The sequence below is a fragment of the Gallintestinimicrobium sp. genome (assembly GCF_046968865.1).
Classification (GTDB): domain Bacteria; phylum Bacillota; class Clostridia; order Lachnospirales; family Lachnospiraceae; genus Gallintestinimicrobium; species Gallintestinimicrobium propionicum.
The window spans coordinates 56358-114028 of the sequence record NZ_JBKVPW010000006.1 but is presented as its reverse complement, the minus strand read 5'-3'; the positions used below and the strand labels follow the sequence as shown (position 1 = coordinate 114028).

General features: G+C 46.8%; 56 protein-coding genes, 4 pseudogenes and 1 riboswitch (2 of these 61 cut by a window edge). Of the genes and pseudogenes, 15 read left to right on the top strand and 45 right to left on the bottom strand.

The features are described from left to right. From ACLTOQ_RS07270 to ACLTOQ_RS07245, 6 genes are all read right to left on the bottom strand, one after another. Positions 1-900: the 5' portion of a nucleotidyltransferase family protein gene (locus ACLTOQ_RS07270; protein WP_117960028.1), read on the bottom strand. The gene continues 18 nt to the left of window position 1, outside the view; the window shows 900 of its 918 coding nt (coding positions 1-900); it begins with the start codon at positions 898-900; its stop codon lies beyond the left edge, outside the window. Between the two features lie 191 nt (positions 901-1091). After that, positions 1092-1886 (bottom strand): MBL fold metallo-hydrolase, encoded by a 795-nt coding sequence (locus ACLTOQ_RS07265; protein ID WP_412319163.1) that lies wholly within the window; start codon positions 1884-1886, stop codon positions 1092-1094. Between the two features lie 47 nt (positions 1887-1933). Next, positions 1934-2650, bottom strand: coding sequence for a lysophospholipid acyltransferase family protein (locus tag ACLTOQ_RS07260; RefSeq protein WP_308728320.1), 717 nt, complete (start codon positions 2648-2650; stop codon positions 1934-1936). Positions 2651-2672: 22 nt separating this feature from the next. Further along, positions 2673-3866 (bottom strand): glycosyltransferase, encoded by a 1194-nt coding sequence (locus ACLTOQ_RS07255; RefSeq protein WP_308728319.1) that lies wholly within the window; start codon positions 3864-3866, stop codon positions 2673-2675. Positions 3867-3957: 91 nt separating this feature from the next. Further along, a complete protein-coding gene (locus ACLTOQ_RS07250) occupies positions 3958-4425 on the bottom strand; it encodes a hypothetical protein (protein ID WP_021915026.1) in 468 nt (155 codons plus the stop codon). Positions 4426-5258: 833 nt separating this feature from the next. After that, positions 5259-5486: an HPr family phosphocarrier protein gene (locus ACLTOQ_RS07245; RefSeq protein ID WP_262587056.1), complete on the bottom strand. Its 228-nt coding sequence runs from the start codon at positions 5484-5486 to the stop codon at positions 5259-5261. Between the two features lie 384 nt (positions 5487-5870). Here ACLTOQ_RS07245 and ACLTOQ_RS07240 point away from each other — a divergent pair, with 384 nt between their 5' ends. After that, on the top strand, positions 5871-6719 hold the full coding sequence (locus tag ACLTOQ_RS07240) for a DegV family protein (protein WP_021915024.1): 849 nt from the start codon (positions 5871-5873) through the stop codon (positions 6717-6719). 72 nt (positions 6720-6791) lie between these two features. Here the strand turns inward: ACLTOQ_RS07240 and ACLTOQ_RS07235 are convergent, their stop codons facing one another. From ACLTOQ_RS07235 to ACLTOQ_RS07210, 6 genes are all read right to left on the bottom strand, one after another. Then, a complete protein-coding gene (locus tag ACLTOQ_RS07235) occupies positions 6792-7739 on the bottom strand; it encodes a hypothetical protein (RefSeq protein ID WP_021915023.1) in 948 nt (315 codons plus the stop codon). A 119-nt stretch (positions 7740-7858) separates the two neighbouring features. After that, complete coding sequence (locus ACLTOQ_RS07230; protein ID WP_337755308.1) at positions 7859-8083, bottom strand: hypothetical protein; 225 nt, start codon at positions 8081-8083, stop codon at positions 7859-7861. Next, complete coding sequence (locus ACLTOQ_RS07225; protein ID WP_337561115.1) at positions 8019-8195, bottom strand: hypothetical protein; 177 nt, start codon at positions 8193-8195, stop codon at positions 8019-8021. Before ACLTOQ_RS07225 ends, ACLTOQ_RS07230 begins: the two co-directional genes overlap by 65 nt. Beyond that, positions 8192-8566 (bottom strand): DUF1622 domain-containing protein, encoded by a 375-nt coding sequence (locus ACLTOQ_RS07220; protein ID WP_021915021.1) that lies wholly within the window; start codon positions 8564-8566, stop codon positions 8192-8194. Before ACLTOQ_RS07220 ends, ACLTOQ_RS07225 begins: the two co-directional genes overlap by 4 nt. A gap of 161 nt (positions 8567-8727) precedes the next feature. After that, on the bottom strand, positions 8728-9261 hold the full coding sequence (locus ACLTOQ_RS07215; protein ID WP_412319162.1) for a TIGR00730 family Rossman fold protein: 534 nt from the start codon (positions 9259-9261) through the stop codon (positions 8728-8730). A 100-nt stretch (positions 9262-9361) separates the two neighbouring features. Then, positions 9362-9805 carry a flavodoxin family protein gene (locus tag ACLTOQ_RS07210; protein WP_117960017.1) on the bottom strand — a complete coding sequence of 148 codons (444 nt, stop codon included), beginning with the start codon at positions 9803-9805 and terminating at the stop codon, positions 9362-9364. A gap of 192 nt (positions 9806-9997) precedes the next feature. Further along, a riboswitch (Lysine riboswitch) is annotated at positions 9998-10169 on the top strand. Positions 10170-10258: 89 nt separating this feature from the next. On the opposite strand from ACLTOQ_RS07210, the gene ACLTOQ_RS07205 reads away from it, so the two are divergent. After that, positions 10259-11887 (top strand): Na+/H+ antiporter NhaC family protein, encoded by a 1629-nt coding sequence (locus tag ACLTOQ_RS07205; protein WP_337623500.1) that lies wholly within the window; start codon positions 10259-10261, stop codon positions 11885-11887. Between the two features lie 291 nt (positions 11888-12178). On the opposite strand, the gene ACLTOQ_RS07200 is transcribed toward ACLTOQ_RS07205, so the two are convergent. The 29 genes and pseudogenes from ACLTOQ_RS07200 to ACLTOQ_RS07060 form a co-directional block, all read right to left on the bottom strand. Next, a complete protein-coding gene (locus ACLTOQ_RS07200; protein ID WP_021915017.1) occupies positions 12179-13759 on the bottom strand; it encodes a glucose-6-phosphate isomerase in 1581 nt (526 codons plus the stop codon). 245 nt (positions 13760-14004) lie between these two features. Beyond that, a complete protein-coding gene (locus ACLTOQ_RS07195) occupies positions 14005-15558 on the bottom strand; it encodes a carboxylesterase/lipase family protein (RefSeq protein WP_412319161.1) in 1554 nt (517 codons plus the stop codon). A gap of 238 nt (positions 15559-15796) precedes the next feature. Then, complete coding sequence (locus tag ACLTOQ_RS07190; RefSeq protein WP_412319160.1) at positions 15797-16741, bottom strand: L-lactate dehydrogenase; 945 nt, start codon at positions 16739-16741, stop codon at positions 15797-15799. A gap of 119 nt (positions 16742-16860) precedes the next feature. Beyond that, positions 16861-17484, bottom strand: coding sequence for a flavin reductase (locus ACLTOQ_RS07185; RefSeq protein WP_021915014.1), 624 nt, complete (start codon positions 17482-17484; stop codon positions 16861-16863). A 229-nt stretch (positions 17485-17713) separates the two neighbouring features. Continuing rightward, entirely contained in the window at positions 17714-17929 is a 216-nt protein-coding gene (locus ACLTOQ_RS07180; RefSeq protein WP_337427581.1) for a hypothetical protein, read from the bottom strand. Positions 17930-17948: 19 nt separating this feature from the next. Further along, a complete protein-coding gene (locus ACLTOQ_RS07175) occupies positions 17949-18425 on the bottom strand; it encodes a hypothetical protein (protein ID WP_337672838.1) in 477 nt (158 codons plus the stop codon). 115 nt (positions 18426-18540) lie between these two features. Then, the gene (locus tag ACLTOQ_RS07170; protein ID WP_412319159.1) at positions 18541-18762 is read right to left on the bottom strand and encodes a hypothetical protein; all 222 of its coding nucleotides are present in this window, start codon (positions 18760-18762) and stop codon (positions 18541-18543) included. 135 nt (positions 18763-18897) lie between these two features. Next, positions 18898-20568, bottom strand: coding sequence for an RsiV family protein (locus ACLTOQ_RS07165; RefSeq protein WP_412319158.1), 1671 nt, complete (start codon positions 20566-20568; stop codon positions 18898-18900). 61 nt (positions 20569-20629) lie between these two features. Beyond that, a complete protein-coding gene (locus ACLTOQ_RS07160; RefSeq protein WP_412319157.1) occupies positions 20630-21073 on the bottom strand; it encodes a hypothetical protein in 444 nt (147 codons plus the stop codon). A gap of 4 nt (positions 21074-21077) precedes the next feature. Continuing rightward, positions 21078-21608, bottom strand: a complete 531-nt coding sequence (locus tag ACLTOQ_RS07155) for a phosphatase PAP2 family protein (RefSeq protein WP_412319156.1) — start codon at positions 21606-21608, stop codon at positions 21078-21080. Between the two features lie 175 nt (positions 21609-21783). Continuing rightward, positions 21784-22869 (bottom strand): alpha/beta hydrolase-fold protein, encoded by a 1086-nt coding sequence (locus ACLTOQ_RS07150; RefSeq protein ID WP_337561102.1) that lies wholly within the window; start codon positions 22867-22869, stop codon positions 21784-21786. 66 nt (positions 22870-22935) lie between these two features. After that, positions 22936-24324, bottom strand: coding sequence for a hypothetical protein (locus ACLTOQ_RS07145; protein WP_412319155.1), 1389 nt, complete (start codon positions 24322-24324; stop codon positions 22936-22938). 57 nt (positions 24325-24381) lie between these two features. Next, positions 24382-25932, bottom strand: a complete 1551-nt coding sequence (locus ACLTOQ_RS07140; RefSeq protein WP_412319154.1) for a hypothetical protein — start codon at positions 25930-25932, stop codon at positions 24382-24384. Between the two features lie 32 nt (positions 25933-25964). Continuing rightward, complete coding sequence (locus tag ACLTOQ_RS07135; RefSeq protein ID WP_412319153.1) at positions 25965-26654, bottom strand: TetR/AcrR family transcriptional regulator; 690 nt, start codon at positions 26652-26654, stop codon at positions 25965-25967. Between the two features lie 119 nt (positions 26655-26773). Continuing rightward, positions 26774-28135, bottom strand: a complete 1362-nt coding sequence (locus tag ACLTOQ_RS07130) for an MATE family efflux transporter (RefSeq protein WP_412319152.1) — start codon at positions 28133-28135, stop codon at positions 26774-26776. A gap of 287 nt (positions 28136-28422) precedes the next feature. Further along, positions 28423-28935 (bottom strand): nucleotidyl transferase AbiEii/AbiGii toxin family protein, encoded by a 513-nt coding sequence (locus ACLTOQ_RS07125; RefSeq protein WP_412319151.1) that lies wholly within the window; start codon positions 28933-28935, stop codon positions 28423-28425. A gap of 75 nt (positions 28936-29010) precedes the next feature. Beyond that, complete coding sequence (locus tag ACLTOQ_RS07120; RefSeq protein ID WP_337427565.1) at positions 29011-29610, bottom strand: type IV toxin-antitoxin system AbiEi family antitoxin domain-containing protein; 600 nt, start codon at positions 29608-29610, stop codon at positions 29011-29013. A gap of 524 nt (positions 29611-30134) precedes the next feature. Next, positions 30135-30245, bottom strand: a complete 111-nt coding sequence (locus ACLTOQ_RS07115; RefSeq protein WP_412287614.1) for a cysteine-rich KTR domain-containing protein — start codon at positions 30243-30245, stop codon at positions 30135-30137. Positions 30246-30315: 70 nt separating this feature from the next. Continuing rightward, entirely contained in the window at positions 30316-31179 is an 864-nt protein-coding gene (locus tag ACLTOQ_RS07110; protein ID WP_412287612.1) for an MBL fold metallo-hydrolase, read from the bottom strand. 155 nt (positions 31180-31334) lie between these two features. Continuing rightward, positions 31335-32720 carry a glycosyl hydrolase family 28 protein gene (locus tag ACLTOQ_RS07105; protein WP_412319150.1) on the bottom strand — a complete coding sequence of 462 codons (1386 nt, stop codon included), beginning with the start codon at positions 32718-32720 and terminating at the stop codon, positions 31335-31337. Between the two features lie 41 nt (positions 32721-32761). Continuing rightward, entirely contained in the window at positions 32762-33595 is an 834-nt protein-coding gene (locus tag ACLTOQ_RS07100) for a carbohydrate ABC transporter permease (RefSeq protein WP_337427558.1), read from the bottom strand. A gap of 17 nt (positions 33596-33612) precedes the next feature. After that, positions 33613-34497 carry a sugar ABC transporter permease gene (locus tag ACLTOQ_RS07095; protein WP_337427556.1) on the bottom strand — a complete coding sequence of 295 codons (885 nt, stop codon included), beginning with the start codon at positions 34495-34497 and terminating at the stop codon, positions 33613-33615. An 81-nt stretch (positions 34498-34578) separates the two neighbouring features. Next, on the bottom strand, positions 34579-35937 hold the full coding sequence (locus ACLTOQ_RS07090) for an ABC transporter substrate-binding protein (protein WP_412319149.1): 1359 nt from the start codon (positions 35935-35937) through the stop codon (positions 34579-34581). A gap of 106 nt (positions 35938-36043) precedes the next feature. Continuing rightward, entirely contained in the window at positions 36044-37105 is a 1062-nt protein-coding gene (locus ACLTOQ_RS07085) for an ADP-ribosylglycohydrolase family protein (protein WP_349174371.1), read from the bottom strand. A gap of 195 nt (positions 37106-37300) precedes the next feature. Continuing rightward, a complete protein-coding gene (locus ACLTOQ_RS07080) occupies positions 37301-37747 on the bottom strand; it encodes a PPC domain-containing DNA-binding protein (protein WP_337622276.1) in 447 nt (148 codons plus the stop codon). Between the two features lie 16 nt (positions 37748-37763). Beyond that, the gene (locus ACLTOQ_RS07075) at positions 37764-39140 is read right to left on the bottom strand and encodes an MATE family efflux transporter (RefSeq protein ID WP_412319148.1); all 1377 of its coding nucleotides are present in this window, start codon (positions 39138-39140) and stop codon (positions 37764-37766) included. A 444-nt stretch (positions 39141-39584) separates the two neighbouring features. Next, positions 39585-39968: pseudogene (locus ACLTOQ_RS07070) on the bottom strand (lysine--tRNA ligase); the annotation flags it as partial. Positions 39969-40014: 46 nt separating this feature from the next. Beyond that, the gene (locus ACLTOQ_RS07065) at positions 40015-40248 is read right to left on the bottom strand and encodes a hypothetical protein (protein ID WP_412319147.1); all 234 of its coding nucleotides are present in this window, start codon (positions 40246-40248) and stop codon (positions 40015-40017) included. Positions 40249-40691: 443 nt separating this feature from the next. Next, positions 40692-40960 (bottom strand): annotated as a pseudogene (locus tag ACLTOQ_RS07060) (transposase). Positions 40961-41040: 80 nt separating this feature from the next. On the opposite strand from ACLTOQ_RS07060, the gene ACLTOQ_RS07055 reads away from it, so the two are divergent. Further along, a complete protein-coding gene (locus tag ACLTOQ_RS07055; RefSeq protein ID WP_412319146.1) occupies positions 41041-42180 on the top strand; it encodes an RNA-guided endonuclease TnpB family protein in 1140 nt (379 codons plus the stop codon). 112 nt (positions 42181-42292) lie between these two features. Here ACLTOQ_RS07055 and ACLTOQ_RS07050 read toward each other — a convergent pair whose 3' ends face one another. Beyond that, positions 42293-42634: a type II toxin-antitoxin system RelB/DinJ family antitoxin gene (locus ACLTOQ_RS07050; protein ID WP_118497596.1), complete on the bottom strand. Its 342-nt coding sequence runs from the start codon at positions 42632-42634 to the stop codon at positions 42293-42295. A 935-nt stretch (positions 42635-43569) separates the two neighbouring features. Between ACLTOQ_RS07050 and ACLTOQ_RS07045 the strand changes: the two genes are divergently transcribed. The 4 genes from ACLTOQ_RS07045 to ACLTOQ_RS07030 all read left to right on the top strand — a co-directional run bounded on the left by ACLTOQ_RS07045 (position 43570) and on the right by ACLTOQ_RS07030 (position 45608). Beyond that, positions 43570-44271 carry a helix-turn-helix transcriptional regulator gene (locus ACLTOQ_RS07045; protein WP_412319145.1) on the top strand — a complete coding sequence of 234 codons (702 nt, stop codon included), beginning with the start codon at positions 43570-43572 and terminating at the stop codon, positions 44269-44271. A gap of 77 nt (positions 44272-44348) precedes the next feature. Then, a complete protein-coding gene (locus tag ACLTOQ_RS07040; protein WP_412287605.1) occupies positions 44349-44561 on the top strand; it encodes a helix-turn-helix transcriptional regulator in 213 nt (70 codons plus the stop codon). Positions 44562-44582: 21 nt separating this feature from the next. Next, positions 44583-45383, top strand: coding sequence for a DUF5131 family protein (locus ACLTOQ_RS07035; RefSeq protein ID WP_412319144.1), 801 nt, complete (start codon positions 44583-44585; stop codon positions 45381-45383). A 21-nt stretch (positions 45384-45404) separates the two neighbouring features. Then, positions 45405-45608 carry a hypothetical protein gene (locus tag ACLTOQ_RS07030; RefSeq protein ID WP_178004796.1) on the top strand — a complete coding sequence of 68 codons (204 nt, stop codon included), beginning with the start codon at positions 45405-45407 and terminating at the stop codon, positions 45606-45608. 478 nt (positions 45609-46086) lie between these two features. On the opposite strand, the gene ltrA is transcribed toward ACLTOQ_RS07030, so the two are convergent. Together ltrA and ACLTOQ_RS07020 are read right to left on the bottom strand one after the other, a co-directional pair. After that, the gene (ltrA, locus tag ACLTOQ_RS07025) at positions 46087-47481 is read right to left on the bottom strand and encodes a group II intron reverse transcriptase/maturase (RefSeq protein WP_412318401.1); all 1395 of its coding nucleotides are present in this window, start codon (positions 47479-47481) and stop codon (positions 46087-46089) included. Positions 47482-48004: 523 nt separating this feature from the next. After that, positions 48005-48216, bottom strand: a pseudogene (locus tag ACLTOQ_RS07020) (transposase); the annotation flags it as partial. A 196-nt stretch (positions 48217-48412) separates the two neighbouring features. Here ACLTOQ_RS07020 and ACLTOQ_RS07015 point away from each other — a divergent pair. Continuing rightward, entirely contained in the window at positions 48413-50596 is a 2184-nt protein-coding gene (locus tag ACLTOQ_RS07015) for a helix-turn-helix domain-containing protein (protein ID WP_412319143.1), read from the top strand. A gap of 559 nt (positions 50597-51155) precedes the next feature. On the opposite strand, the pseudogene ACLTOQ_RS07010 reads toward ACLTOQ_RS07015, so the two are convergent. Further along, positions 51156-51638, bottom strand: a pseudogene (locus tag ACLTOQ_RS07010) (lysine--tRNA ligase); the annotation flags it as partial. Between the two features lie 436 nt (positions 51639-52074). On the opposite strand from ACLTOQ_RS07010, the gene ACLTOQ_RS07005 reads away from it, so the two are divergent. From ACLTOQ_RS07005 to ACLTOQ_RS06975, 7 genes are all read left to right on the top strand, one after another. After that, complete coding sequence (locus ACLTOQ_RS07005; protein WP_006873387.1) at positions 52075-53235, top strand: hypothetical protein; 1161 nt, start codon at positions 52075-52077, stop codon at positions 53233-53235. After that, on the top strand, positions 53232-53783 hold the full coding sequence (locus ACLTOQ_RS07000; protein ID WP_006873388.1) for a hypothetical protein: 552 nt from the start codon (positions 53232-53234) through the stop codon (positions 53781-53783). Before ACLTOQ_RS07005 ends, ACLTOQ_RS07000 begins: the two co-directional genes overlap by 4 nt. Positions 53784-54033: 250 nt before the next feature. Further along, complete coding sequence (locus tag ACLTOQ_RS06995) at positions 54034-54435, top strand: fimbrial protein (protein WP_173700504.1); 402 nt, start codon at positions 54034-54036, stop codon at positions 54433-54435. 40 nt (positions 54436-54475) lie between these two features. Then, a complete protein-coding gene (locus ACLTOQ_RS06990) occupies positions 54476-55186 on the top strand; it encodes a hypothetical protein (protein ID WP_003499607.1) in 711 nt (236 codons plus the stop codon). Positions 55187-55199: 13 nt separating this feature from the next. Continuing rightward, the gene (locus ACLTOQ_RS06985; protein ID WP_215725544.1) at positions 55200-56195 is read left to right on the top strand and encodes a hypothetical protein; all 996 of its coding nucleotides are present in this window, start codon (positions 55200-55202) and stop codon (positions 56193-56195) included. Then, positions 56196-57572 carry a C39 family peptidase gene (locus tag ACLTOQ_RS06980; protein ID WP_148336110.1) on the top strand — a complete coding sequence of 459 codons (1377 nt, stop codon included), beginning with the start codon at positions 56196-56198 and terminating at the stop codon, positions 57570-57572. 33 nt (positions 57573-57605) lie between these two features. Continuing rightward, on the top strand, positions 57606-57671 hold the beginning of the coding sequence (locus ACLTOQ_RS06975) for a VirB4 family type IV secretion system protein (RefSeq protein ID WP_006873393.1). 2991 nt of this gene lie beyond the right edge of the window; the window shows 66 of its 3057 coding nt (coding positions 1-66); it begins with the start codon at positions 57606-57608; the stop codon falls past the right edge of the window.

The following is a 57671-nucleotide window of genomic DNA, read 5'->3' as shown; positions in this document are numbered from 1 at the left end:
ATAAACACCGGCATCCTTTAACTTCTGGATCGACTCCATCACAAACGGTTTGTCTTCCTTATAGGTAACGCCAAACCATTTGTCAGCAGAATGAAGCACCTCAACGGTTGCTTTTCCAGCCTTTAACAGCTTATCTACCTCGATCGGCAAAAAGCACTCGGATTTGAGCGGATTCTTTTCAACCTCTTCTGCAAAGAAACGATCTACTGCATTCTGCAGCTCGTTGATAATGCTGGGAGAAAATGCCCACATGTTCATGGAAACCGGAGTCTTTAATCCTACCGGAATCCAGGTCTTACCATCATCCTCTGTGTATGCCGCGCCATCCTCGGTCTTCACGATCTTGGTGCGCTCTGCAATCTCCTGCAGATAGCCGTTTTCGTCGGTTACGCAGATACCTCTTGCAACGGAACCGTTGTCTGTCAAAGTGTTGCCCAGCTGATAGCCAACCATCGCGTAACGATATTTTTCATCGTCGTGATGTGTGGTCAGGAAACGGTACAGCTCTTCAAAAGCGCTTCTTCCATAATAGTCATCTGCATTGATCACTGCGAAAGGCTCATTCACTACGCCCTTGCAGCACAGGATTGCATGTGCGGTTCCCCAGGGCTTTACGCGGCCTTCCGGAATCTGAAATCCTTCCGGAACCTTCGTCAGCTCCTGGAATACATACTCTACAGGAATATGTTTGCTGACTGCATTGCCGATGCACTCTCTGAAATCCTGCTCATGCTCTCTTTTAATGATGAAAACGACCTTGCCGAATCCCGCTCTGACTGCATCATAGATCGAGAAATCAATGATCTTATGCCCCTTGTCATCTACAGGATCAATCTGCTTTAAGCCGCCATAACGGCTTCCCATTCCTGCTGCCAGAATTACTAATGTCGGTTTTTCCATTTGTTCCCTCCTATTGTAACATAAGCCCCCGCAGCTGCAATTCTTCCATGTTGCAAAGACCTGTCAAAATGTTATACGGCTATTTGAGTGATATCTGCACGAAAAGCCGCTCTTTCTACTTATTATATCATGCTGTATCTCAAACTGCAAACCGGTAGCACTGGTGTTTCTCCATACGTTATAAAATCCCGTTACAGCACCACCGTTTTTCCTGCCGTCGGCTTTACGACTTTGATCTGCGGATATTCCTCATCCATCAGCTTTTTAAACCGTCTCGTATCGACATGCTCCGATACCGGCGGGAATGCGTCGTCAAAATGATCCAGCAAAATCCGCTTGGGCTGCAGCCGCTCTACGACCTCCAGCGCTACTGCTTCCAGAAATTCGCTTCCCTGAAACGGCAGAATCAGAAGATCGGCACCCTGTGGGTATTCCTGATCCTCCTGCAGTCCGAGACTTCCCATCACCTGCACGCGTTTACCCTCCGCATGCACCTCGTACATCAGCGTCTGTCCGCCCTCCGGAAATTTCGGATTCAAATATGCAAGTGCCAGCGCATTTCTGAAATACTGCAAAAATCTGCGGGAAAACAGCTTCTGGAATACCTGACTTTTTCCAGGCTTCGCATGCTTTCCTTCCATTACAAGAATCCGTACGTCCCCGAGTCGGATCACGTCGCCCGGTCTCACCTTTACTACGTTGCTGGTGTTCTCCACCATATCGGAAAGCGTCTCTGCCGCCACTTCTCCGCAGTAAACGGTCGCCTCCGCATCGCTTTCCGGATCCAGAAATTCCGGAACCTCCATCATATGATCCAGATGCCCGTGGGTCACACAGATCGTCTGATCCTGTAAAAAGTCATCCAGACAGTTCGGATTTTCCCCACCGACCAGCTGTACAAACGGGTCGAATAAAACTGTCTCACCGTCCGCTTCCAGACGAATTGCTGCCGTACCAAGCCAGGTAATTTTCACTTTCTGCTCCATTTCCGCAGGATTTTCCTGCTCTATCTAAACAATAGAATGCACAATCCTCATGCACCCTCTCTACCAACTGCAAGCCGTGCCGCTTCCATCTGACATCGGATCTGCGTTTCCAGCTCTGTTGCCGCGCGCTTGCCCTTTTTATCGGTCGGAATGTCCACCGGCTCTAAAATAACCAGCTCCATTCCGTCCCTTTTTCGTCTGCCGCTTTTGGAAAAACGCGGATAAAACCGCAGCAGGCACGGAATCATCGGCTTCCGGAACCAACACGTGATCTGAAACGCGCCCGGCTGAAACGCCCGGAGCGTCCGACAGCCATCGATCAGCTCTCCCTCCGGGTAAATCTGCAGCATCTGACCCTCATCCAGCCCCTGTTTTATGCGTTTTAAAACCGGTCGCCACCCGTCCAGCTTTGCAGGCAGTCCGATTCCGCCCATCAGACGCACAATCGCGCCTGCGACCGGAATGTGGAGATTAGATTCCAACGATAAAAACTGCATCGTATAATCCTGAAACACGCATGCCAGCATCACGCAGTCCAGCTTGTGAACATGATTGCAGACGCTGATACAGCCGTTCTGCATCTTTTCCTCCGGTATCCTGCCGACCACCCGAAATCCGTACAACAGCCGGAACACCGGCGGAAAAATGTGCAGGATCAGCCACTTTACGATCCGGTACAACGGACGTTTGGAGTCAAACACTCCGACCAGGGTGCTGTCTGCGGTGCCGTTTTTTGATCCTGTACGGTCTTTCACCAAAATCATCCCTGTGTTGCCTCCATTCCATTTATCCCAAGGTCTCCGCAATCTCTTCCGCAAACATCTGCTCTGCTTTCCGAATGCTGTTTTTCAGACGATACTGGTTGGCGCTCTCCGCATAGACACGTGCCATTTGATGCCGTGCTGTTGCATGCTCATACCACCAGTCAATCCGCTCCGCCAGATCGTCTACGTTGCCCGCTTCGAATAAACTCCTGTGATCGAGGGCAAACTGCGAGGTAGCTGAAAGCGGCGAATCCGCGATGACCGGAACCAGCCCGGACGCAACCGCTTCCAGGCATGCGATCGCCTCGATTTCGACGTCCGCCGCATGGACGTACAAATCGCTCATCGCCATCAGTTCGCACAGTCGCTCCGTATCAAAAAATCCCATGATCGGAGGATAGCGCAGCGACCTTCCCTGCCAGCGCAGGCTGCGCTCCTTCGGTCCCTGTCCTGCCAAAATCAGCTGAATCCTGTGGGAATGTGCAGATCGTTTTACCGCTTCTATTAAAACATCCTGCCGTTTTTCTTCTGAATAACGTCCAATCATCAAAATGACGAATTTATGCGCCAGCTCCGGCTCCTTTTGACGCACGCGCGGATAAAATTCATCCGATACACCGTTCGATATAATATGAAGCTTTGCCTGATAGCCGTGTTCCTTTAACTGCCCCGCGATAAACGGGCTCGGGCAGTGGATATGCGTAAATTCATTATAAAAATCATCTCGGAACCATTCATACAAAAGCTCATTGGCCTTTTTATTTTTCCCAAGATGAATCGTCGATGTAATGTTTTCCGGCTGCACATGGAATGCCGCTGTCACCGGTTTGCCCATTTCCTTTGCAATCCGCAGTCCGACACGGGAAAGCGCAAAGGGCATCATAAAATGCACCACGTCCGCCCATGCAATCGCCTGTTCCAGTACGCTGCGGTTCGGTTTTGCAAACACCATGCCCTGACTTCTGATAATAGAATCCGCAACCGGCAGAAAATGGATCTCCGGCATCGGATATTTGCCTCTCGCAGGCTTTCCCGCCGCTGCAACCCGAACCTCGTTGCCATCCGCCGCCAGCGCCTGGGCAAACCGACGCGCACTGATCGTTGTTCCGTTATTTCCCTGATCGAACTGGTCAATTACCAACAGGATTTTCATATCGTACTCCATTCCGCAGACTTCTCTAAAGCCTGCCCCCTCACATTTTTCTGTTCTTTCCACTCATTTCTGCGCACGCTTTTTGCGCATGCCGAGTTTGTGTCAAGTGCGCGCAGACACAAATCTCGTGATTGAAAAATTTTATTTTTCAATTTTACTCAGCGGTACTTTCCATCTCCGGCATCGTCGTTTCGATGACAAAAAATCTGCTGCCGGTCATACTGCGGAACAGATCCGGCGTAGAAGCCGCTCCGGTATACCACTGTCCATCGTAATAAATATCGTTTTCATAAACACCGATCTTCAATTCTCTTCCATCCTGAAAGGTGAATACATAGCAGGTATCCGGCTCATGCTCCTGTGTCGTCTTAAACCGTCTCGAAAGGACACCTGCCACTTCCGCCGCACGTACGATATTGTCCTGATCCGTAAAAGCCTGCTCTGCCCCGTTTTGTGTCACAACGACAGATACGAGATCTGTACGCCTGTCCAGTGTCGTCGCCAGCGGTCTTCCCTGCATAATGAAAAAAGCAAGCAGCACTACAGCAACACTAATCACTGTCGGACGTATAAAATGCCATGTCCTTTTCCACTTTGGTTCTTCCTGCATCTTCTGATTCATAGATTCCTCCGTCTCCGCCGCATATCCGACGTGTTTTGATCCCGCCTCATGAACAATTACAGATATTGTATCAATTGTAGCATAAAAGCGCAAACATTAGAATGCGCTTCGTGGCTCCCTGCGGACAGATTCTCACGCGAGCATGGAATCTGTCCACAGGGAGCCACGAATAAACTGTAAAAAAAAGAATGTGCCTTGGCACATTCTCGCGCCGAGGCGCGGTTGCTTCGGCAACCATCTACCCCTGCGCCGAGTGCGCATCCTAAGCGGAGCTTTTTTATCGTATGGAAACAAAGTTTCCTATACGATAAAAAAGCGCCCTTCTGCCTGAAGGGGGGAGGGTGGCAGAAGGGCTCTAAAGGGGGGTATAGTATATAAAAAAGAGGGGGTACGCTTAATATAACATTAAGCTTTATCGATTGGCTTTTTTCGCTCTCGCCTTTCGATGATTCCATTTTATCTTTTTTCTGAGATTTGTCAACATGCCCCAAACCCGCATAAAATCAAGGGTTTTTGTCACTTTTTTAATCTGTTTTCGCTTCTTTTTATCCGATTTTATAAAATATATCCATGAATTGTGAACACTTTTTTCCGTGAGGGATCGTTCCCACATTCTTTTGCACAAAAACTTTTTCTATTTTCTTAAAACTTTGTAATAATTTATTTTTCGATGCCAGGATCCTTTGCTGGATTCACCGGGTTTCGCGGTATTCGCCAACGTCTCGAGCAAGCTTGGGCTTTGGCTCATTACACGTGAAAAAAACCAGCTGCCATTGGGGGATGGCAGCTGGTTAAAAAAGGGGGGGTATAAAAAAGAGGGGGATAAGCAATTTTTACGCCACTGCGAATTTCTGAATCGCATCTACGAATTCAGCGTTTTCACCATGGCAGTTTACGGTAAAAATCTTGGCAAGACCAAGACTGAAAATTCCAAGAATGGATTTTGCATCCACAATGGTGGAATCATACTGAATATCTATATCAAAGTCGCATTTTTCTGCTGCCCTTACGAACTCCTGGACATCAGCCGTCGCATTCAAACGGATTTTCATTTTGTTCATGTTATTCATGCCGATATCTCCTTTCGAACAGTTTCCAAATTTTTTTTCAGCAGCTTTCGCTGTTGCTGGTTTTATTTTATGCAGTTTCGGCAATTTGTCAACACGTCCGTTTTCCTCCTGTTTTGATCCATTTTTGTGAAAAAAGAAAGGTTTTTGTCCTGTTTTTTCCTGTCTTTTGTCTCTTTTTCTCTATCCTGATTCAAAATGTGAATCTTTTATGAAATCGTTCTCATATTTCTTTTCGCAATTTGTCCTTATTTCTGCAAAAATTTTGTCAAATATTCTTTTTCTCTTTTCCCTTTTTTCTCTTTTCCCTTTTTTCTTTTTTTCCCTTGTGCTACACTAACTACAGACCAAAACGGTTCTCAGAAAGGACTTGAAACTATGGTAAAAATAATTTCCGACAGTACCTGTGACCTCACCCCGGATCTGCTTTCAAAATATGATATCGACATTCTGCCGCTTCATATCCTGCTTGGAGAGAAGGAATATAAAGACGGAATAAATATTACTCCGGATCAAATCTATTCCTGGTCAGATGCTAATAAAACGACACCCAAAACCTCCGCACCCGCTCTTTCTGAAACAATCGAGCTATTTCGCCCTTATGTGGAGGAAGGACGCAATATCGTCTGTTTCTCGATCTCTAACAGTATGTCCTCTTCCGGCAATGTTATGCAGCTTGCGGCAGAAGAACTGAACGCACAGGATCTGATCACGGTGATCGACTCTGCAAATCTATCCACCGGCATTGGTCTTCTGGTCATAGAAGCCGCTATTCTGGCACAAAACAACAAAACAGCGGCAGAAATCTCTGTCGCTGTAGAAAGTTTAAAACCGTATGTCCGTGCCAGCTTTGTCGTTGACACGCTCACTTACCTGCATCGCGGAGGACGCTGCAGCGCCATCGCCGCCATGGCAGGAGGTCTTTTAAAGCTCCACCCCCAGATCATCGTAGAGCACGGTGCCATGAAACCGACAAAAAAATACCGGGGCAAAATGGATTCCGTTATCCTTTCCTATGTGAAAGATATGGAGCCTGCTTTAAAGCATGCGCGTCCGGATCGCGTGTTTATCACACATTCCGGCTGTGAGCCAACCATTATAAATGCGGTTCGCTCCTATCTCGAAGGTCTCGGAATCTTCCGTGAAATCCTCGAAACCCGGGCAGGCGGCGTAATTTCCAGCCACTGCGGTCCCGGAACCCTCGGCGTTTTATTCATCGAATCCTGATCTGCCTGTCCTTTTTGTCAGCTGAGTTTACATACCTCCTGCCAAAGAGGACAGGCATTTTCCTGTCAAAAATCAGATCAGGCAATACGCAACTGCCGCCAGCACTGTCTGAAGAATCAGGAAGCGCACAACAACCTGCGTATCCGACCAGCCAAGATTCTTACGCACATGATCATGCAGCGGTGTTCTCGTCTTTTTCAGAATGGAAATCTTCAAAAAGCGCTTAAGCGCTATCTTCACAAGCCCGATTCCGCCGTCCACGATCATTACTGCAGCCAGCAGAATATAGATAAACGGATGCGTGGATTTCAGCGCGATAACCGCGATATAAAATCCAAGGGCCCTGGAACCTGCATCACCCATCAGCATGCTGCTGGGTGAGCTGTTAAAGTACAGATAAGCAAACAAAACCGAAAGGAACAAAAAGTTCGCCATCGCGTATTTCTGCAGAATGGGCGCAAACAGCACGCCAAACGCCAGAAGTGTCACACTGCAAAGACTCGCGCACAGACCATCCACGCCGTCCGTACAGTTCGTCACGTTGACCGAAACCCAGATCAGAATCACGCCGAGAATCAGAAACAGCGCTTTCGGAATCACGATTTCATCCGCGCCGAAACAGATCGTCGTGGAGTTAAAATTCATATAAGTTAAAACCGCTACGACAGAAATGACGAGGTCAATCAGCCCTTTCTTGTATTCATTCCAGGGTGTCTTCGAAGCGTCATCCAGATATCCGCTGATCATCATTGCAAACAGCAAAATCGCATAGATCACATACTCAACGTCAATCGGAAGAAATAACACGCTGCTGATTAAAAAGCACAGCACAAAAATGAAACCAACCCCGCGCAGCTTTCCTTTCGACAGGCTTCCATTTACGGCAAACGCCCGCCCCTGATCACTGGGCAAAAAGGAAAACGGATGCTCCAGTAAAAAAAAGGTCAGAATAAACGTCACGATCATTCCGATCATCAGGATATGATTCGTGCTCAGATAATGTTCCAGAATCGAATACATAACTTCTATCTCCCATCGACTTATTTGCAGGCATCCGCCCTCGTCGGAAGCCCTACTCCGATAGTATACGGCGATCCCATCAGGATTTCAATCTTTATTCCAGTGCTTCCTACTACACGTTATCCGATCCAGTGCATCATCGTCGCCAGAAGCTGCGGCACCTCCACGGGCTTGCCCATGTGATCGTCCATTCCGGCGTGCAGCGCCCGCTCGCTGTCCTCCGCAAACACGTTCGCCGTCAGCGCGATGATCGGCAGGTGCTTTCGTTTCAGCTTCTTTTCATACTGGACGAATCCGTCCGGCTGCCTCGTAGCCGTCCATGCTGCGCACAACCGGATCGTCATACACCGCAATCGCCTCATCCGCCGCCAGTTCCTTTGTCAGCCTGCTCTCCTGTTCCAGAAACGGACGCAGATACAGTTCAAAAAATTCTACGATGTTGGAGCTGGTGATCATCCGCATTCCTTTCCAGAACTGTTTTCTTTTTTCTTTCCATGCTCTTCCCTGACTCCTTCCTTAATCTCCCAGTGAATCAGGAAGGTCAAGGCGGCGCGCAGGCCGATAATACCGGCAACTGTCAGGATTTCTTTCCATTCCCGAACAATAACCGTCTTTAAAATTTCACTGCAGAGCTTAAATTCCAGCCCGACCGCCAGCCCCTGTGCCAGCGTAATTTTCATTTCCGGCTCTCTGCGCACGTAATTCCAGAACCCTTTTGCCCCGGAAATAATAATGACAATGACTCCGATAAATTCAAAACACAGAATCGCAATCTCTACAATGTGCTGCATCACAAGCTCCATCATTTCTATCATACTGTCCCACATAACGTCCTCCGTTCTGCAATCGCTATTGCGATATTGCGTCTCTCCTTTTGTGATAGTTCCATGATAACCCGATCTACCTGTTTTCACAAGAAAAAACTGCAGCGTAGATGGAACTCCGCCCGTCTCCGTCTACGCTGCAGTATCTCTTTTGGCACGTTGTTCTATTGTTCGATAAAGCGTTCGATTTCGTCCAGATCTGCGGATACCAGAACCCGCTTGAAGTCTTCTTTTTCCGAAAATCCGACTTCCACCATCTCCTCAAAAATCTTCTTCAATGCCTGATAATAGCCGTCGGTATCAAACAGCACGCACGCCTTGTTTTCGATTCCAAGCCGCGCCAGGCAGATGACCTCGGAGATCTCATCCAGCGTTCCCGGTCCTCCCGGCAACGCCACATAAGCGTCCGCAAGCTCGATCATTTTCTGCTTGCGCTCCGCCATATCCTTTGTCTCGATGCACTCTGTCAGCCCCGGATGGCGTCGTTCCTGAATCAGCTTCACATCGGGAATCACGCCGATGACCTTGCCGCCGCCTGCTAAAACCGCGTCCGCTGTCGCGCCCATCAGTCCCGTGCGGGAGCCGCCGTAAACAAGGGTATGCCCGTTTTGGGCGATCCAGCTGCCGAGTGCCATTGCACCTTCCGTAAAGGAAGGGCGGTTGCCTGACGCTGAACCGCAATATACTGCAATATTCATATCTGTCTCCATTTCTGCCGCGCTGCCCAGCTGCGCATTCCGTCATAATCTGACAGCACTGCCTGTTTTCAATCGCTCCGTGCATCCCGTCATGCCGGCACTATTTTTCTTCTGTAATCTCTTTATAAAATGCCACTGCACCGGCAATATCCGCCTCATCCGGGTGTCCCTTTGCAAGACCGCCCATCAGTTTAAACGGTCCGAACGTATCATAGCCCTTGCATCCATATTTTCCCAGAAGGACACTGTTTTTGGCTGTCAGCGCTTTTTCGATCGAAGTATAATCCGCTTTGCCGCCGTAGGTGCTGATAAAAAAGGTCTGCTTATTCTGGGGCATATTGACTGCCGCAAAATTCAATACCGCCTGATGAAATTTCGAATAGTAAATACCGGATGCAAATCCGATCCTGTCGTATCGGTTCAAATCCTTTTCCGGAACCTTTACCGCGTCAATCAGATCCACCTCATATGCCGCCGCGATTGCGTCCAGCAGCTTCTTCGTATTCCCATGATGAGTGGATGCGTACACAATTGCTGTTTTCATGATCTGTCTCCTGCCTTTTTGCTTACGCTCTGTTTTTTATTATACTTCCCGACAGACCGGAAATCAACGGACGATTTTGTCAACATCTTTACTGGAAAACATCTTGCTATTTCCAATATAGAGTGTTAGAATGCCCGTATAAGCAGATTGTATGCTTTTCTTCGACAAATTATCGTACAATCTGCCGTAACAAAACACGATAGAGGCGCGGACTTCATCAGTACCGTGCAGGAGAACGCTCAGGACAGCTGCCTGCATAAGAAAGGGAATTCCGCCGAAGGGATTTATCCGTCCGGGATGTTTCCCTGGGCTGCATCAGAATATGCTGCAGACTGTCACAATTATGTGGAGCGCTATCTGATATTGCCAGAAAGAGGAAAAAGACCGTAGATGTGGCAAGATTAGCGCCGCATCTACGTTTTTTTTTGTAAATTTTTGTAAAGGAGAAAGATTATGAAACCATTCAAACTGCCTGCAAGGCTCTGGCAAACTCTTCTGCTCATTCTGACCGCAGCTGCATTCAGCCCGCTGTCTGTTTTCGCAGCAGAAGCAGGGGAAGAAGCTTACACTCCGTCCGTTTATGCAACCGCATGGGCGCTGCTGCCTCCCATCATCGCGATTGGTCTTGCGCTGATCACAAAAGAAGTTTATAGTTCCTTATTTTTAGGAATTGTAATGGGAGGTTTGTTATACTCCGGTTTTTCCTTTGAAGGAACGACCATGCATGTTCTCGAAGACGGATTTATCAGTGTGCTGTCCGACAGCTATAACGTCGGCATCCTGATCTTTTTGGTTATCCTCGGCACAATGGTCAGCCTGATGAACCGTGCCGGCGGCTCCGCTGCGTTCGGCCGCTGGGCCCAGAAAAAAATCAAAACAAGAGTCGGCGCACAGCTTTCTGCCATTGCCCTCGGCATTTTAATTTTTATTGATGACTATTTCAACTGCCTGACTGTCGGCAGCGTTATGCGCCCCGTCACAGACAGCCATAAGGTATCCCGCGCAAAGCTGTCTTACCTGATCGACGCAACCGCAGCACCGATCTGCATCATCGCGCCGATTTCTTCCTGGGCCGCTGCAGTCAGCGGCTTTGTAGAAGGCGAAGACGGTTTCTCCATCTTTGTCCGCGCAATTCCTTATAACTATTATGCACTGTTCACCATCGCCATGATGATTCTGATTACCGTATGGAACTTTGATTACGGCCCGATGGCAAAATATGAGACAAATGCTTTAAAGGGCGATCTGTTCTCCGACAGCAAGGAAGAAAAAGACACCCAGCGGACCTTTGAGAACCCCAATGGCCGTGTGCTCGACCTCATTCTTCCGGTTCTCGTGCTGATCGTCTGCTGTGTCCTCGGTATGCTGTATTCCGGCGGCTTCTTCTCCGGCGTCGATTTCGTTTCCGCATTCGCTGGCAGCGATGCTTCCGTTGGACTTGCCCTCGGCAGTATTTTTGCCCTGCTGCTCACGATTCTTTACTACTGCCTGCGCCGGATTATGAGCTTCCGGGAATGCTGCGACTGTCTGCCTTACGGTTTCAAGGCAATGGTTCCCGCAATCCTGATCCTGACCTTTGCCTGGACCTTAAAGGCCATGACCGACAGCCTCGGCGCTGCGGATTTTGTTGCCGGTGCCATCAGCCAGGCAGCTGGAAACCTGATGGCGCTCCTGCCTGCCATCATCTTCCTGATCGGTGCGTTCCTCGCCTTTGCCACCGGAACCAGCTGGGGAACCTTTGGTATCCTGATCCCGATCGTTGTTGCAGTGTTCCAGAACACCGACCCGCAGCTGATGATTATCTCCATCTCCGCCTGCATGGCCGGCGCTGTCTGCGGCGACCACTGCTCCCCTATCTCCGATACGACGATCATGGCTTCCGCCGGTGCACAGTGTGAGCATGTCACCCATGTCACCACGCAGCTGCCCTACGTCATCACCGTTGCAGCTGTTTCCTTCGTCACCTACCTGATCGCCGGATTCGTCCGCAATGTCTTGATTATGCTCGTGATCGGCTTTGCACTGATGGTTGCAACGCTGTATGTGATCAAGCAGATCGCGGGAAATAAGCAAACCGCGTAAGTTAAGAAAAGCATGCAGCGGAGGATTTTGGATCCGCCGCTGTGCGGGCGCGAAAGTTGTTCGCATCAAAAAACTGGCGCGCTGTCAGTGGATTCCAATGGTTTCCACCGGCAGCACGCCAGTTTTATTTTTTATCTTTTCTTATCCAGGATGTGGACACACTGTCCGCATGTCTCAGCGCCGTGCCATTCTCCGGCGCATCACCCGCGTACCCAGAGCACCGCTCACCAGCGGGCGCAGGAGCGGGCACAATACTACCTTCTTATCCTATGAAAAGTCACAGTCAGCCTATCAGATATTCAGCAGGTCGCTATATACCTTCAGTGCACCGTCTGTCTCATGGGCCAGTACGCGTTTTGCCAGAACCTTACCCAGCTGTACGCCTTCCTGATCGAAGCTGTTTACATTCCATGCAAAGCCCTGGAACATAACCTTATTTTCAAAATGTGCAAGCAGTGCACCCAGAGTCTTAGGGGTCAGCTGGTCACCGATGATAATGCTGGAAGGACGTCCGCCTTCGAAATTCTTATTGCGGTTATCATCTGCCTTACCGCAGGCAAATGCAACGATCTGTGCAGCCACGTTTGCGCACAGCTTCTGCTGGCTGGTGCTGCCCTGAATGACAACGTCCGTGCCGATCTGGCTGTCCTTAAATCCGATAAACTGCAGCGGAACGATATCGGTTCCCTGATGCAGCAGCTGATAGAAGGAATGCTGTCCGTTGGTTCCGGGCTCACCGAAGATCAGCGGTCCTGTCACATAGTCAATCGGCTCGCCAAAGCGGTTGACGGATTTACCATTGGATTCCATATCCATCTGCTGTAAATGTGCAGGGAAACGGCTCAGTGCCTGGGAATAGGGCAATACAGCTGTTGCAGGATAGCCCAGCACGTTGCGCTCATATACACCGATCAGTGCATCCAGCATTTCCGGGTTCTCCAGCAGGTTCTTGTTGGTCGCTCTGCGGTCAACCTCTGCCGCGCCCTCCAGAAACTGTGCAAATACTTCCGGTCCGAATGCCAGAGATAATACTGCACCGCCAACTGCTGAGGTGGAAGAATACCGTCCGCCGATAAAATCATCCATGAAAAATGCTGCCAGATAATCGTCGCTCTTTGCCAGAGGAGATGTCTCACTGGTAACTGCAATCATATGCTTCGATGCATCAAGTCCTGCCTTTGCCAGCGCATCCTTTACAAAGGATTCGTTGGTCAGAGTTTCCAGTGTCGTACCGGATTTGGAAACCAGCACGAACAGGGAATGCTCTACATCGATGGAATTTAAAACTGCAGCCGCATCATCCGGATCAACGTTGCTGATGAATTTTGCTTCCATCTTGAATGCACCGTTTTTCTTTGCCCAGTTCTCCATTGCAAGATACATGGCACGGGGGCCTAAGTCACTTCCGCCGATACCGATCTGTACAACTGTTGTAAACTTCTCGCCTGCAGCGTTTGTGATTTCACCGGCATGTACCTGATTGGCAAACTCTGCGATCCGCTTCTGCTGTGTTACATAAAATTCGCGCTTATCTACGCCGTCTGCCTCGACCTTGCCGCCCAGCTGTCCACGTGTCAGCTGATGCAGAACCAGACGCTTCTCTCCTGTATTGATAACTGCGCCATTGTACAATGACTCATATTTTTCTACCAGCTGAGCCTCTTTGGCAAGCTTGTCCAGAATTGCGAGCACATTGTCATCGACTGCTTTTGCCGCATAATTAAAAGTCAGACCATCCACGATCGGAGTGCTGTAGGTTTTTACACGCTCCGCGCCATTTTCTCCGGACATCACTTCCGCCAGATTGATACGCTCTGCTTTTTCCAGCTCCTGATAAGAAGCCAGTGTATCCAAATTGTTCCAGTTCAGCATAACAGATTCCTCCTCATGCAATTTTATTTTTCAGGTTTCCTTGTTATAATTCTGACAACTCGTTTTTGATTATACTATTCTACGTTTCAAAATTCAACAAAAAACCTAATGTATTTTGAGGAATCTAACATTTGGCACTCTCATAAACAATAGTTCCCATGAAAAAAAATGATGTCGGATTCCCCAAATTTTCCTGATAGAAAAGAAGGATTTCATGAAGTTTCTTTTTCGATAAGGACTGTTATTCAGTGCTGAACATTTTCTACAGAATGTTCCGCAGTTTGCAGTTTTTTCAGACGGTTGACCAACTCATGATCCGGATTATGCCTGATTCTGCATTCCTTATCGAGCATCATTACCGCTTCATCGCCATCGGCACATGCGGGCCATTCTATCCCGGAAATTTCCGGTTTTCCAGTCCTTGCAAAGCTTACCCATGCCTGACAAATCTGCTCCTGCAGCCGATTTGTTTCCTCACCGCAATTGCACACCGGAACCTTATCGATATTATGAAAAGCGAACGGAATTTCCGAACAGTGCCATGCAATTTTTCCATCGAACATCGGGAATTCATAGGTAAACTGAAAAGAATAAATCTTGCTGTCCGGACACTTTACCCGCTCTTTGATAAACCGGATTGTCGGTTCCCGAAAAATCGTATCCACTGACAGAAGATCAATCGGCGCTTTATCCGGGTAGATTTTCAGGAATTCATCTATCAGCTCAATCCCTTCTTCTCCCAATGCATCGCTTACTTTTTCTTCCACTTCTTTTCTGGTAAATTCGTATTTTCCGGAAATCGCCGGTCCGAAATCAAATTCTCCAAGCACAGTGCCGATCAGCAGCGGAATTTTTTTCGTTTCTTCCCGAAATCCATGTTTGATCGCATCTCCGAAATAACTTTGATTTTTGTGCGGATGATTTCCGACATATTCGCCTTTTTGTGCAACCTTCGGTGCTGCCTTTTCATAAGCCTGCGCAAGCTGATCGTAAGGAAGGGTTTCCAATTGATCGACATCTTTTTCTTCCAGACCTAGCTCTACAAGCATTGCTTTGACAATCTCTCTTCCGTTCCCGTCCTCTATATCGCCGAGAAGATCCGGGTCTACTACGCCGCTTTCAATAATTCCCTTATGGAACAAACCATCCGCTTCAGGCATTTGTAAAAGCGACCAGACTTTTACTCCGCCGCCGGACTGACCAAACAGGGTTACATTTTCCGGATCTCCGCCAAACCCTTCAATATTATCCCGGATCCATTCCAGGGCTGCAATCAGATCCAAATTTCCTGCATTCGCAGAATCCTGGTATTTTTCTCCAAACGGAGACAAATCCAGATATCCCAACACATTCAGCCTGTGATTCACCGATACGACAACAACATCTCCGGCTCTGCTTAAATTTTCTCCGTCATAGGCGAGCTGTTCGATGGAAGACCCCGCTGAAAATCCGCCGCCGTGCAGCCATACCATAACCGGACGTTTCCTGCCATCCCGAATGGACGGCGTCCAGATATTTAAGTTCTGGCAATCCTCTTTTTCTGACCAGTACATATGCGGAACCATCATTTCTCCATTTCCGCCCGGCTGTTCCGGATGCAAAAGCGGGCTCACATAGCCATAGGACTGTACATCTTTGACTCCGTCCCAGGGCTTTACCCGTTCCGGTTTCCGGAAGCGCTGCGCATGCGCATACGGAATTCCTTTAAAAATGCAGGTTCCCTTCCATTCATATCCCCGCAGTGCCCCCTCTTTTGTCTGCACGACTGGATAGTCTTTCTGATAAATAAATTTGTTCATGTGCGTTCTCTCCTCTTTCGTATTTTTTTAACTATTCCATCCCACTGTCGTAAACAATAGAATGCACGCTCTGCGAGCATTCTATTGTCATGAACAATAGAATATACGCTCTGCAAGCATTCTATTGTCATGAACAAAAAACCGGCAGGTGATATCCTTTTTCAGGAACATCAGCCTGCCGGATCTTCCTTTATTATACCACAGGAAATTCCGCCATAAAATGACAAATACTGATCAGTTATACATTATCTTTGAGAATGTCCTTTAAAATATCCGCGGATTTTTTCAGCGCGAGCAGCTCGCTTTCGCTCAGCTCGATCGGCACAACTGTTTCAATTCCGTTTGCATCCACCACTGCCGGAATACTGAGTACCACGTCGTAGAGACCGTATTCTCCGGTCATCAGGCTGGATACCGGCATGATCGACTTCTCATCCCGCACAATCGCTGAGCAGATTCTGACCACCGCCATCGCAATGCCGTAATAGGTTGCATGTTTTTTGGAAATGATTTCATATGCGCTGTTTTTCACATGATCGAAGATCCTCGTCATCGAATCTTCGTGGTTAAAATGTCCGCGCAGCTCGCAAAAATCACTGATCTTCAGTCCGCCGACACGGGCATCGCTCCATGCTGCCAGTTCACTGTCCCCATGCTCGCCAATGATATAGGCATGCACGCTTCTGCTGTCTACACCCAGATGCTCGCCAAGCTCATACCGAAATCTTCCGGTATCCAGAACGGTTCCGGAACCGATGACGCGGTTCGCGGGATAGCCCGATTCCTTCAGCGCAATATAGGTCAGGATATCCACCGGGTTGGAAACGATCAGCAAAATGCCTTCAAAATCCCGCTTTTTGATCTCACCGATGATGGATCGCATAATCTTTGCATTTTTCTGGATCAGATCCAGCCGTGTTTCCTCCGGTTTCTGATTCGCTCCTGCTGTGATCACGATGATCGCTGCATCCGAAACATCGTCATAGGTTCCTGCATATATTTTCATCGGACTTGCGAAAGCCATCCCATGACTGATATCCAGAGCCTCTCCCTCTGCCCGGTTCTGATCCGCATCGATCAGCACCATCTCAGAAAACAGCTTACTCTGCATCAGTGCAAATGCAGAAGCCGATCCTACGAAGCCGCAACCTACCATTGCTACTTTTCTACTATTTAACGCCATTGATATTTCCTCCTGATCTTTCTGTCTTTCCACGCAACGCCGTTTTGTATAGGCTTCGCTTTTCGAAGCTTTAAAAAAACAGCGCTGCATAACTAATTATCCGCCCTTCCTGCCATCTTTCAGCGGACAATCTTTTCAAAGTCTGACGCCGGGTGTTTGCAGATCGGACATACATAATCCTCCGGCAGCACTTCTCCGACATACTCATATCCACAAATCTTGCAGCGCCACACGGTCTGACCATTCTCAGTCTTTCCGACCGCTTCCGGCTTCGGCTTGATCTCCTTTAGATAATATTCATAGGTTACGGATGGCTCCTTACTCAAAACATCCATATCCGTGATCTCTCCGATGAACATCGTATGGGAGCCGAGGTCTATCATATGATCTGCCTTTGCCGAAATATATGCATTTGTGCCCTCTGTCACATAATAAATTCCATTTTCGCCGCGTCTGCAGGCTTCGTATCCTTCAAACTTGTCCACATCCCTGCCGGACTGAAAACCGAACCGTTTAAACAGCTCAAAATCTGCTGCCTGACTGAGGACTGAGACCGTGAATTTCCCCGTGTTCACAATCATATCATGAGTCGCATTCGCCTTATTTATACAGATACTCAGCTGATTCGGCGCAGACGCTGCCTGAATCGCCGTATTGATGATGCAGCCGTTATCCTTTTTTCCCTCTTTGGCAGTTAAAACAAATAATCCGTAGCTTAATTTATACATTGCTTCTTTATTCATTTTGATTCCTCCCGTCTTTTTCTTTACTTGTATTATATCCCAATCCTATTCCAGCGTCAATATAGTAATAGTAATTATTACTAATTTTATTCATAACAATAGAATGCTCGCAGAGCGTGCATCTATTGTTTACGAGTTCGTTCTTGTTCCCACACGGTAGATAAAAAACGGCAGAAAATTCTATTTCGAATTTCCTGCCGAAATTTTATTATGTTCTTAAATTTCTGGTTTAGGGCTTTTCGATAATCCCATACTTGCGATACAGCTCTTTTCTTGCCTTTTCATCTGTCGCCGCAAGCTTTGCATTCGCGACATCACCCTTACTGAGTAAAATATCCATCAGCTTGCCGAGGGCATTTTCTCCTTCTTCACGACCTTTTTGGATGCCTTTCTCAATGCCTTTTTCAATGCCTTTTTCTTCTACATATCCAGATAAATTGCACACTAAATCCATCCCCTTTTTCTCAATGCATGTTGGCTGCCAGCTGCGCCCGGAGTAAATGAAGCAACAAATGATATCGGTTACGCGTATCCGAATTTTTCCCGCAATATTCTCTCGGCATTTCTTCATTTGGCTCATATAATACCGGAAGATCATACAAATCAAACTGATCTTTTGTCAGATCAATATAATGACCGTTGATCTGATTAAAATAGTGTGTGCCGCCACCAGAAACCCTAATTCTGTGAATCGTCCCGCCGAACATATCATACACCAACATCGCTGAGATCGCGCACTGTCCGTAAGTAGGGTCATTCTCCAGAATATAATCTTTCTGGCAGGACGGATATGCGGTATCTCTACACCATACTTTCAGCAGCAGCTCAAACAGATCGTCAACTGTCGCAATTATGTGTTGTTTTCCATCCGCTCTTCTGATATCTGCCGTATATTCCCGTCCAAAATATGTAAGTTCACGCCCAGATTTTGTTGTAAACATTTTCTCCCCCAGAAAATAATACGTTTATGATCGACATACGCCGTTCGCAATGAGCAAGTTTCTCCTGTTCCCGCTCTCTTGCGCTCATTGCACCGAAATGCAACAAATCCAACGATTATTTGCAGCTTTTCTCTTTCATTTTTTTCAGATACTGCGCCTTCAGCTGGTTTTCTTCCTCCAGCCGTCTGATTTCCTCCTGCAAATGCTGCACATATTCCCGGGTCAGCTTCACTCCGCCGCGCACTGCCACATCGGAATGCTGCTCCATTTCATCCAGCCACTGCATCAGCGACTTTTCCCTGATATCATTATAGGTATTGTCCGGTTTTGTAAACATTATTTCCGCTCATTTCTGCGCACGCTTTTTGCGCATACCGAGTTTGTGTCAAGTGCGCGCAGACACAAATCTCGTGATTGAAAAATTTTATTTTTCAATCTTCCTCCTCAAATCCCTGATGCAGAGCCGAATCCTTTATCCGGCATACGGCACATACTCAAAGCAGTCACTGATGGAAACACCGTTAATTCTTCCTTCCCACTCTTCTTCGGAAGGATGCTCCAGCTCAAACTCGCAAATTCGTCCGTCATCCAGCATTGCTTCCGCATATGCTTCGCCATCTGTTTTCAGAAGGACAAAATGCGTTCCGGCAGGGAGCGTCTCTTTCTGTCCGCTGCCGCGTTTTGTATTCGCCTCCCGCACAGACAGCTCCATATCAATGGACGAGGTCAGCTCCACTTTCCAGTCTGTATAAGTGGAAACAATTGTCCACAGCAAATCCTCTGTTTTCGGAATTCCATCTTCCTCTACATGGAATTTCTTGTAAGCCTCATAGGTTCCAAGAATATCAAAGCGTTTGCTCAGCACAAAGCTCTCCGGGTCAAAGTGCTGATTCGGATCAATTCCCAGATAATCTGCTGTTACAAGTCTCAGATCATTTTTCATCAGTTCAAAAATCTGCAGATATTTACCGTCACCTTCTCCCATTGTTTCCAGATACAGCCATGTTTTCCCGTTCTGTGTCCGGATCAGATATCCATAGGCGCTGTAGCCACATCCGCCATAATAATCGGAGTCCATAAACATCTCCGTATCATAGCTGTTGTCGTCGCAGTGAATCACGATAGAGTCCGCATAATCATACTCATCCCGGTCTGCAGAATAGGAAATTTCCTCCTCTGCACCGTCTCCATCCAGATCCACCAGGCAGATTTCATCTTCTGCGATCGGAATCGCCCATTGATCCGAATTTTTCTGATATTGCTTCCGGATCAGCTCCGGATATTCTGTAAAGGACAAGCTTACGGCCTGCTCTCCTGACGCATAGGGTGCCAGCACATAAGTATTAAAATAAACGGTAATGCCATCACCTGACAGCGTCCACAACGGCTCCCCGTATTCCTCTTTATCGCCATAGAATACATTTTTTACGGTATCCGGATACTCCTCATAGAAGCCGTATTCGTCTTTTCTTTCTTCCAGCTTTGTGCATACCTCTTTATAAAAGATATCGTAATCGGATACCACATCGGAAAGCTTCAAATCCCTGCCGGATTTTACGTCATAATTACAGGTCTCCTTGAAGCTGTAGGGATGTGCCCCTCCCAGCCATTCGTTGGTGTCCATATAATAACTCAACACAAGGGAATCGGCTCTGGTGAAGGTAATATTTCCTTCGATCGAAAGCCCTGTCATTCCCACTCCCTCATCCCAAAGCTCCCTGTTATCCGAAATTACATTTTTGTAGGCCCCCATCTGACTTTTGTAAGTCTTCTGGTTCCATTCCTCCAGGGAAGCACAAAGCGCATCATGCCCTTCCTCTATAACCAGGATCTTCGGTATATCAACACTGATGAGGGTTTCATAGCTGTCCTGATCATATTCTGCCTCATAATCATAATCGACAAGCATTGGCAAAGCTGTCGCTGCACCAGTTCCAGCGGCAGCTTCTTCCTGCTCGGCTGCAGGCGTGGTTTCCCGCACGGTTTCCTGCTTGTTTTCCCGCTCTCCCTTGTGTGTCTCTTTTGCTGTCTGCTCTGCAGTTTCCTGTATCGCCGGCTGTTTCTCTGCTGTCTTTTGTCCACAGCCTCCGGCAAACAATAAGGAAATGCACAATAATACAGAAACAAGCCTTCTCTTTTTCATTTTTCCCCCGTTCTGATGCATCCGCACCGTAAGCTTATAAAAGCTTATCCCCAAATTCGTTTTAACAGTTTCCAGCGCTGCAATACGCTTTTAAGGCAGCCTTTAAGGCTTCATATCTTTGCCTCTTTTCCTCTTTGGCAAAATGTACTTCACGGAACTGCTCCGGATTATTTTCATAATCCAAAGCTTCCTCTCCAAACTGCTCACTGGTCAGATCAAACCGCCAGTCCCCGATTACATTATAACAATGATAATTCCCGCCCGGACGTAAAACTCCGTATACCTTTCCTCCAAAAATATCCTGGGCAAGAAAAGCGGTAATGGAGCATTGCCCCAGGGTAGGATTTTCCTTTGTCCAGTCTTTCCGCATCCGCGGTGCACAGGTATCTGCACACCAGAGCTTTGACAGGGCGTCATACAGCTGTCGCGGGTTGTGAATCCCCGGATATTCTTCTGTTATTGCCGGAGCATCTGCATGCTCCCAACCCCAAAATTGATACCTCATAGCCTTATATCTTCCTTTTATATTGTTCTGCTTTCTGCACGATCCGGCATCCGAGATATCCGCACAGGATTCCCAGAAGCGCTCCGCCCAGAATATCCGTTGGATAATGTACATACAAATACATTCTGGAAAATGCAATGAAAGCTGCCAAAACCAATGCTGCCTTCCACAGGTACTTTTCCCCTGCAAAATAGAGCGCCGATGCAGCGGCAAAGGACACTGCAGTATGTCCCGAAGGAAAGGAATAATCTGACGGATACGGAATCAAAAGCCTGACGGCATCATTGATATCGCAGGGGCGGATCCTTCTCACCAGATTTTTCAGAAACAGATTGCAAAGTATTCCATCCAGGATCAACGCTGTTCCCAGGATCAGACCGGTTTTTCGCGTTTTCGGGATCAGGAGCAAAATAACTGTAAGTACAATCCATATCACACCTCCATTTCCAAAGCGGGTTATAAACGGCATGAGCACATCCACTGCCGGGGTTCTGAGGTTTTGAATCCCATCCAGAATCCAGAATTCAAGATTCATGATCCAGAGTCTCCATTCGTTTTGTAAATCGTTTCCAATGTCTCTGTCTCTATCATACCATATCAAATGCCCAATCATCCACCCCCTGCAGTTACTTTTGGGCAAAACAATCCCGGCAACGTCAGAACTGCTGTCTGACCACTGCCGGGATTCCTCTGATATCCTTCTATAAAATTTACCGGAAAATCATCTGTGCGAAGTCTGCAAAGCACGGTCTCCACACATTCCAGTCATGTCCTCCGTGATAAATTCTTCTGATTTCCCGAACACCTTTTGTTTGGATAATTTCATCCTCCTCCAGGAACCTCGGAAGGAACCAGTCCTCATCTCCAATGCAGCGGAAAAAGGTATGAAAATAGCTGTTGAAGGCCACATCATCCATTGCATTTAAATAAGACTGCTCACATGCCTTTGAAATAATTCCGTCATGCTCTTCATCTCCTACTATCCTGTGTCTTAAAAAGCCGGAGAAAAGGCCAACCTCGCTGAACAGCTCCGGGTGTTCACATATTGTACGGGTCGTCTGTACAGAACCCATGGACAGTCCTGCCATACCTCTTTTTTCCTTGCTTCCGCCAAACTGATATTTTTTCTCTATCATCGGAAGGATTTCCTCTACCAGCATCTGCCCATAAAGCGCACGGTTCAGTTTAAGTTCTCCGTCGATTCGCTGCTTTACCATGCCATTTCCCATAACGATCGCAAAGGGCTTGATTTTTCCTGCCGCGATCAGATTATCCATCAGGAGATTCACTTTTCCTGTGGTTGACCAGGAAATCTCACTCTCTCCAAATCCGTGCTGCAAATACAGAACCGGAAGCCCTGCAGACGGTACACATGGCGGAAGATATAGGATCAGCTTTTCCCAGTTATCAGAAATTTGGGATTTATAAAATTCCTGGGTCAGTGTTCCGTGGGGAACATCCCGAAGCTCAAATAATCCGTCTTCATCCGGCAGCTCAATATAGTTATACGGACGACCGTAGCCATGTGCGATGGGAAGCTCCGGGCTAAGAACCTCCTGACCATCTATACAGATCTGCACATAATTCACAGGCGTAGAAAATGGCAGTTCCAAAATCCACTTTTTCCCTGTTTTCGTAAACGGATAAAGCTTTTCTCCCCACTTCATGGAGAGCTCTTTGGCATTTTCGCAGTCCAACTGCAAAAATGTCTTTCCGTCTTTTCTTATGAGTGTGCCATTTTCCTCCAGAGCTTCCAGCTTCCGCTGTGAACTGATTTCTTCCATTTTGTTTTCCATTTTGTTTCCCTCTTTTCTGTTTCTGTCATGTCTGTTTCCAAATACCAGTACCTATTATATCAGTTTTTATTTCGTTTGTAACCGGGTAAGAATACTGCTTATATCCATCTTCTTTTCGACTGCAGTAAACGCAACGTTCTCTCCATCGTGGATGAGGCTCCAGATTTCTCCGTATGCCCTCTTTTCAAGAAGCTCCGAAAGGAGGAAGGTGGAGATTGCTCTCTTTGTAGCGAAGATAATCCTTCTCACGCCCTGTTTTCTGAGCGCTTCGATGTCCTCCATTTTTCCCGTCAGCATGGCAAAATCGGAATCCGTTGCAATTGCCAGCACGTCTTTCTTCTGCGCGGTAGCAAAAATCATGGCTTTTCCGTCCTGACCTACTACCTGATAAAAATGTCCTTGTACGGGAGCCTTGTATCCTGTGCTTTTTCCATTTCCCTGTACCGGCTCTGATGCAGATGACTGCATTCTGTATTCCACAGGTGCTGCGGTTTCACCGGGAGATGCCGGCTCCGGCTGTCTGGAACCCAATGTAGTGCTTGTTGGCTTATCCTTTGTCATATCCGCACCGGGTGCGTAATATTCGATTTTACCTGTCGTCAAGTTGGAGGTATCCGGCTCCGTCTCTGCACCGTTTACAGGAGTGAGTTCTTCGGTAATGTAGCCGCCGTTACCGATTCCTGCGCCTGCTCCATCCCATGCATCTGTTGGACCACCTTGTACCTTCAGCGTTGCATCTCCTGAAACGGTGATCTTTTCTCCATTATTTCGTAAGCCTCCGCCGATGCCTGCTCCATTGAGACCTCCGATGGCAGTGACCTCGCCGTCGGTGATGGTGATGTTTTTGCCATTGCCGTGGCCGCCTCCGCCAATGCCAGCTCCATAATTGCCGCCGGTAGCTGTGACCTTGCCGCCGGCGATCGTAATGTCATTGCCATCACCACAGTAGCCGCCGCCGATGCCTGCTGCGTCAGAGCCACCGGTGGCGATCAGCTTGCCGTTTTCATTTTCATCCGTAATGGTCAGTTTACCTTGATTACCATCACTGTTCTTTTCCAGACCGGCATGATTCCTACCACTCTTAAGGGTATTTGTGCCATCCAGCTCGATATTTACATTGCCCTTTCCGTTTGTAGAAACAGCAGCTTCTGACTTACCTGACTTACCGCTTGTATTGATGTTTACATCCGAGATGGTCACGTTTGCAGTCGCATTCTCAGCCGCATTGATCGTGATTGTGTTGCCTGTCTCTACAGAGCTCTCCCGCTGCGTAATCACAGGAGCCTCATCCGGCACGGCAGAGCCGCTGCCCTGCGTTACCGTCTGTCCGGAATTGTCTGCGTTTACCGTAACGCTGCCATCTTCCAGATACCAGTTGGCGGCATAGGTTGTCATGGGCAGGCTTACGCTCATGACCAGTGCGATCATACTTGCTGTCAGCTTTTTTCTCTTCATTGGGTTTCCTCCCTCTTTCACCTTCTATTGTTCTGTTGCATTGATTTTAAACTTCGTTTACAGCCGGGTAAGGATGCTGCTTATATCCATCATCTTTTCAACTGCAGTAAACGCAACGTTCTCTCCATCGTGGATGAGGCTCCAGATTTCTCCGTATGCCCTCTTTTCAAGAAGCTCCGAAAGGAGGAAGGTGGAGATTGCTCTCTTTGTAGCGAAGATAATCCTTCTCACGCCCTGTTTTCTGAGCGCTTCGATGTCCTCCATTTTTCCCGTCAGCATGGCAAAATCGGAATCCGTTGCAATTGCCAGCACGTCTTTCTTCTGCGCGGTAGCAAAAATCATGGCTTTTCCGTCCTGACCTACTACCTGATAAAAATGTCCTTGTACGGGAGCCTTGTATCCTGTGCTTTTTCCATTTCCCTGTACCGGCTCTGATGCAGATGTCTGCATTCTGTATTCCACAGGTGCTGCGGTTTCACCGGGAGATGTCGGCTGTCCGGAACCCAATATAGTGCTCGTCGGTTCATCCTTTGTCATATCCGCACCGGGTGCGTAATATTCAATTTTACCTGTCGTCAGGTTGGAGGTATCCGGCTCTGTCTCCGCACCGTTTACAGGAATGAATGATCCAGAAAATTCTCCATTATGGCTGCCGCCGTTACCGATTCCTGCGCCTGCTCCATCCCATGTATCTGTTGGGCCACCTTGTACCTTCAGCGTTGCATCTCCTGAAACGGTGATCTTTTCTCCATTTTTTCGTAAGCCTCCGCCGATGCCTGCTCCATTGGTGCCGCCGGTAGCTGCGACCTCGCCGTCGGTGATGGTGATGTTACTGCCATTGCCTTGGTTGCCGCCGCCAATGCCAGCCCCGTAATCGCCGCCGGTAGCTGTGACTTTGCCGCCGGTAATCGTGATATCATTGCCGTTTCCAAAGAAGCCGCCGCCAATGCCAGCCCCGTAATCGCCGCCGGTAGCTGTGACCTTTCCGCCGGCGATCGTGATATCATTGCCGCCTGTATAGAAGCCTCCACCGATGCCCGCCCCGCACTCACCGCCGGTAGCTGTGATCTCGCCGCCGATGATCGTGATATCATTGCCGCCTGCATAAAGACCTCCACCAATGCCTGCTGCGCCATTGCCACCGGTGGCGATCAGCTTGCCGTTTCCATTTTCATCCGTAATGGTCAGTTTGCCGTCTCCGCTCTTTTCCAGACCGGCATGCTTCCTACCACTCTTAAGGGTATTTGTGCCATCCAGCTCGATGTTTATATTGCCTTTTCCACCTGTGGAAACAGCAGCTTTTGACTCACTGCCTGTATTGTTGCTTGTATTGATGTTTACATCGGAGATCGTCGCGTTTGCGGTCGCATTCTCGGACGCATTGATCGTGATTGTGTTGCCTGTCTCTACAGAGTTCTCCCGCTGCGTAATCACAGGAGCCTCATCCGGTGTTGAGGTGCTGCCCTGCGTTACCGTCTGCCCGGAATTGTCTGCGTTTACCGTAACGCTGCCATCTTCCAGATACCAGTTGGCGGCATAGGTTGTCATGGGCAGGCTTACGCTCATGACCAGTGCGATCATACTTGCTGTCAGCTTTTTTCTCTTCATTGGGTTTCCTCCCTCTTTTCCTTTTCCATTTTTTACATTATCCCCTGCAATGAAAATTCATAGTGCATGGCAAGTGCTTTGAACAGCTTCTGCATCACCTGTTCAGAGATCGTGCGGATATCGAGTCCCTCCACGAATCGAATCACCCGCCCGATTTCTTCCTCTGGAACGTTATAGGCCCGAAGGCTCATCGTGAAAAATAAGCGAAGCTTCTTCTCCAATGTCAGCTCTGCATCACACGGATGCGCCATGTAACCTCGCATGATGCCTGCAGATCCGATCTCCAGCTCGTAAAAGTCACGCTCTGTCAGCTCCGGCTGATAGGATCCGAAAATCTGATACAGCTCTTTGGCTGTTTCGCGCTGAATATACTCACAGGCTTCCTTCTGGGTATAGGCTTCAATATAGATTTCCCGCAGGTTTTCATTCAGCTCTGTAAGCGTCATCTGGATCGCTGTTTCCACTGCATAAACATAGACCGGAGGGAGCTTTGTGCTCGCTGCACTTCTTGCCATCGAAAACTGATTCTCAAACATGAACTGCACAAGCTCTGTCAGTACGCCGTCCTTTGCACGGAAAATGTTCTGAAAGCTGCTGCTGGACACGCTGGACTTCGCGATGATTTCCGCCATAGTTGTCTTTTTGTACCCCTGCTCCAGGAAAAGTTTTACGCATACCTGCAGGATGCGTTTTTTTGTTGGTTCGCTTAAACTTGTTGCCATTTGTTCCAACCTCATTCTATGTGACTATCTTTGTTTTTTCGTCTGGTCTATATACCAAATATAGCAGAAAACGGAGGCTTTCGTCAAGGAGTTTTGGTTCGTGTACCATTGAACTGTAACTATTTTCTATTTAAAATTTTATGAAACCGATGAAAGAACGTTGCGGTTGTTATTGCCGCCGCCAGTATATCGCTGATCGGCTCAGCCAAAAAGACAGCAAATACTTTGTTCTGGATAAAATGCGGCAGGATAAAGATCAACGGAATCAACAAGATCAGTTTTCTTAAGCAGGCAAGCAATAAGCTGACCTTTGCCTGTCCCAATGCCATGAAGCTCTGCTGACAGGCAACCTGGAAGCCAAGAGAGAATATGCCCGCCATATAAATTCTCAATGCCCATGCAGTATATGTGATCAATTCTGTGTTATTCGAAAAAATACCTGCAAATCCCTTCGGGAACAGAAGCATGATCAACCAGAAACATCCCGTGAAAACGGTGCAAGCTGTAAATTGTGTAAAAAATGCTTTTTTTACCCGATCTCTGTTTCCTGCACCAAAGTTATAACTCATGATCGGCTGTCCGCCCTGACAAATTCCCTGTAACGGTAATGTTGCAAGCTGGCTGACACTTGTAATAATTGTCATCGCTCCTACTGCAAGGTCTCCGCCATATCTTGATAAGCTGGAGGTAAAGCTGATAGACAGAATGCTTTCCGTGGACAACATGACAAAGGTAGAGATACCAAGGGCAAGACATGGTAAGAGGATTTCCTTTTGCAATTTAAAGTTTTCTTTTCTAAGATGCAGGATTGTTTTCTTTCCTGACAGGAAACGAAGGATCCATATTGCCCCCACAGCCTGACTCAAAACAGTTGCAAGCGCAGCACCCTTTACTCCAAGATGAAATACAAAGATAAAGATCGGATCCAGAATAATATTGATCACAGCACCAATCACAGTCGTCATCATGCTGATCTTCGCAAATCCCTGTGTCGTGATAAAGGGATTCATTCCCATCACGATCAAAACAAAAATACTTCCAAGAATATAAATCCTTGCATAATCCACCCCATAAGGAAGTGTCTGATCACTTGCACCAAACAGTGTCAGCAGCTGTGGTGCTAACGCAAAAAATAGCACAGTCAAAGCAACTGCCATAAGCAGAAGAATCACAAAACAGTTTCCAAGAATCTTTTCCGCTGTCTTATTGTCTTTCTTTCCCATGGAAATTGCAGCACGCGGAGCACCTCCGGACCCTGCAAGCATAGCACAGGCATTGATCAGCATCAGGATCGGTGTAAACAACCCGACACCCGTTAATGCTGCGGCACCAACGCCCGGAATGTGTCCAATATAAATACGGTCAACAATATTATATAAAAGGTTGATAATCTGTGCCACAACAGCCGGTATGGCCAGCCGTGCCAAAAGACGGGGTATTTTTTCTGTTTCCATAGCTTGTGTATTTGACTTACTGTTCATATCTATGCGCTCCTTCCTGATTTCCATACTCTAAAAACAGCCATAGCACTGATCAATATCAGGATTATGGCGGTTTTTATACTTGAAATGTCTCACCGTCAATTCAGCTATCTGCCACCTGCAGTACACAGGCACAATAACCGGGCGCAGGCTGATAGCAATGGATGATAAGATTCTTGTCTATCTCCGGGCTGTAATCATGAAGCGTATGCCTCGTACCGTTCAAAGTGGTTTACCACATGATCCATCAGCTTTTTCACCAATCTCTGTCTGCGATATGCCTCATATCACAGTAAATACTTCTTCATCGTATTCTCTACATAGCCAATTACATTTTTCCACGCTAGATCTCCTACGTAAAAATTGCTTTTCTGAAACTGCGCCCAAAGCTCTGCCATTTGCAAATCGTCAGATATCAAATGTAATGTAGCTTCAATATTATCCTTGCTAAAAATAGTTTTCCGCTTTTCACAGGTGGCAGAAAATGCATCGTATAAAATCCGCTTCTCTATCTGCTCTCCATAGAAACTCATGATACTGTAAACATCATAAAAATCTCTTAATCTGGTATTTGCGATTCCTCTATTTATAATTGTCTGCATTTTCTCAGCGAGCAATGTTTCCTTGTTATATGTAAGAACGGAAATCGTTCTATCCTCAAACATCAATTTATAGTCGTATTCTATTGCCCTTGGTGTAATTACATCATCTGTAGAAATATCGATTTTAATTGGTTGACGCATCTTGTCCAACGTAGCTTCCAGCATTACGCGAATGCCCGGGTAATCAAACTCTTCCATTTAGCGTAGTCGCTTTATTACTGTTCCCATCCGAAATATTTCTTACCTTATCTTTTAATTGTCTTGATGAACTAATCACACTAACACCTCCACGTACTTCATCACTTCATCTCGAATTCCCATCATATCCGCATATACAATCAGCTGCGATAGCTTTTTGTCTTTCGATGACATATATTCCTTGATAGCCGTTTGAAATACTTGTACTTCATACTTATTACGATTCCTTATCAAATCGCAAATGCAACGCTCCTGATCATAAACCTTAACCAAATTTCCACTGCTGGATGCAATCTCACAAATTCCTATTTTGTATAAATCCGGTGCAGCATATTTCACCGAAACATTAAAATCATTATCCTTAAGATGGCTCGCATTATATCCCTGTGGCACAGTAACACACACAGATGAATACTCCCTATCCGTCAAACCGTGCAAATATAGTGCTGTTTCTCCAGAATAAATAATCGCACCATTTCTTTGTTGTAAAATGAACAACTCATCCGGCCACACATCATCCGCTATATATACGCCTCTCGAGACCTTCTCCATGCCATGTTCCTTAATATATTTTGCAATATAGGTCTTAGAAATATCTTCACTACATACCAGAGAGGTAATAAGATAACCGTTATATTCTTCAATAAAATTTTCAATTTTTTCCTTTTTAGTCATTCTGTTCACCTCTGCACTTTGCTTATACGCTTTAATTATATGATTTAAAAGTGAGAAAGTAAACCGTTTTAATTTTTTTGACCTATGCAGTTTTTTCTTCGGTACTAGCCTGAACATAGCAACCGAAGATGCCGGCTAGCGATTTACAATATCCATTGCTATCCGCCTGTCTGCCTCTTTCAAATTCTATCGGTATCAGTTTCCACTGTCCCTCCACGTTACGCCAACATTCGCTTACCCGTTGATGTCTCACGAAATGATCCAGTGAATATGTGTTAAAATTTTTAGCATGCAATTTTTCATAATGTATTGTTATGTTTGCTTTCTATCCTTTCTTTCATATGCAAATCTCCCGGCAAAAATTTACAATTACACCTTTTCTGCTCCAATACTTAATTAGCAGAGACGAGATGCGCTCTGCGAATCTCGCTCTGATTAGCGGTCGTCAAATGCACCGCATAAATGCGTGCATTTTCCTCGTCGCCATAACAAAAACGCAGAACCAATCCATTTTTCTTTTTGGATCAGCTCTGCGTCTTAGCGTCTGGCTCATTTACAATTTGAGTTTTAAATTGTTTTACATTTACAAGATACTCTCTCTTGCATTTCGGACAAAACAACCCCAGCGACGCCAAAACGATTGCCTGGCTGCCGCTGGGATCATAAGTTTTACACTTTTTTTATTCATGACAATCGAAAGGTGCGCTATCTTGTCTCATAAACGCCCTCCTTGCTGTAGGTAATGAAAACATCCCCGTATACAGCGACCGTTTTCGTTGCATTCAGCTGCAACGGATCTGGAATCTCCCTGATTTCTGCGGTCCCATCGACAATTCTCTTCATGCATTCCAGCGCCTGATCGACCACATAATCCGCCAACGGTGCGCCAAAGCCCCGGTAATCATGATGAGAATTGATCACATGGTCATACTGGTCTTTCATCGACACAATTCGTTCCATCGCCTTTGCAGCTTTTTCCACACTGACATATCTTCCCTCCGTATGGTCGCCTGACTGCATCAGCAAAAGATTACGGTTACACGCATCGGCACAGAACAGATACCTGGTTTTCGAATCGATAAAAATCATTTCGCCGGGGGTATGTCCGGGACAGCTATATGCCGTAATGATACGCCCTCCAAGATCGAATGTCTGACCGTCGGATAGCGGAAGCAGCTTCGGTTTTTTCTCCCAACAAAACATATCTTTCTCTGTGCTGTAAGGATAATATTTATCCTCCCGCGTCCGGATAAAATCTGCATAATTTCTCCGGCTTTCCAGCATTTTTTCAAAGGATACATCCAGAAAATAATTGTCCGCCGGATTGATATACAGCTCGTCAAATGCGCCTGCCCCGCCGATATGATCCATATGTCCATGGGAAGCAACCACAATGTACGGTTTATCGGTAATTGTTCTGATAACGCCTTTCAGATCACCGATTCCGCAGCCTGTATCCAGGAGCAGCGCACGCTCTTTTCCTACAAATAAAAAGATGGACGAGCAGTCAAATTCATCGATTTCATATGTATCTTTTTCAAATTCATAATAAGGATGCCTGTCCGTCATAGTAATCTCCATTCCGCAGGCGCTTTGCGCCGAAGGAATCGCGAGCAGAACTTCCAGTTCTGCTCTGCGATCATAGCTACTTTGTGGCGCCTGCGGCACAAATAGCAGTGTGAAAAATAAGCGATCACGCTTATTTTTCACACTACTCCCCATCCTCAGAATTTCATCTGTTTACACGTTCTGACGCCATTGACATAAATATCGTTTGCCAGCTCCGTAACCAAACGAAGATCCTGCCAGGTTTCACACTTTTTCCCCATAAAGGTAATATTGTCAAAGGTAATATCATGGACACGTACTTCTTCCGTCGGCGTCTGGTATCCTCGAATCAAGGAAACCGGAATATCGCCGTTTAATACCTGAATGTTGTCAAAATGAATATCATTGATCTCCCCTTTGGCAACCTGCTGTGTATACTTGCAGAGCAGAACCTTGATATCGAACAGCTTCTGTTCCGCCTGCTCTACCCTGATATTTCTGTAATGGACGTCATGCACATGACCGCCATCCGCCTGATGGATAGAAATCGCTGCGCCACCCATATTTCCTTCGTACTGACAGTGAATGATATCACAATCCTCAAATACGAGATCGTGAATTTCACTCTGAAGCCCATAGCCTAATTCAATTGCATTGCCCGGCTCCGCATTCCAGAGCACATTATTATGGGCATATACTTTCGTCACATCCCGAACAGTCGAAGTATCCGCAATCAATCCATGTGCCTTAATACAGATACTGTCATCCGTCGAACGGATAAAGCAATTCTTTATCTCCACATCCTGGCTGCTCGTAATATCAATACCATCTCCTGTTACAATTCTGGACATGATATTCATATCATCAATGACAACATGATCACATGCCGCCGGAACCACATGCCAGGAGGGTCCGTCTACTGCCGTAAAGCCTTTTAAGAGAACATTGTTGCACCACTTGATATAGATAAAAAACCGATGGGCATTACTGTCTGGCAGATGCCAGCAGGCTCCATTGACGATTCCGTTTCCTACAATGGAAATATTATCGCAATGATCCGCATAAATACAGCCGGATACCACGGCACCCTCTTCGATATAGACCGTATCATTCGGCTTTAAGGTCAGGATCCCGACATTGTATACCTTTCCTTTTTCAAAGCAGATCGTTGTATTTTCCGGTTTTTCGATTCTGCGCGAGCAAAGCACGAATAATGCGTCATGCAGACCGCCGTCTGTCTCTACCGTAAATTTCTTCGGCTCGTCGAGATGAATCTGAACGGTCTCTCCCTTTATGGAAGGGACGATTCCAAAGCTGGTCGGACGAATTGCCAGCTTCTCAAAGGGTGTATGAATCGAAATTTCCAGATCATAGGCTTCGTCATCTACTACAATAACATAATCAAAGGAGTCTGTATGATATACCACGCGCTCCGTTCCATTGCAGATAACACTGTATTTTGTTGATTTTTCCAGTTCCTCTACGGAATTCAAAATAAACCGCGGCTCCTCGATCGGATCCGGATTGTGATAATAAATTAAATCGTTTTCAAAATCCTTCATGTCTTTTTTCTCCTCGTATCAATTCCTATAGTCCATCAAATTTATCCCTTAACTGCACCGGCTACCATACCGCCGATAAAATAAGAGGAACACTTCAGATACAACAAAACCACCGGAATGGTCGCGATACACAGACCTGCACACAGTACACCATAATCCGTATTGTACATGGAATTAAAGTTCATCAGACCAAGCGGAAGCGTTTTTAAGGAATCCTTTTTAATTTCAATCAGTGCCCAATAGAATTCACTCCAGGTACCTTGGAAGTTAAAAATCATTACGGTAGCGATAACCGGTTTTAACAGCGGAAGCGTAATCCGAAACAGGTTCTGCAGCAGGGAGCAGCCGTCCAGCAGTGCTGCTTCATCCAGCTCTTTCGGCAGGCCTTTTACATAGTTAATCATAATAAAGGTTGCCGTCGGAAGCCCCAGCGTAACATACGGAAGCAGCAACGCAAGCCGCGTCCCGTTCAGTCCCCACGCTTTCAGCGTCGTAAAGTTGGGGATTGTGAGCATTTCAGATGTGATAAACAGTCCGGACAAAAACAGTATTTCAATGAATCCACTGCCCCACGGTCTTAATTTCCCGAGCGCAAAGGATGCGAGTATAATAACGATCAACTGCACTGCCAGCGTCATAATCGTAATAATAACACTGTTCATGAAAAAGCTTCCAATTTTACCAATTTTCCATGCAGAAACATAGTTTTCCGGTTTAAAGGTCGTAATGCCAAAAGGGTTCGTCAAAACATCCAGATTGGATTTTATGGATGTCAGAAACATAAATGCCAGCGGGTACAGCACAATCACTGCCAGAATCAGAAGAACGATCTGACTGAATATCCCTCCTATTGTGAGTTTCTTTTTTTCTTTCATTATTTTCACCCCTTCGCTTATTCGTAGTTGTACCTGCGTCCAATCAGTCTGCTGATCAGCACCAGTGTCAGAATGATGATAAACAGCACAGTAGACATTGCCAGTGCCCTATAAAACTTGAAATCAACGAACGCCGTAGTATAAATCAGCTGTGCAACTACAGTCGTCGCCTTGCCGGGGCCACCGCCGGTCAGCATATAGAACAGGGCAAAGGATTTCATACCGCCGGAAATGGAAAGGATGACGTTTGTTTCCGTCGTTCCCGCAGTAAGCGGAAGGAAAAAATTGAAGAACAGATCTTTTTTGGTCGCGCCGTCAACCGCTGCGGATTCCAGAACATCTTTGGAAATATTCATCATCGCAATATAGAATAAAACCATCGTAAAACCAATATACTGCCAGGTATTTACCGCAATAACCGTGCCGAGCGCAGTGCTCTTCTCCCCGATCCACGCATGTGTCAGATTGTCAAGACCAACCAGGCGCAGCAGCGTATTGACCAGACCAATATCCTTGTTCAGCATAAACTTCCACATAACCGCCACTACAGAAGCGGGGAGGACGACCGGGATATATAAAGCTACTTTATAAAACTGCTGCCACTTCGGAGTCATATAATATACTGCAAATGCAAGCAAAAAACCGAGGGTTGTCTGAATCAGTGTGGAAACCACTGCAAAAACCAGATTGACCTTGATCGCCGCCCAATATTCGTCATTATGAAACAGCTCAATGTAGTTTTTCAGTCCAACAAAACTAAAATCCGGACTGAATGCATTCCAATCCGTAAAGCTCCTGACCAAGCTCTTAAAAAACGGGAAAACAAGAAAGCATCCCAAAAATACAAAACCGGGAATCAGGAAAACATATCCCATGAGCTTTTGCCTTGTTTTATAATTCATTTTGCTCTTCATATCTTCACCCTTTCAAATAGGGCCGGCAGTCCATTTTCTGCCAGCCCTATTTCAGTTTGCCGCTATTTATTACTTACCGTTTTCTTCAAGTAATTTGACGTACGCATCTTCGATCTTCTGACCGAATTCTTCCGGAGTTTCGGAAGGATCGGAGAGAAATTCTGCTTCCAGATCACCAGTATCTGATCCGATATCGCCGGCACTGTAATCATAGTTTTTTCTGTAGCTCTCTGCGCTGGAGAAGATTTCTGCAAATTCGCTCTGGTTTGCATTGTCATAGGTGCAGTCCTTATTTGCCATTACAGACAGTGTCTCGTTACCGAATTTCTGCTGTACATCTTTGCTTGTGATATATTTTAAGAATCTTGCGGACTGTTCCGGATACTTGGTACCGGAGTAAACCATGAATCCGTCAACACCAAAGTTGTGAAGCAGGGTAGGCGTGCCTTCGGGTGCAGGGAACGCCATAACGCCAATTTCGAAACCGGCTTCTGCGGAGTTCTTTTCAAGATCTGTCAGTTCATTGTTGTTTACGAATGCAAACAGACCTTTCTGCAAATAGAACTGACCGGTAGCATCTTCTCTCGTCATAGCAAGAGAATCCGCATCAAGGTAACCTTTGTCAACCCAGTCTCTTAATCTTGCTCCTGCTTCAGCATATTCTTTGGCAACATCCGTATAGTGACCTGTCAAATAGTCATTGTTTTTAAGATATCCTGCATCGTACATGTAATGCAATGCAAAAGTCTCAACCAGGGATGCAATCTGAAAGCCGTGAGGATTACCAGGCGTCAACAGAGGTGTTACTCCGGTCTTTGCAGCTTCGCCAAGCAATGTTTCAAACTCTTCCAACGTGGTAGGAACTTCCCAGCCGTTCTCTTCCATCATCGTCTTGTTATATGCAAGCACGGTACAGGTTGTTCTGAACGGTATGCAGAAGACCTGATCGTTAACAGTACCGGACTGTACAGCGGGTGCCAGCAGGGAATCTCTCCATTCATTGTTATTCTCTTCCAAATAAGGAGTGAGATCGTATGTAGCGCCTACGGAATTGAACGAACCCATCTGGTTTGCCCAGCAGCATGCTACATCAGGAGCTTCGCCAGCAGCGAAGGCTGTTGTCAGAGTCTGTGTCAGAACGTCCCAGGTGATCACCTGTGTCTCAACCTTGATATCCGGATTTGCCGCTTCGAAATCGGATATCATCTGTGTGAATTCCGCTTCGTACTCCGGCCAGTCATGCATGAAAGTGATGGTCACCGGTTCACCGTCAGTCGTCTGAGCTGCTTCCGCTGTGGCATCATCCTTTTTTTCCGTCGTCGCAGCGGTATCCGTAGGAGCTGTTGCTCCTGTAGAGCCGCAGCCTACAAGAGCGGATGCAGCAGTCATGACTGCCATCACAATCGCCAATACCTTTTTGTTTTTCATACCATGTCCTCCTTTTTATTACCGACACAAGAACGAATCGTTTTTGTGTCTATCTGCTTTTTGCAGATCATTCACTTCATTTTTCCCTGATGTCTTTCCCTTCCTGTCAGTCGATATCCATTTGCTGAATGTAAGCCTGTTGCCGTTTCAGCATTTTCTTAAAGGCATGATACACGCCATCTGCATTTTCTTTCAGGGTTCGTTTGGAATTCGTATGCGGATTGATGCTCGTCGCGTAATCCAGCTGGCTGATCCAGTCTGCCGGAATTGATTCACTTCCGGAAAGCGCTCCGGCAATTCCACCGGCAACTGCCGCAACACAGTCTGTATCACGTCCCATATTTACGCCTGCAAGGATCGCTTCCTTCGTATTTCCATGAACCATCTTAAAAATAACAACGCCCTTTGTGACAACTTCATTCGCATAGCTGAACGGATACGGCATTCCAAATCCGTTATAAATGGAATCAAAATGCTGTCTCAGTTGAAAAATGTCACTGCAGCCTGCCGCTTTTTTCAATTGCTCGTCAATCTCTTTCACAACGACGTCGGGATCGCAGTGATCAAAAATTGCCCCGATCACAGAATCCACGGTTGCGCCGGGCTTCGTTCCCTCCGCTATTGCTACGCCAGTGACACATGCCCATTTCAGCCCGCGGCTGTTCGTTGTCTGATACAGCTGTCCGACCTGAAGGATATCCTCTTTTGCGCCTTCTACATTGCCTGCGTTGATCAGTCCGATCGGATGACACGCCCTTGCAAAGCTGTTGAGTCCGGCGTAATCGCAATATCTGCCAAGATCAGTTGCCGGTATTCCGGTTTTGGCCATTTTCAGAAGAACCCCTTCAAACGGTTCGGATACCCAGCCTCCTGCATTCGGATTTGCATATTTATTCCAAGCAGTCCTGACATCCTCCGCTGTGACCCTTCCCTCTTTTTCTATAATCGCAGAAATCATCAGCTTCTGTCGTTCCACGCCGTCCTCTGTCGTTCCGGGTTCTCTGTCCCAGCCATTTCCGTAATGCTGGTACGGAAGATACCCGTCTACATAGCCATACTTCCTGTCGATTTCTTCATAAGTCATTCCCTCAACAGGAGCTCCCATCGCTGAACCGATATGACAGCCACAGATACAGCCGAAAAACTTGTCCTGTAAAATTATACTCATATCGTCCCCTTTTTAGCTGTAATTTTTATGCAATTTGTTATGAATATATATTACTTCTACTTGGCATGTTTGTCAATATGTTGTATCATCATTTATTTCTATATGGTTTACTGGTAAAATTGCATCGTATTCATATGCTACAAGCAAAAATACCGTCCAATCATCTTTTGACAATTGAACGGTACCGGTATTTCCTTATTCAGTTTTGTCCCTTTCCTTCCAGCTCAGCGCTGCAATTCCAAAGTTATCCTTTTTTCTCGTCAATTCTTCCTCGCTGTATTTTTCAATTGCGATCTCTGCAAGATACAGCACTCTGCAGCCTTCCTCCAGATGTCCCAGATACGAAGCCTCCGGTGTTGCCATGCAGATGTGAATATGCGGCTCCCCGTCTATGATTAGTCCCTGCCCTGCTGCAACTTCAATCGGTCCTTCCACGGTATAAAAGCCGTTGGTCGGATCATCCTCGGTCGTCTGGATCATGTGATATCGCGCCTTATCCAACGTTCCAATCATAGATACGACTGCTCCGTTTTTGATCTTGTGTTCGGTAATGGCCTGATTCAGGCACTGCAGCATATCATCGCCTTTTCCCAGATGAAGCAAAATGACGTCTCCTGTTTTCCTGACATGAAATGTGTTCATTTTGTATTCTCCTGTTTTATGAAACCGTTCTTATGTTTTTTGTATCTGTTGTGTCTTCCGGCGTTTGTGTCCGGAGAACTTTCCGAAACAAAACAAAAAATGAGCTTCCGAGCATAATGCTGACGCTGATCCATGCAGAGGCTTCTGCAGCGGCAATCCCCATAAAGCTGTGCCTGCCAAGCCAATATCCAAAAATCAGTCTGCTGAAGACTTCCAGTCCACCGGAAAGCATCGGAATCCATGTATTGCCCATTCCCTGAATGCAGTTTCGAAATACCATCAGAAATCCCAGGAAAAAGACAAAAATCCCCACAATCAACAGATATTGTCTGCACAGCTCAAGTACCGGTGGATCTGTCACCATCAGCGACGCGATCCTTTTCCCGCCGAAAATCTCAACAGCGGACAGTGGAATATGAATCAGGATAGAAAGAAGCACTCCCATCCGAACCCCTGCTTTAATTCTGTCATATTTCTGCGCGCCGTAATTCTGACCGACAAACGTCATAAATGTCATTCCCATCGCATTGCTGAATTCTCCGATCACACTGCGAATTTTGGTGGACGCCGCATAAGCCGCCACTGCAGACGCACCAAGATCGTTTACAAAAAACTGCAGGATCATTCCACCGACTGCCGTTACCATACTCATAATTCCGACCGGCAGCCCGGTTTTTAACATTCTGACTGTCAGGCGTGCATTTTTGCTCTTACTGCCGTCCAAAATACTGACAAATTTCAATCTTTTCAAACCTGCGGCACAGATTGCAAAGGAGAACACCTGAGACAACACCGTTGCCGCAGCCGCTCCCTGCACGCCCCACTTCAGTGTGAGTACAAATACGCAGTCCAGACCAATATTTGTCACAGAGGAAACGAGCAGCGCCCAAAATGGCGTAGACGAATCCCCCAGAGACTGCAAAACGCTCATAAACAGGTTGTTCAAAACTGTAATCACAAACCCCAGCAGGATCACTTTGATGTAATCCAGCGACTGCTCCAGAATTTCTCCGGGCGTATGCATCAGAATCAAGAAATCTCTGATCGCCAGAGATCCGACAATTGAGATCATCGCTCCCACAATCAGCGACAAAACGGATGCGACAAAAAATCCCCGGTTTACCAGATGATAATCCTTTTTCCCGTAGGCCTGTGAAATATGGATGCAAAATCCTCTTGTAAGCCCCATTGCAAATCCGAGCGTCAGCCAGACTACAATGGATGTCGCGCCGACTGCTGCCAGCGCCTGCGCTCCGATTCCCCGTCCGACAACGACGCTGTCCACAAAGCTGTAAAGCTGCTGAAACAGACCGCCAATTGCCAGTGGAATATAAAACAGAATGATATTTTTGGCAATGCTGCCTTCTGTCATGTCCCTTGCCTGTGTTTTCATAAGTTTACCCTGCAAAAGTTCTGCCCTTTCTTTTCATATCAACGATTGTTCAGGTTCCGGTAAAGTTCAATGATTACCGGTCCTCCTCCCTGAACCAGAAATTTGACTGCTTAAAATAATTTTACTCTATTTTCGTCTTTTGTACAGAATAATTTGCTTTTAGATATCTGAAAAACGGTATATTAAAAGGATCAGCCCTTTGAATGCCAAGTGATCTGCTGAAAATAATGTCTGCCCTTTCATCAACAAGGAAAAAGAACAGCTCACCAAGAGTTCTTTGCCTCTGGCTCTTTTTGATTGACTATTTATAACAAAATGGGCAATTCCGATTGGAATTGCCCACTCATTTTTCTCCAAAATCCAACGGCTTTGCCGTCTCCATTCATTTTTCGCCTTATGCCGGTGCTTGCAAGCGCACACCGCCGCAAGGCTTTGTTTCTCATCTTAGTACAGCTTTGCACCTGCCGGGATTCTGTCATTTACCATCAGAAGGTTCAGTTCCTCATGACCGTCTTCCTCGTGTACTGCTGAGATCAGCATACCTTCGGAATCCATTCCCATCATCTTTCTCGACGGCAGGTTCACGATAGCGATTGCTGTCTTGCCAACCAGTTCTTCCGGCTCGTAATACTCGTGAATACCGCTTAAGATCACGCGATCCTTGCGTTCTCCGTCATCCAATGTGAACTTCAGAAGCTTCTTGGATTTCGGAACTGCTTCACAAGCCAGGATCTTTACTGCACGAAAATCTGATTTTGCAAATGTATCAAAATCTACCATTTCTTCAAAGATCGGCTCGATCTTTACATTGGAGAAATCAACCTTCTCCTCCAGATCGGCTGCAGCAGCCTTTGCCGGTGCAGCCTGTGCTGCGTTATTTGCGGCATTTTTCGCTGCGATGACTGGTCTGGATCCTCACGCCCAGGTCGTCATCATTTTTCTTCCGTCTGTTGTATTCGACCTCAAAGAGGATCCGGTTGAACAGTCCGGTTTCGTAGCAGTCCACCAGCTGTGGAAAGATACTGTAGTTCTTGTAGATCAGTCGGAAGCGTTCGCGGGGAATTGCTTTCCCGTAGCTTTCCACCAACTCATCTTCTGTAATGCACATGTTCGCACCTCCATTTTCTTTCTTGGAGGTTAGGCTTGCCGGCTTGCGTCACCTCTTGCTTACACATGCAATTCTACGGAACGCCACGGAATAAATCGTTCGTCAAACGGTCAACTTCTGTTGACCGGTAGTCAACTCAAAAAGTAAAAAAGAAAAGACGTATGAAACCAAATGTCTCATACGCCTCATAGGATTTATGATTATAACTTTGTAAATTCATCAAGCTGCTTATCTACATTTCTTCCGGAATACATAACCCGAATCACTGTAACCAATTTCTTTGTCTTATCGGGGATATAGAAAATAACATAATTATCAACAGGCACAACTCGTGTATTTCGACTCTTCCAGGGCTCTCTTTCATAAATAAAACCCTTTCGTTTGCCATAGGCGGAAACCCACTACTTTTAGGTGGTGGGAGGAGCCTTGTAAATCTTTAATCGTTAACCCTGATTCTCAATATATTTTTGTATGGTAGTTGACGATACTTCTCCAATGCTGCAAGCAAAATATCCGTCTGACCAAAATATTTTTTTCTTCCAATACTGTTTAGACAGAAACGAACCATATTTGTGCCATAAGTATTAGCAATATCGTTAACATCATCAGCGATAGAATCTTTGAGTAATTGTTTACGATATTTGGTTACTAGAACTATATGTACTTTAAGGCTGTATTTCCGTCTGTTATGACGATTGTATCTATTATCCATAATTCACCTCAAAACATTGATTTTCACTAATTGTTATTATATAATATATTTAGTGAAATATCTACGAAAGGAGTACATCTATGGAACAGATAACTATTACAGCTAAAATTCAAATAGTCGCAACGGAAACGGATAAAGTTTTGCTTGATGAAACTATGTCTGTTTATCGTAATGCCTGCAATTATGTTTCAGACTATGTATTCCGTACTCATGACTTAAAGCAGTTTTCGCTCAATAAGGTTTTGTATTCTACTTTACGAGAAAATTTTAACCTTAAATCGCAAATGGCTCAGTCTGTTTTGAAGACTGTTATCGCCAGATATAAGACCATTCTTGAGAATCAAAACGAATGGATGAAACCCTCGTTCAAAAAGCCTCAGTATGATTTGGTTTGGAACAGAGATTATTCCTTAACACAAAACTGCTTTTCAATCAATACGCTAAACGGTCGTGTGAAGTTATCTTATTTTGCAGACGGAATGTCTAAGTATTTCGACCATACGATTTATAAGTTTGGTACAGCTAAACTTGTAAATAAGCATGGCAAGTATTATCTTCACATACCAGTAACCTACGATGTCGAAGAAAGTAATGTTTCTGACATCTGTAATGTTGTGGGTATAGATAGAGGTATTAACTTTGTTATTGCCACTTATGACAGCAAAAACAAGTCTGGATTTGTTAGTGGTAAGGCTATGAAGCAAAAACGTGCTAATTATTCCAAACTTCGTAAAGAACTCCAAATGCGACAGACCTCATCTTCAAGACGAAGAATAAAAGCTATTGGTGGGCGAGAAAACCGTTGGATGCAGGATATTAACCATCAGGTATCAAAGGCACTCGTCAAAAATAACCCCAAGCACACTCTCTTTGTATTGGAAGATTTATCAGGTATTCGTAATGCTACAGAACGTGTTAAAACAAAAGACCGTTATGTTTCTGTATCATGGTCTTTCTATGACCTTGAACAAAAACTAATCTACAAAGCAAAACAGAATCAGTCTTCTGTTATTAAGGTAGACCCTCGCTATACAAGTCAGTGTTGCCCTTGTTGTGGGCACGTTGAAAAGTCTAACCGCAATAAGAAGATACACCTGTTTACTTGTAAAAACTGTGGTTACAAATCTAATGATGACCGCATTGGAGCTATGAATCTGTATCGTATGGGAATAGACTATCTTGCAGATAGCCAAGTACCTGATACAGTTGTAACAGAGTAAACTCTGCTACAAAGGGTGCTGTCAACCACCCTGTGATGTAACGCCACTTTAGATAGCAATATCTATCGGGGATTAAAGGTCGGAGGTGTAAGCCGTTAGTACGACTGGGCAGTTACAAGCCCATGACCTTTAGGTCGTGGGTAGTTGACACATTATAATCCCTTCGGATATCCGTAAAAACCTGAGCTGCAGATTTGGTACGCCCTGCCTGCATATCCGCATATCCTTTCTCAAGTTCCATGTCCAAAGTCTCTGCGTTCATTCTCGAAATATCAACAGGTCTCGCAGTCGGAATCTTTACCTCAAACGGAAGACCCCTATTTAGAATGATCTGCTTATAAAACATATTGATAGCATTAGATGCCGGGATCCCCAAAGTAGCCAGAATTTCCTCAGCCTGTTCTTTAACATCCGGCTCTATTCTTGCATAAAGATTTGCTGATTTGGCTGCCATATCATCACGCCCCTTTCTTTTACCCATATTATAAGTCAATGTACGGACAAAAGCAGTACATTTTTTAAATCAGTACCTGATCTGCTTCAAAAGAATCTCTCTTACAGACTGATCCTCTGTCCTAATGTTTCTTCCTTAATGAATATGTTCATCTTCTCCTCTTTCCGGGCGAACCGGAAAAAGAGATGTACTGTTGTGTCCGTTACAATAAACAAAACGCACGAAAAGACTCCGTTTTACCGGTTATCTTTTCATGCGTCCGCGGTGGGTCATGCCCCCATATCATGAAGCCCTCATTTAGTTGTCATTATGCGTGTCATGCACGCTTGATTTCGTTCTTATTACTAAAGCTTATAAGTAGCACTTTCCGAGAGCATCCGTTCTCTCGACGATCTGCCCCTCTGTGAAATTCTTGAGGGTCACTACTCTGGTACATTTGTGAGTATGGCATTTTATCATGATGCCGTTCATAGCCGGAGCCGTCCTGTCTCCGGTCAGTGCGTAGGAGATCCGCAAAGCGAGCTGACTATAATACCCCGAGGTCCGGGCAGCTCACCAAAAGCCTCTTTATTCAGTTTTTCTTCTGGCGCAGAAAGAAGATAGTTCATATCCTCCTACGCATGTAAACAATCATAGACCTGTTCATTACCTCCATCCCAAACAAGCAGCGAACCAAGTTCCGACCGCCGAAGGTTAGCGTGGTCCGCAAGCCCCTTCCCATAAAGTTACGTTTATCGGGGTATCATTCTGCCGGCCGTCCAGTACGTGTACCCCTTACGAGTATCTAATATAAAACAAGTCTAATTTGATTTCAATAGGAACATATTTCCGTTTTCTAATCATATTAGATTTTCCTATTGATTTTATCCGCCCTATGAAGTATATTAGATTCACAGATGTGTGGGCTGTATCCCGCACTTAGAAAGAGGTCACTTATGGACAATATCGGAAACATATTTGTAGCATATCGGAAAAACCTGAAATACTCGCAACAGGATATCTGCGATAAGCTTACCGGAATGGGAATCCCTACCAAGCCTGCAGCATACAGCACCTGGGAGACCGGTAACAGCATCCCGAACGCAGTTCAGTTTCTTGCGATGTGCAAGATCCTCGGGATCACGAATATCTTCAATCAGTTTATAGGAGGATATAATCCGGACGATCCAATGGCTGAGCTAAATGAGGAAGGCAGGACAATGGCACTTAATTACATTGACCTGCTGAAAGGCTCCGAAAAGTATCAGGCAGCTCCTGTCCGTATCCTGCAGCCTGTCAGGGTACTCAATCTGTATGATATGCCTGTATCCGCAGGAACCGGTCAGTTTCTTGACAACGACAGCTATGAAGAAGTTGAAGTCGGACCTGAGGTTCCGGAGACAGCTGATTTTGGAGTGCGCATCAACGGAGACAGCATGATGCCGAGATACCTGGATAAACAGATCGTGTGGATCCAGAATACAGATGAACTGAATGATGGAGAAATCGGGATCTTCTATTACAACGGAAACGCCTACTGTAAGAAGCTTCTATGCAATAAAAAAGGAACGTACCTCATTTCACTGAATGATAAGTACGAACCTATTGAGATTGCTGAAGGATCAACATTTAAGACTTTTGGCCGGGTTGTGAGTTAGAGTCCGGATTATTGTACATGTTGATTGCTACAATATAATTGCTCCCCGTATCAGGTCAACCAAAAAGGAGGGATTATATGGCAGTCAAAAATGAGCTGAAGAAGCTGCGCAAGGAACAGCGCTTAAAGCAGTCTGATCTTACTATGGCAGTCAGCATGTGTGAAAAAAGCATCAGCAACATCGAGCTTGAAAAGAATCCGGCCAGCCTTGAAACAGCTCTTCGCCTTGCAGCATATTTTAAAGTCTCTGTGGAAGATATCTTCCATCTGGAGGAAGAACATACCACGTAGGAAGTGTGATGATAATACGCCATGAAACAGTTATCTTTATTCCCGAAAGAAAATACCGATCCAAGACCACCGAAATCGATAGGCTGGAATCTGTGGCATGGATGCACTAAGGCCAGTACCGGATGCCTGCACTGCTATATGTACCGAAGGGATGAATCCATCGGAAAGGATCCTTCCATCGTACAAAAGACAGAAAACTTCGACCTTCCGATTAAGATCTTAAGATCCGGCAAATATAAAGGCAGATATAAGGTTCCCTGTGGTTCACACATCTGGACATGCTTTTCATCCGATTTCTTTCATGCCGATGCAGATGAATGGAGAGAAGACGCCTGGGATATGATATACGAACGTTCCGACTGTTCTTTCTTCATGATCACCAAGAGACCGGAACGGATCGCAGAACATCTTCCAAGGAATTGGGGCTATGGCTGGGAGCATGTCACAATAGCCGTCACCTGTGAAAATCAGGAAATGGCTGATAAAAGGCTCCCGGTATATCTATCTCTCCCACTCTTCCACCACTCCGTAATGATCGAACCGATGCTGACGGCCGTGGATCTGCGGCCATATATCGATGGATACCGCTCATCTGACGGAAGCCCTGTCATCAAGCGTGTATCCGTGGGCGGAGAATCCGGTCCCGGAGCCAGGATCTGTGATTATTCCTGGGTAGAAGCAGTTCACGCACAGTGCATCGAAAACGGGATAAGTTTCAACTACCACCAGACAGGAGCAAAGCTTATAAAAGACGGAAAGCTATACGACATACCCAGAAAACTGCAGCACACTCAGGCACATAAAGCAGGACTTGATACATAGTCCAAAGAAAGGAGGCCCGTCATGAGTACAACAGCATATCAGATCATCGCCGTAGACTTTGACGGAACCCTCTGCTACAGCAACTGGCCTGAGCTCGGCGAACCAAACAGACCTCTGATAGAATATCTGATCAATCAGAAAAGATCCGGCAACAAGCTCATCCTCTGGACCTGCAGAGCCGTTTTAATGTGTGGATGGATATCTGGTCATGGTATACGGTCCTGATTCCATAGAGTTCTTCGCATTCAGCCACAAAAGAAGTTAGTTTTGTGTATAACCGGGCCTGATTTTTCGTAATAGCCCGTTTCCATGCTTTTCGGATATCTCGACTTGAGTAGATTCGATTCATTGCTGCATAGATAACGAGTTTCAGCATCTGACGCGGCGTTGCCTGATTTTTTCTGATCCTGCCATAAGTTTTATATAGTTCAGAAAGGTCCATTTCCTCCACAAAGGCACTTACCAGACGAACTGGATCATCAGATGGAATAGAAATCTCTAAATCCAGCGGAAGTTTGATTTGATAATACAGCGAAAATGAGGTATAATCCCTCTGTATTATTTTGTTTAGTCGCATAAACTGATTATACCACGAACGCCGGGCTTTTCGAAGCTCGGCGTTTTGTGTTGGAATCGAGTAGGAGGCGGTGACTAACCGCCGTCCTCTCACAGCACCGTACGTACCGTTCGGTATACGGCGCTTTCAATAGTTGACGTGCACAGACTGATAGGCTGTGGCTAAATCATAAAAGCCACTGTTTATCAGTCTTTCTTTTGTCATGGCCTTCTTGACTGTCGTCAGATTGGCACAATACCAGTGTCCCCTTCGACAGTTTGCCGCCATGTTCGCATAGTATTCATGGACTCCCATTTTTATCAGATTTCTCTTCTTTGTTCTGGGCAATTTCCATTGTTTCCATATACACATACGTATTCTGTGATAAAGCCATCCGTTGATGTCATCTATGTTGTTCTTCATACTTGCGATTCCGTAGTAGTTAAGCCATCCCCTCGCATACACCTTGATTTTCTCAAGGCTTGGCTTGATTGACTGACATCGCTTACGGGAAGATAACTCCTTCAGTCTAGACTTAAACTTCTTCCATGACTTCGGATGAACTCGGACATAAATGCCTTTTCCGTTCCTTCCCAATGCAAAGCCAAGGAATTTAAAATTTCGGATTGCAAACACGCTGACAGTACGGCTCTTTTCTCGGTTGACTGTAAGTTTCAGCCTCTCCTCAAGATATTTTGTACTGCTTTCCAAGAGTCTCTCTGATGCCCGCTTGCTCTTTGCAAGAAGCACGATGTCATCGGCATATCTTATACATGGGACATCTCTTTTCAGGAATTCTTGGTCGAACTCATTGAGGTAGACATTTGCCAGCAATGGTGATAGATTTCCACCTTGTGGTGAGCCTTCCTCTGTGTCAATGACTACTCCGTTTTCCATTACACCGCTTTTCAGATAGCGCTTTATCAACTGTACTACACGTTCATCTTTTACATTCTTTCGGAGAAGATTGATGAGAATTTCGTGATTAAGAGTGTCGAAGTACTTTGACAGGTCAAGGACTACAGCAAATGTATAGCCTTGTTCTGCGTACTTCTTAACCTTAAGTATTGCATCTTTTGCACTTCTGTTCGGACGATAGCCATAGCTGCCTTCTGCAAACAGCGGTTCATAGATTGGCACTAACTGTTGGGTTATTGCCTGTTGAAGTGTGCGGTCTATCACTGTTGGTATGCCAAGCTTTCGCACACCACCATCTGGTTTGGGAATCTCAACTCGTCTTACTGGAGACGGAGTATACTTTCCACGATAAATGCGGTCGGTTATCTCTTGTTGATGTTCCTTTAAATATGGAAGAGCCTCCTCAATGGTCATGCCATCAATTCCTGGCGCTCCCTTGTTTGCCTTAACTCTCTTATACGCTCTGTTAAAGTTGTCTTTATACAGTATCGCTTCCAAAAGTCTCGGCTGTGCACTGTCTCTTTCTTTCCATATCCGATTGAATGACCTAGACGCTTTCACATACCCTTCATGTTCCGCATTATCTCTTTGCGAACAGCCATTGTTTTCAATGTTTTCTGCCATAGACGGTCATTCCTCCTTTCTCGGTCATACTCAAGACTCCTACTGATTCGGTCCTTCACCTCGAACGGAACTTGTTCCGTTTGGCTACTATGGCCTCTGCTGACTTCTGTGCGTTCAGCATTGCTTTATGCAATGGTTACCTCTTTCAAGGCGTACCGCACAGACCTCCCTAGGTACCACACGTTTCTTCCTCTCCATCCATCTGCCTCATTTATCATGCATGATTCCGTGTAGTTATTGGGCTTCAACTTGAATAGCAGTCTTACCCTCATGCATGACCTCATATGAGATTCCTGTTCGTCAGACCAGAGATTTGCCCGTGGGTTAGTAGGTTCCCCACATCCAGCTTCCTTCAGATTCCATCTCACGATGGACACCCTTGCTTTCGGCTATATCCTTCCCACTACCGGGCGGATTCGGGACTTTAACCCGTTAGAAACGTGCGCCGCTAGGCGCACTATATAAAATGAGCTGCCGCACGTTAGTGCGACAGCCCCTTTGTCTTTGGATTGAGGAATGGCGTTACGTATTTGCTCGAATTACGCAGCTGATGGATGATGCAATTCTGAATTTCCGTCTTGGGAAATACAGCCCCAATCGCCGCAGAGAATCCCGTCAGGTTATCCGTGCAGGCAATGAAAATGTCCTCCACGCCTCGTTTTTTAGCCCGTTGAGTACCGTTGCCCAGTACTTGGCACTTTCGTTTTCTCCTACCCACATCCCCAACACGTCTTTTTTAAGGGCACAACGCACATATCCTTGCTCACTCTTTTTTTCATTTTCTTGTTACGGTCTTTCGGGGCAACAGCCCCATCAAATCGCTTGTAAAGCGATTGTGTTTTCGAAAAAAGCATGATACGATATTGCCATAAGCAGTGATGTTGCAACACATAGCTACAATCTACAATAGTGAAAGGAGACGATCTCACCAATGCGATGCTCCCTTGTTTCCAACAAAATAATCCAAGCCCGTGAACGTTTGGGACTCACACAGCAGCAGTTAGCGGAAAAGCTTTGTGTAACCAACAAAGCCGTTTCCAAGTGGGAATGTGGCGTCACACTTCCTGACATCTCGCTTTTGGTGCCGCTATGCCGTGTTCTGGGTCTGACGGTGCAGGAACTGCTGGATGAATACGACGGCAAATTCGGTAATACCCCCGGCTGCCAGACCACGGAAGATCCTGCGCAGGACACGCTGTTTGCGGCGCAGCAGCACAGCCATTACCTGTATATCGATCTCAAAACCACCTCTACGGTGTCGCCCCATTTGTTTGGCCACAACCTGGAGCATACCAGAGCCAGCATCATGGATGGTCTCAGCGCCCAGATGATCCGCAACCGGAAGTTTGCCGGCGCTGCGGCGCGCAACGGCGTAGCGCTGGACTGGGAAGGCATCGGCGAATGCGTGTACTTTGCCAATGAACACCGCCTTCCCGGTAGCAACGCAAACGAAGCTTATGTATGTCATTACGCGCACAACGGCATGTGGCGGCGTAACGAATGTCAGTCCCAGATGATTCAGAACCCAATTCCGAATCAGGTGAGCGGTATCCGTCAAAAGGAGCTCTTCCTTCAAAAGGACAGGAGCTATCCGTTTGCCGTCGTTGTCAAAGTACAGCAGCCGCTGGATGTGCGCGTCGCGCTCACCAACGCCGATGGTACGCAGATTTATGCGGAAACCGTTTTTCCTGTTCAGCCCGTTCTAGCGAAGGAGGATGCACAGGAAGAGGTGGATGAATGGCAGCGCTTTGAGACGATTCTGACCCCCGGCGTCGACGATGCGCATGCCGTGATAAGCATTACCTACACGGAGCAGGCACAACTGCTCATCGGCGCAGTTTCCATGATGCCGGACAATCATTTCCATACCATGCGCAGGGACACCGTGGAAAAGCTCAAGGAAATCGGCGTGCGTCTGCTGCGCTGGCCGGGTGGCAACTTTGCCGGCGAATATCGCTGGCAGGATATGTTCCTGCATCCCGACAGGCGCGCTCCCATGGAGGGCTACATGGAAAATGAAACGCAGCCCTTTACACACGGCTATGACATGCATGAAATAGACACCGACGATTTTATTGCACTGTGCCGTGAGATCGGCGCGGAGCCCTTCCTCACCATCAATGCCGCCTGGGATTCCCCCGAAGTATGCGCCGCCTGGGTGGAATACTGCAACGGCCCTGCCGAGAGCAAATACGGCAGGCTGCGTGCCCAGCGCGGTCATCAGGAGCCCTACAATGTCAAATGGTGGTCGCTGGGCAACGAAATGGGTTATGGCCACATGGAGGGCGCAAATACGCCGGATGGATACGCATCGCTGGTGGAAACGCATGCGCGTGCCATGCTGAAGGTTACGCCGGATCTGAAATTTGTTTCTTCCGGCCCCTATCCGAATCAGGAGTGGGTAGATGTTTCCATCAAGAAGCTGGCTCCCATTGCGCCATACGTTTCTCTGCATACGTACAATTCAGTCCATTGGGACTTCACCTCTCCGGAGGGCATGGAGCGCTGCTATAACGAAATGATCCGCATGCCCATCCACAATCTAGGAATCCTGCGCAGGCTGCATGACATGCTCCCGGAAAAGACATTCATCTCCTACGATGAATGGAATCTGTGGAAAACATGGTGCCGCAATCCTTCCTCCATGGAGGGCATCTTCACTGCGCAGATGCTGCACATGTTCATGCATGAAAGCGAAAAACAGCGCATGCCCATGGCCTGCTACTTTGAGCCGGTTAACGAAGGCGCCATGCAGGTGCATCCGGATCATACCGAGCTGACGGCAACCGGTCAGGCCTTTGCGCTGCTCTCCCGGCATGCCGGCGGAAAGCTGTGTACGGTAGATGGTGTAGAAGACTTTGAAGTCGTTGCCACCATCGATGATCATCATGTGCTGACCCTGACGATGCTCAACCTGAACTGGCAGGAGGAAACTACTTACTCTCTGAATAAATGCGGAACAGTTCTGGAAAACAAGGTACTTCAGGCCGAAAATCTGTTGCCTGGTACCCCGTTTACGGAAAATCCCCTGATGATTCATGTCAAGGATGATATTATCAAGGCGAAGCTTCCACCCCGCAGCGTTGCCCGTATCAGTATTTCACTCGTCGAATAACATACACGGAATGCAAAAAGAATAAAAGGATAGAGCCTGTTCATTTTTCATCAGGCGTTTGAGAACGGGGGGGGGGCTGTCGCACTAACGTGCGGCAGCCCCGTTCATAATAATTCTTTCTCCATAGTCAGATAATGCAGCTAACCTAAACCAAAACAAAAAACTTCATAAACAACGTCATGGCGAAGCCCCCTTCGCTCTTTTGTTATGTCATTTTTTATTTCCAGCCCATTATACACTATTTCTGACGATTTGAGAAATTTCCTATAAAGCAAAAAAAGGACACCTTCCATTGGTATTTCTACCAAAAGAGAAGTGTCCCTTTATACACCTTATTTTTGAAAAATGCTCCTCAAAAATAATCAATATTTTACTTGTAAACAAATAAGTCAAACAGTTAAGAATCCATAGAGCTCCTTATTCTGTTTCCTTATAATCCATACATCATTATTTCAATCTATACAGCTCCAGGCCGTTTCATGTAGCTCCATGTCAATCCGTGGAACCACTTTTCCTGATTGGACGTCTATGACTACCAAACCGAACTCTTTTTTCTGGATTAGTACAGCTTTGCACCTGCCGGGATTCTGTCATTTACCATCAGAAGGTTCAGTTCCTCATGACCGTCTTCCTCGTGTACTGCTGAGATCAGCATACCTTCGGAATCCATTCCCATCATCTTTCTCGACGGCAGGTTCACGATAGCGATTGCTGTCTTGCCAACCAGTTCTTCCGGCTCGTAATACTCGTGAATACCGCTTAAGATCACGCGATCCTTGCGTTCTCCGTCATCCAATGTGAACTTCAGAAGCTTCTTGGATTTCGGAACTGCTTCACAAGCCAGGATCTTTACTGCACGAAAATCTGATTTTGCAAAGGTATCAAAATCTACCATTTCTTCAAAGATCGGCTCGATCTTCACGTTGGAGAAATCAACCTTCTCCGCCAGATCGGTTGCAGCAGCCTTTGCCGGTGCAGCCTGTGCTGCGTTGTTTGCGGCATTTTTCGCTGCACCCTGGCTCTTCATGGTCGGGAATAAAATTTTGCTCTCTCCATCCCGCCCCATGCCGCTCCGTAGTGCGCAAAATCCGCATAATTGCTGGGTTTTTGAAACTATTTATCATTCGTCCTGTGTCCTATTTGACCGTCCGCTTCACTCGAAAAGTTGTATAAAAATTGTAGTTGTTTGTAGGCATATTTTTTTGTGAAAAAGTGTGTCAGCTCCAAAATGTCAAAAATTGGATAAATTTTCCATGAAAAGGACTGGCACATTGTAGAGCCATGAAGAACATCCCTGATACTGTTTCTTTATCGCTTTTAGCCTATATTATAAGGTATCAATGCTAAAACTGCGGAAACCAGCAATGCACAAACTGCTTATTTGCAGCTCATACAAATATGAGTATACCCCCATCAGTTATTCAAGTCAACATTTTTCAGCGAACTACTTGTCTGCATAAAAAACTAGGAGGTTCACTATGCCAGAATACCAACTTCAAATCAAACAAGTGGTAGATTACCCACGATGCCGGATTTATCGTGAGTTCATCCACAAACTGATCAACGACCGGAGCATCCGCATAAACGGAGGCTCCGGCCTTTTTCATTTTACTGTACTTTGCAGCTATGCAAACTTCCGCACCTCATATCGCCGTATTGACGGGATCAGTTACACAGTCTCCCCCGGCGAATGGGTCTGCACCGTCAAGGAACTGTCTTGCTGGTTCCGCACCCGCTTTCATCGGCAGGCGCTGTCCATGCTGGATACCCTTCAGAAGCAGCACTTGATTTCCTATACACTGCTGGGCCGTGGCAATGTAGTCAAATATAAAATCCTCCACTGGGCCCGCCACAATTCCGCACTGGAGTACAATGCCCCTTGCCAAAAGGATACCGGTTTTTTCTTCCTGCCAGTCTCTGTTGCCCTGGAACTGGTCAGCTCTGCCCGCTGCTCTGAAATGGACATCGTTCTGGATCTGTGGGTATCCGCTGTCTACAACGATACGCAGGTGCAGGGGTCAGAGGTCGGTCCGGTAGCCTACTTTCGCAATGGTACAGGAAACCCGTTGGTCAGTTATACCGAACTCTCCTGCCGCTGGGGGCTGTCACGCGCTACCGTATGCCGGATACTGAAAAAGTTGGACGGTCTTGGGTATATCTCTATCATGTCGTTTCCCGGCCGGCATGGAAGCGTGATCTACCTGCAGAACTACCTGTCCACCATGTTTGAGATTTCCGATGTTTTAATCGACAAGGAGGAAGTTGCCATGACCTTAAACATTCATCTGGAGCTTCCGGAAACTGCTGAAACCGAAGAGAGCCATTCTATCTCTGAGCATGAGGTCATTGTTTCGGATGCACTTTCCAGCGTTTCAAAATCGCACATTGAAACGATACTCCGCAAGATGGCTGACATCCTATCTACGCAAGGGATTTCCTGCTTTTCTTGCCCACTCTCCCGCTATAAGTTATATCCCTTATCGGACGACTGCTGGGAAGAGTTGATTCCGCGTGCGCGAGGGAAATCTACAGTCCACTTTGGTCTGACCATCCTCTGCGGCACAAACACTTCAATCGCCACTTTTGAACTTACACTCACTCCCTCTGAGGAGCACGAAAATAGGAGGAACCTGAAATGAGAAAATTTGTTGAACCTGATGTTGCTGATAATCCCCTGTACCATGATACCTGGAAACTGCTGAAAAAATACCGGGATGTTGTGTGGAGCCTGGAGCTTTCTGTCCAGCATGTCCGCACCAAGTTTGAGATTGAGTATGGTACCTCCATTGAGGATTTTCTGGATTCAGTCTATCTGGCTGGCGCTGATTTGGCCGGAAGCGACATCGAGCATCATGCCAAATGCATTGAACGCAGCCACAAAATGCTCAAGCTGCTGGATTCCGCAATCGAATTGCTGCGTACCAAGCACAAAAACGGTGAGGCATATTACTGGTTGCTGTACTACTCCTTCCTCTCGCCGCAGCAGCTCAAAAATGTTGAGGAAATTATCGAGACCCTGCGACCGCATATCCGCGACATCAGTTTCAGAACTTACTACCGCAAACGCCGGGAAGCCATTGAAGCCCTCAGTTCCGTTCTTTGGGGCTATACCTCCAAGGACAGTTTAGACATGCTGGAGCAGTTCTTCCCAGAGCCAAAATCATCTTCCGGACAATCGGGCAAATAATTGGCACAATTCGGGAACAAAATTGGCATGGTTCTGCTCTTTCAGTGTAAATACCGATGTGTTAAACTGAATATGCTCAAACTTGCACCCAAAACCGAACAGGACAGTAACGGCACCTTTCATCAGGGTGCTTTTTTGCTGCCCAGATGGCCGCCCGGCCATTTGAAAGCCCACATTTGTTTTGACAGGTGTGGGTTTTTCTGTTCCCTATTGAGCATCAAAAAATCATTCAGAATTGGAGGATCGCAAATTGAAGAAAACGAAAACCCCTCAAACTCCGCAGCTTCAGGAGCCGGATACCCAGTCCAAGCGCAGGCTTTCGCTGCCCAAAGTGGCTTACAGCGCCTTCCTGTGTGTGATGATGTCCATGATATTCTGCCAGCCGGCTTATGCGGCAACAGATGTATGGACCAAGGCCAAAGAGATCATGCAGGATGTATACACCCAAATCCTTGCCATCTCCACTATCGCCGCCATCGTCACTGCTTCGGTAGCCTTGCTGCTCATGAACTTCTCCCGTTCCGGACGGACGGTGGATGAAAGCCGCGCCTGGCTCAAACGAATCTGTATCACCTGGGCTATCCTCAATGGCTTGGGCTTTATCATGGCGTATGTGACGCCGCTCTTTAGTGGCGGACAATGGACAGGCTGATTGACCGTCTGACTGCTCGCCGGAAAGGAGGCTTGCATTTATGGGCATTTTAGACGGCATAGTGGAATGGATCGCAGAACAGGTAATGGCCGGTCTTGATCTGGTGACCACATCGGTTTTGGGTGCGCTGGGCTGTGATATGGCTGTATTTCTGCGTTATTTTCCCGCAGCAGAGACTATGTACTCTGTTTTCGTGGCTCTGGCAATCGGGATCATCCTGCTCAACTGGGTCTGGCAGTTATTCAAAAACTTCGGTCTTGGCGCAGGTGTGGAAGCAGAAGACCCGGTAAAGCTGAGTATCCGTTCCGTTATTTTTATCCTGCTGACGCTCTTTTCAGATGAAATCGTCAATATTGTTCTTACCATCGGCGGCACCCCCTACCACTGGATCATGGAGTCCGACCTTCCTGCATTAAGCTTTGCAGACTTCAATTCCGTGATGCTGGTCATCATCGGTGTGTGTGCCAATGGAGCTGTGGCACTGATTACCTTGATTTTGGTTCTCATCCTGGCCTGGAACTACCTAAAACTTCTGTTCGAGGCAGCCGAACGGTATGTGCTGCTCGGTGTACTGGTCTACACGGCTCCTGTGGCTTTTTCTATGGGCGCCAGCCAGACCACAGCAAACATCTGGAAATCCTGGTGCCGGATGCTTGGCGGTCAAATTTTCCTATTGGTCATGAACGCCTGGTGCCTGCGCCTGTTCACAAGCATGGTGGGGTCCTTCCTTGCGAACCCGCTTTCGTTATAAGGAGGTCTTATCCTTGAAGAAACTCAAAAAATTTTTATTTGCGGCCTTTACAGTCGCAATTCTCTCCTGCCTGCTCTGCCAGCCGGCTTTTGCCGCTATCTCCGAAAGCGATGTGCAGGCTCAGGTAGACGCTGTGGGAAAAGAAGCCGTTTCCGGCAATGTGTTTATCTGGTTTCTCTGTGCTATCGGCTTTCTCAAAGTCGGTCAGAAAATCGATTCTTTCCTCTCCAGCCTGGGTGTCAATGTAGGACATACCGGCGGCAGCATGTTGGCTGAGGCTATGATTGCTGCCAGAGGCATCGGCGGCATCAAGAACTTTTCCAGTCACCACTTTGGCGGCGGGAGGAACAGCAGTTCCACCAATGTCAACGCAAACGGTGGTAAAGGCAGCGGCGGCTTTGGAGCAGGGTTTGCCAGCGGCGGTCTTGCTGGAGTGGTGAGCCGAAAAGTCACAAACAGCGCCATCAAAACAGCCACCACAACTCCCAGCTCCAAGCCCTCCGGTCTTGGCAGTCTTTTAGGCGATGCTGCAGCCGGAGGGATCGGCGGCCATATGTACGCTTCTTCCGTCAGTAAGGGCGGCAATTTTGCCAACAATGTAATCGGCAGCGTAGCCACTGGCAGTATCAGCCAAATGGGTTCCATTTCCGGTGAAAAAGCCGCCGAAGCCCTGCACTCTTACATGGGATACGCGGCACTGGAATCCGGAGCTGAAAATGTTCCGACCTTCCAGAATGTCGAAATCGGCGGCGGCCGCATCACCGGTACAGAAGTAACTGCAGAACATCCCGAAGGTATCTCCTTTGGTATGTACCACGCAGACCAATATGTTGCCCCGGAAGGCCAGTACACCACCGTTCATGCCGTGGATGGTACAGCATGGTATAAGCAGTACGCTGTGGATGCTGTTGACAAATCGCCCTATATGGCCCCTGACGGTTCTATCGCCTTCAACGAGTCCATTGTCAAAAAGCTGCCTCCAGCCCCGAGGAGAAAGGACAAGATATAAATGCCAGAAGATCAGAAAAGCGGTTTTTCCGAAGCTGTGGAGACCGGCGCCTCCGCAGCGCATACCATCCGCGGTGCAATCAAAACCGGAAAAGCTATTTCCTCCGCTGCCAAAGGCGCTGCCGCAGGCGGTCCTTACGGTGCAGTTGCAGGCGCAGTGTGGGCAGGTCGGAAGCATATCGGAAAAATCATTGTGGCAGTCATTGCCCTGCTTATGCTGCCGGTATTATTTGTTCTCATGCTCCCCGGTCTTATTTTCGGCGGACTGACCAATGCCTTTTCGCCATCTGACCCCGAAATTCCGATTTTGAATAGCGAAACAGCGATTATTGAGAACGCCAACGAGATCACCTTTACCCTCAACGGCATCTTGGGCGAGGCACTGGATGATGTACTTGCCCGGATCGAAGCTGACTTTGCGGCATCGGGAGCCGACCATATGGAGGTCAAAAATGCTTATTCCGGCGGGCCTATTTATAACGCCAACCTGTTTATTTCTCAGTATTGTGCAGCCAAAGACAAGGATTTTGAAAGCATTTCTCTAAATGACCTTGCCGCCACCCTGCGGGAAAACAAGCAGCATCTATATTCCTACACCAGCAAGCAAGAGATTCGTGAGAGCACCGTGACCGATCCGGAGACTGGGGAAGAAACAACAGAGCCAGAAACATGGATGGTCTATACTGTCCGTTACAACGGTGAGTCCTATTTTTCTGATGTTGTATTCCAGCTTACCGATGACCAAAAGGAGCTTGCAGCCGATTATGCCTCCAACCTAAGCCTGTTCTTGGGCGATGGTCTGCTGCAGAATCTGGAAGCGTGGACCGGAAACAGCATCACCTCTCTGGGCGATGTTACTTTCACCGATGGGATCACACCTGTTGTTTACTACAATCAGCTGGATGAACGCTATGCCGGTAAAGCCTATGGCACGGACAATATTGGCGGTTATGGCTGCGGCCCTACCGCTATGGCAATCGTGGTGTCCTCTCTGACAGACGATATGGTTGACCCTGTGGAGATGGCCGAGTGGTCTTACAACAACGGCTACTGGTGTAAAAGCAGTGGTTCTTACCATGCACTGATACCTGCCGCCGCTGGGGAATGGGGGCTTCCGGTTTCCGGCTGTACCACTGCGGAACCACAGCGCATCACAGACGCACTGGCTAATGGTAAACTGGTAGTAGCAATCATGTCTGAAGGCCACTTTACCTCATCCGGTCACTTCATTGTCCTGCGTGGCGTAAAAGACGGCAAGATCATGGTGGCTGACCCTGCCAGTTACACACGGAGCGAACAGCTCTGGGATCTGTCCATTATCTTAAATGAGGCCAGCCGGCGCGCTGGAGCTGGCGGTCCGTTCTGGATTATCGGCTGATGTGCCCGCCCGGCTTCGGAAACGAGGTTAATCATGAATCATAAAATCGACCGAGATACCTACATAATACCACCGAATTTCATCGAGTCAGGCACCTTC

What these genes read in the sequence shown, in the direction of transcription:
- ACLTOQ_RS07265 (WP_412319163.1), bottom strand. Translation starts at nt 1,886, where the DNA reads ATGGAGCAGAAAGTGAAAATTACCTGGCTTGGTACGGCAGCAATTCGT.
- ACLTOQ_RS07260 (WP_308728320.1), bottom strand. Translation starts at nt 2,650, where the DNA reads ATGATTTTGGTGAAAGACCGTACAGGATCAAAAAACGGCACCGCAGAC.
- ACLTOQ_RS07250 (WP_021915026.1), bottom strand. Translation starts at nt 4,425, where the DNA reads ATGAATCAGAAGATGCAGGAAGAACCAAAGTGGAAAAGGACATGGCAT.
- ACLTOQ_RS07245 (WP_262587056.1), bottom strand. Translation starts at nt 5,486, where the DNA reads ATGAACAAAATGAAAATCCGTTTGAATGCGACGGCTGATGTCCAGGAG.
- ACLTOQ_RS07240 (WP_021915024.1), top strand. Translation starts at nt 5,871, where the DNA reads ATGGTAAAAATAATTTCCGACAGTACCTGTGACCTCACCCCGGATCTG.
- ACLTOQ_RS07235 (WP_021915023.1), bottom strand. Translation starts at nt 7,739, where the DNA reads ATGTATTCGATTCTGGAACATTATCTGAGCACGAATCATATCCTGATG.
- ACLTOQ_RS07230 (WP_337755308.1), bottom strand. Translation starts at nt 8,083, where the DNA reads ATGACGATCCGGTTGTGCGCAGCATGGACGGCTACGAGGCAGCCGGAC.
- ACLTOQ_RS07225 (WP_337561115.1), bottom strand. Translation starts at nt 8,195, where the DNA reads ATGATCACCAGCTCCAACATCGTAGAATTTTTTGAACTGTATCTGCGT.
- ACLTOQ_RS07220 (WP_021915021.1), bottom strand. Translation starts at nt 8,566, where the DNA reads ATGTGGGACAGTATGATAGAAATGATGGAGCTTGTGATGCAGCACATT.
- ACLTOQ_RS07215 (WP_412319162.1), bottom strand. Translation starts at nt 9,261, where the DNA reads ATGAATATTGCAGTATATTGCGGTTCAGCGTCAGGCAACCGCCCTTCC.
- ACLTOQ_RS07210 (WP_117960017.1), bottom strand. Translation starts at nt 9,805, where the DNA reads ATGAAAACAGCAATTGTGTACGCATCCACTCATCATGGGAATACGAAG.
- ACLTOQ_RS07205 (WP_337623500.1), top strand. Translation starts at nt 10,259, where the DNA reads ATGAAACCATTCAAACTGCCTGCAAGGCTCTGGCAAACTCTTCTGCTC.
- ACLTOQ_RS07200 (WP_021915017.1), bottom strand. Translation starts at nt 13,759, where the DNA reads ATGCTGAACTGGAACAATTTGGATACACTGGCTTCTTATCAGGAGCTG.
- ACLTOQ_RS07195 (WP_412319161.1), bottom strand. Translation starts at nt 15,558, where the DNA reads ATGAACAAATTTATTTATCAGAAAGACTATCCAGTCGTGCAGACAAAA.
- ACLTOQ_RS07190 (WP_412319160.1), bottom strand. Translation starts at nt 16,741, where the DNA reads ATGGCGTTAAATAGTAGAAAAGTAGCAATGGTAGGTTGCGGCTTCGTA.
- ACLTOQ_RS07185 (WP_021915014.1), bottom strand. Translation starts at nt 17,484, where the DNA reads ATGAATAAAGAAGCAATGTATAAATTAAGCTACGGATTATTTGTTTTA.
- ACLTOQ_RS07175 (WP_337672838.1), bottom strand. Translation starts at nt 18,425, where the DNA reads ATGTTTACAACAAAATCTGGGCGTGAACTTACATATTTTGGACGGGAA.
- ACLTOQ_RS07170 (WP_412319159.1), bottom strand. Translation starts at nt 18,762, where the DNA reads ATGTTTACAAAACCGGACAATACCTATAATGATATCAGGGAAAAGTCG.
- ACLTOQ_RS07165 (WP_412319158.1), bottom strand. Translation starts at nt 20,568, where the DNA reads ATGAAAAAGAGAAGGCTTGTTTCTGTATTATTGTGCATTTCCTTATTG.
- ACLTOQ_RS07160 (WP_412319157.1), bottom strand. Translation starts at nt 21,073, where the DNA reads ATGAGGTATCAATTTTGGGGTTGGGAGCATGCAGATGCTCCGGCAATA.
- ACLTOQ_RS07155 (WP_412319156.1), bottom strand. Translation starts at nt 21,608, where the DNA reads ATGAATCTTGAATTCTGGATTCTGGATGGGATTCAAAACCTCAGAACC.
- ACLTOQ_RS07150 (WP_337561102.1), bottom strand. Translation starts at nt 22,869, where the DNA reads ATGGAAAACAAAATGGAAGAAATCAGTTCACAGCGGAAGCTGGAAGCT.
- ACLTOQ_RS07145 (WP_412319155.1), bottom strand. Translation starts at nt 24,324, where the DNA reads ATGAAGAGAAAAAAGCTGACAGCAAGTATGATCGCACTGGTCATGAGC.
- ACLTOQ_RS07140 (WP_412319154.1), bottom strand. Translation starts at nt 25,932, where the DNA reads ATGAAGAGAAAAAAGCTGACAGCAAGTATGATCGCACTGGTCATGAGC.
- ACLTOQ_RS07135 (WP_412319153.1), bottom strand. Translation starts at nt 26,654, where the DNA reads ATGGCAACAAGTTTAAGCGAACCAACAAAAAAACGCATCCTGCAGGTA.
- ACLTOQ_RS07130 (WP_412319152.1), bottom strand. Translation starts at nt 28,135, where the DNA reads ATGAACAGTAAGTCAAATACACAAGCTATGGAAACAGAAAAAATACCC.
- ACLTOQ_RS07125 (WP_412319151.1), bottom strand. Translation starts at nt 28,935, where the DNA reads ATGGAAGAGTTTGATTACCCGGGCATTCGCGTAATGCTGGAAGCTACG.
- ACLTOQ_RS07120 (WP_337427565.1), bottom strand. Translation starts at nt 29,610, where the DNA reads ATGACTAAAAAGGAAAAAATTGAAAATTTTATTGAAGAATATAACGGT.
- ACLTOQ_RS07110 (WP_412287612.1), bottom strand. Translation starts at nt 31,179, where the DNA reads ATGACGGACAGGCATCCTTATTATGAATTTGAAAAAGATACATATGAA.
- ACLTOQ_RS07105 (WP_412319150.1), bottom strand. Translation starts at nt 32,720, where the DNA reads ATGAAGGATTTTGAAAACGATTTAATTTATTATCACAATCCGGATCCG.
- ACLTOQ_RS07100 (WP_337427558.1), bottom strand. Translation starts at nt 33,595, where the DNA reads ATGAAAGAAAAAAAGAAACTCACAATAGGAGGGATATTCAGTCAGATC.
- ACLTOQ_RS07095 (WP_337427556.1), bottom strand. Translation starts at nt 34,497, where the DNA reads ATGAATTATAAAACAAGGCAAAAGCTCATGGGATATGTTTTCCTGATT.
- ACLTOQ_RS07090 (WP_412319149.1), bottom strand. Translation starts at nt 35,937, where the DNA reads ATGAAAAACAAAAAGGTATTGGCGATTGTGATGGCAGTCATGACTGCT.
- ACLTOQ_RS07085 (WP_349174371.1), bottom strand. Translation starts at nt 37,105, where the DNA reads ATGAGTATAATTTTACAGGACAAGTTTTTCGGCTGTATCTGTGGCTGT.
- ACLTOQ_RS07080 (WP_337622276.1), bottom strand. Translation starts at nt 37,747, where the DNA reads ATGAACACATTTCATGTCAGGAAAACAGGAGACGTCATTTTGCTTCAT.
- ACLTOQ_RS07075 (WP_412319148.1), bottom strand. Translation starts at nt 39,140, where the DNA reads ATGAAAACACAGGCAAGGGACATGACAGAAGGCAGCATTGCCAAAAAT.
- ACLTOQ_RS07065 (WP_412319147.1), bottom strand. Translation starts at nt 40,248, where the DNA reads ATGTGCATTACAGAAGATGAGTTGGTGGAAAGCTACGGGAAAGCAATT.
- ACLTOQ_RS07055 (WP_412319146.1), top strand. Translation starts at nt 41,041, where the DNA reads ATGGAACAGATAACTATTACAGCTAAAATTCAAATAGTCGCAACGGAA.
- ACLTOQ_RS07050 (WP_118497596.1), bottom strand. Translation starts at nt 42,634, where the DNA reads ATGGCAGCCAAATCAGCAAATCTTTATGCAAGAATAGAGCCGGATGTT.
- ACLTOQ_RS07045 (WP_412319145.1), top strand. Translation starts at nt 43,570, where the DNA reads ATGGACAATATCGGAAACATATTTGTAGCATATCGGAAAAACCTGAAA.
- ACLTOQ_RS07040 (WP_412287605.1), top strand. Translation starts at nt 44,349, where the DNA reads ATGGCAGTCAAAAATGAGCTGAAGAAGCTGCGCAAGGAACAGCGCTTA.
- ACLTOQ_RS07035 (WP_412319144.1), top strand. Translation starts at nt 44,583, where the DNA reads ATGAAACAGTTATCTTTATTCCCGAAAGAAAATACCGATCCAAGACCA.
- ACLTOQ_RS07030 (WP_178004796.1), top strand. Translation starts at nt 45,405, where the DNA reads ATGAGTACAACAGCATATCAGATCATCGCCGTAGACTTTGACGGAACC.
- ltrA (WP_412318401.1), bottom strand. Translation starts at nt 47,481, where the DNA reads ATGGCAGAAAACATTGAAAACAATGGCTGTTCGCAAAGAGATAATGCG.
- ACLTOQ_RS07015 (WP_412319143.1), top strand. Translation starts at nt 48,413, where the DNA reads ATGCGATGCTCCCTTGTTTCCAACAAAATAATCCAAGCCCGTGAACGT.
- ACLTOQ_RS07005 (WP_006873387.1), top strand. Translation starts at nt 52,075, where the DNA reads ATGCCAGAATACCAACTTCAAATCAAACAAGTGGTAGATTACCCACGA.
- ACLTOQ_RS07000 (WP_006873388.1), top strand. Translation starts at nt 53,232, where the DNA reads ATGAGAAAATTTGTTGAACCTGATGTTGCTGATAATCCCCTGTACCAT.
- ACLTOQ_RS06990 (WP_003499607.1), top strand. Translation starts at nt 54,476, where the DNA reads ATGGGCATTTTAGACGGCATAGTGGAATGGATCGCAGAACAGGTAATG.
- ACLTOQ_RS06980 (WP_148336110.1), top strand. Translation starts at nt 56,196, where the DNA reads ATGCCAGAAGATCAGAAAAGCGGTTTTTCCGAAGCTGTGGAGACCGGC.